This is a genomic window from Nonomuraea basaltis, from assembly GCF_005893125.1.
Classification (GTDB): domain Bacteria; phylum Actinomycetota; class Actinomycetes; order Streptosporangiales; family Streptosporangiaceae; genus Nonomuraea; species Nonomuraea basaltis.
Genome location: NZ_VCJS01000052.1, coordinates 1 through 57,671, shown reverse-complemented (window position 1 = coordinate 57,671; position 57,671 = coordinate 1). Strand labels below are relative to the sequence as shown.

The window sequence follows — 57,671 nt, the reverse complement described above, 5'->3', positions numbered from 1 at the left end:
AGAAGGCCAGATGAGACGACTCGCGACCACGGCCAAGGTCGTTGTGCTGGCCGCCTGGCTGCTGATCACCCTGTTCCCCCTCTACTGGATCGTCGTCACCTCGCTCAAGCCCAAGTCCGAGATCTTCTCGATGCCGCTCAGATACTGGCCGGGCAACGTGACGTTCGAACACTACGCAGACCTGTTCTCCTTCGCCGACTTCGGCGCGTACCTGCTGAACAGCCTCATGGTCTCGCTCGTCGCGGCCGGGGCGGTGACCGCGATCGGAGTGCTCGGCGGCTACACCCTCGCCCGTTTCGACTTCCCCGGCAGGGGAGCGGTGATGCTGGCGTTCCTGGTCACCCAGATGCTCCCGCTGTTCATCGCGCTCGGCCCGCTCTACCTGCTGATGTCCGACCTCGACCTGATCAACCGGCTCGCCGGGCTGATGCTGGTGTACGTCGCCATGCTGGTGCCGTTCTCGACGATCATCATGCGTGGCTTCTACGAGCGGGTGCCGGTCGCGCTGGAGGAGGCCGCCCAGGTGGACGGGGCGTCGCGGCTGGTCGCCATGGTGCGGGTGGTGATCCCGGTCATGCTGCCGGGCATCGCGGCGACGTTCATCTTTGCCTTTGTCCAGTGCTGGAACGAGCTGTTCCTGGCGATCACCTTTATCGACAGCGAGGACGCCAAAACGATCCCGGTGGCCATGAACTCCTTCATCACCCAGTACGACATCGACTGGGGCAGCATGGCCGCCGCCACCGTGGTGTCCGTGCTGCCCACGCTCGTGTTGTTCGCCGCCATCCGGCGCTACATCGTCGAAGGGCTGACGGCGGGCGCCGTCAAGGGCTGACCCCGGTAGCGGAGGTCGCGGAAGCGGGACTCGGCCCGGCCTCCGCTCCTGGCGATCTCCAGATGCATCCGATGATTGGCGGCCCGCCCGGAGAATTGCTCCTGCGCAGCGGAAACGTGTGCGGCGATCCATCTTCGCAGCTCAGCGCCGGATTAAGTATGAAGTAAGGTTTCCTGAAGGTTGACAACGGCCATCAAGATCTCTTGACGGCTGTGATTTCGTGTGTCATACAGGCGAAAGATCCGATCTCTTCCTGCGATATGGAGAGTCCTGATGACACCCCCCATCGAAGACCCGACCCGCCGAGCCGTGATCGGCTCCGCCGCCGGCGGCTTGGCGCTCGCTCTCGTTCCCGCTACCGCGGCCCCCGCCCATGCGGGGGCCGGCTGGCGCCTTCGGGAGCGCGTGCGCTGGCCGGAGTTCATGAAGGCCCAGGACCTGATCTGGGGAAGGATGCCCAAGTCCTGGCACGAAGGCCCGTTCCTCGGCGACGGGCTGCTCGGCAGCATGATCTACCAGGAGCCGGGCCAGAACAAGATCCGCTTCACCGTCCAGCACGGCCGCGTCCAGGACCACCGGCCCCAGTTCGGCAGTGGCTGGGGCACCTGCCGCTTACCCGTCGGCCACGTCACCCTCGATCCCGTCGGCACGATCACCGCCGTGGACTGGCGGCTCAGCTTGTGGGACGCGGAGGTCACCGGCACCGTCACGACGGACAAAGGCACGCTGGCCTTCTCGGCGTTCATCCACGACGAGATCCTGGTCGCCAGGGCCGAAGCCGATGGCGAGGAGCAGGTCCGGTGGACCTTCCACCCGGAGGCGGCGGTCAGCCCCCGCTCGGCCACCGAGGCGCCGCCGAGCGGTTACACCCCGAACCGGCCCTGGACCACCGCGACCACCGACGGCGTCGAGCAGGTGCTCCAGCCGCTCACCGGTGGCGGGCAGACCGCCACCGCCCACCGCGTCAAGGACGGGACGCTCCTGGTAGCCGTGGGCCACAGCTTCCCGTCCGCCACCGAGGCCCAGGAGACCGCGCTCGCCAAGATCCGGAACGCGCGGCCGTACGGGATCATGCGTAAGCGCCACCGGGACTGGTGGCACGACTTCTACGTCAAGAGCTTCGTCTCCCTGCCTGACCAGCGGCTGCAGAGCTTCTACTGGATCCAGCTCTACAAGGTGGCCTCGGCCGGCCGGGCGGGCGGCCCGGTCATGGCCACCAGCGGTCCCTGGCTGGAGTCCACCCCGTGGCCGGCGGTCTGGTGGAACCTCAACGTGCAGCTCGAATACTGGCTCATCCACGGTGCGAACCACCTGGAGCTCGACTCGCTCACCAGCACGCTCGACCAGAACCGCGAGCAGCTCGTCAACAACGTGCCCGCCGCCTACCGCGCCGACTCGGCGGGGGTGGGCCGCAGCTCCGACATGTTCTGCACCCGCGGCGTCGGCACGCCCGGCTCCGGCGCCGAGGTCGGCGACCTCACCTGGGCGCTGCACAACGTGTGGCTGACCTACCGGCACACCATGGACGACCGGCTGCTGCGCGACACGGTCTTCCCGCTGCTCAGGCGGGCGATCAACTACTACCTGCACTTCCTGACGCCCGGTGCGGACGGCAGACTGCACCTGCCCAGCACGCTGTCACCGGAATACCCGGTCACGCCGCCCCGGGACACCAACTACGACCTGGCGCTGATCAGGTGGGGCTGCCAGACGCTGCTGGAGTCCGCCGACCGGCTCGGCGTCGACGACCCGCTCGAGCCGAAGTGGCGGGAGGTGCTCGCCACGCTCGTGGACTACCCGGTCGACGCCAACGGCTTCATGATCGGCGCCGACACCCCGTACGCGCAGTCGCACCGCCACTACTCACACCTCCTCATGGTCTATCCCCTCTACCTGGTCAACTGGGACCAGCCCGAGCACCGGGAGCTGATCGAGAAGTCGGTCGTGCACTGGCAGGCCCTGCCGAGCGCGCACCGCGGCTACAGCTACACCGGCGCCGCCTCCCTCTACGCGATGATGGGCCGGGGCGACACCGCCCTGTCCTACCTCGACCGGTTCTTCGACCCGGCCAGCCGCTTCCCGTGCCGGCCCAACACCCACTACGCCGAGGCCGGGCCGGTGATCGAGACACCTCTGTCGGCCTCCCAATCGATCCACGACATGCTCTGCCAGAGCTGGGGCGGGATCGTCCGCGTCTTCCCTGCGGTGCCCGCTTCGTGGAGGGACGTCGCGCTCCACGACTTCAGGACGCAGGGGGCGTTCCTGGTCTCGGGGGTACGCCAGGACGGCCGCACCCGGTTCATCCGGATCCGAAGCCTGGCGGGGGCCCCGCTCAGGCTCAAGCACGGCCTCGACGGCCCGATCACGGCCGTGCTCGACGACGGCAGGCCGGCCCGGGTGAAGGACCTGGGGGAGGGCATCGTGGAGATCACGTTGGGCCGGGGCAGGGAGGTGCTCGTCCACACCGGCGCGCGGCCCGACCTGGCCATCGCCCCGGTGAAGATCGCCAAGCCGGGCGAGGCGTGGGGCCTGCCGCCGATCCCGCCGCCCGGCCGCACCACGCCGGTGGACCTGTCGGCGCACGTCGACAACGACGGCGTCTCCACCCACGAGACCATGACCGACGGGAACGCGGACGGGTCCGGCTACACCTACCCGGCAGAGGAGCTGCCGCCCGCCGGGCCGCTCACGCACGAGGGGCTGAGCTTCGTCTTCCCCGCCTACGGCGACGGCGTCAAGAACAACGTCACCGGCCAGGGGCAGACCATCGACGTGCCGCCCGGCGCGTACGCCAAGGTCCGCCTGCTCGGGGCCGGCACCTCGGGCAGCGTCAGCGCCGCGCTGGCCGCGACGTACGCCGACGGCTCCACCGCCCAGGTCCCGTTCGTCCTGCCCGACTGGGGCGGTCAGCCCGGCGCCGGGACGACCGAGGTGCTGCGGTGCACCCATCGGCACGGCCAGAACGGCGCGAACACGCTGCGCGTCGGCCTGTTCGAGACGCAGGCGGCGCTCGACCCCGCCAGGGAACTGCGCTCCCTCACCCTGCCCGCGCTCACCCGCCCCCAGCTTCACCTGTTCGCGCTCTCCCTGGAGGAACCCCGATGACTGGCATCTCCCGCCGCGCCTTCGTGGCCGGCACCGGAGCGGCCGCCGTGGCGGCGGGCGCAGGAGCGAGCGTGGCGGTCACCTCGCCTGTCGCATGGGCGGAGGCCGGATCGGGCGGAGACGCGCACGGCGGCATCCTGGCCGACGCCGCCATGGTGTGGCGGCGGCTGCCCGCCGGCTGGCAGGAAGGGCCGTTCCTGGGCAACGGGTTTCTCGGCGTGCACATTTACCAGAAGAGCGGCGAGGGCAACGTGCTGCGCTTCATGGTCAACCACTCCGTGGTGCAGGATCAGCGGGGGCAGTGGGAGGCGGCGATCGGCTACTCGCGGCTGCCCATCGGCTATCTCACGCTGACCTTCGCCGGGGCCGTCACGGCCGTGGACTGGCGGCTGGACCTGGAGCACGCCGAGCTGTCGGGCACGGTGACGACCACGCAGGGCGGCGTCCGGATCACCGCGCTCGTGCTCAACCAGCGCGACGTGCTGCTGGTGTCCCTGACGCCCAGCGCGGGGGAGGAGGCGGCGGCGTGGGGCTTCACGCCGCTGCCGTCCCACACGACCAGGACGATCCGCCGCCCGCCCGACTACACCGGAAATCCCGACCCGGTGGTCGCCGACGGGTACGTCGAGCAGCCCATGCACGCGGGCGGCGGCTACACCACCGCCTGGCGCGAGGCCCGCCAGGGCTCCCGGCGCCTGCTCGCCGCCACGATCGCCTACGGCTACCCGGCCTCGACCGGCGTCGAGGAGGCCGTGCGGACCGTTCGCCACGTGCTCGACGGCAACCCCGAGGCGCAGGTCGTGGCCCACCGGCTCTGGTGGCAGCGGTTCTACCGGCGCAGCCTGGTCTCGGTCCCCGACAAGAAGCTGCAACGCTTCTACTGGATCCAGCTGTACAAGATGGCCTCGGCCACCAGGGAGAACGCCCCTGTGGTGACCGAGTGGGGGCCGTGGTTCCCCGAGGTGGGCAACAGCTGGACGAACATCTGGTGGAACCTCAACGTCCAGGTCGCCTATCCGCTGATCAACGGCTCCAACCACCAGGAACTCGACGCCATCACCACGACCTTCCGGAAATATCACGAGAATCTCGAACTGAACGTCCGGCCCGAGTACCGCGACGGGCAGTCCTGGGCGCTGTGCCATCCGGGCGACCGCATGCTCCGGCCGGGACCACGCTACGTCGGCATCCCGGGCGTCAGCCCCAACGACCACACCGGCAACCTCACCTGGGCCATGCACAACGTCTGGCTCGCCTACCGGCACCACATGGACGCCGCAGTGCTCAAAGACGTCCTCCATCCGATCCTCACCCGGGCGATCAACTACTACGGCCGGTTCCTCGTCGAAGGCGCCGACGGCAAACTCCACCTGCCCGAGACCCGCTCACCCGAGTACGCCAACGCGTCCGACGCCACCTACGACCTGTCGCTGATCCGCTGGGGCTGCCGGACGCTCCTCGACACCGCCGAACGGCTCCGCGTCGACGACCCCCTCGAGCCCCGGTGGCGGGAGATCCTCGCGCGGCTCGTGCCGTACCACCGCAACGAGCAGGGCGTCATGATCGGGGCCAACGTGCCGCTCGCCGAGTCGCACCGGCACTACTCGCACCTGCTGTGGATCTACCCGCTGCGGGAGTCGCTCGACAGGCGGAGCTTCGAGCACTGGACGAGCATGCGCGAGCGGTGGCACGGCTACAGCTTCGCCGCGGCCTCCTCGATGGAGACGCTGTTCGGCAACCCTGAGGAGGCCCTGTCCTACCTGCGCTTCTTCATCGACGGCAACGTGGTCGACAACTGCGCGATCACGCCCAACACCATGTACAGGGAGGGCTCCAACTTCGCGATCGAAAGCCCGCTGGCCGCCGCGCAGTCGCTGCTCGACATGCTGATCCAGAGCCACGGCGGGGTGGTCGAGGTGTTCCCCGCGGTCTCGGCGACCTGGGCCGAGGCGTCGGTGGAGCGGCTTCGGGCTCAGGGGGCGTTCGTGGTGGACGCCGCGCGCAGCCGTGGGCGTACCGAATGGATCAGGGTCAGGAGCGAGGCAGGCGAGCCGCTCAAGCTCAAGCACGGCATCGAGGGGCCGATCGAGGTCCGTGACGAGCGCGGCAGGCGGCTGCCGTATCGGGGATCGGACCCGATCGAGATCCCGCTGCGCAGGGGCGCGACGGCCGTGATCGCCCGGCGCGGCGCTCGACCGTCGGAGCCCCGGGACGTACCGGCGAACGGGAGCGCTCCCCCCTGGGGCCTGCCGTAGCGACCGTTCGTCGTGCTGAACAGACCTTTCACCGCAGACCATAACCAACTAAGCGCCGGACGGAGGCGGCTCGGCGAACAACCCCGTTACGGGACTCCACGCAGGGTAGGTTGCGCCCTTACGTTGAGCGTGATCCGCATCACAGTGGAGGTCTCGTGACTACCAGAGAACATGACGCGTCTGTCTACGAACAAGTCCAGGAGAGCAATGAGTTCCAAGAGCTGAAAAGGCGTTTCCGCGCCTGGACGTTCCCCATGACCGTCGCGTTCTTCGCGTGGTACCTGCTCTACGTGGTGATGTCCGGGTGGGCGCGCGACTTCATGGCCATCAAGCTGCTCGGCGAGATCAACGTCGGGCTGATCTTCGGCCTGCTGCAGTTCGTGTCCACGTTCCTGATCGCGTGGGCGTACGCCAGGCACGCCGAGAAGGTGCTTGACCCGATCGCCGACAAGCTGCGTCACGAGGTTGAGGAGAAGACCCAGTGAGCTCGACCACCCTCGGGATGATCCTCTTCCTCACCTTCGTCGCCGGGACGCTGGGGATCACGTACTGGGCGAGCCGCCAGACCAAGACGGCCGCCGACTACTACGCGGGCGGCCGGTCGTTCACCGGAGTGCAGAACGGCCTGGCCATCGGCGGCGACTACATGTCGGCCGCCTCCTTCCTCGGCATCGCGGGCATCATCGCGCTGTCCGGCTACGACGGGTTCCTGTACTCGATCGGGTTCCTGGTGGCCTGGCTGGTGGCGTTGCTGCTGGTGGCCGAGCTCATGCGGAACTCCGGCAAGTTCACCATGGCCGACGTGCTGGCGTTCAGGATGAGCCCGCGCCCGGTCCGCACGGCCGCGGGCGTGTCCACGATCGTGGTCAGCATCTTCTACCTGCTGGCCCAGATGGTGGGCGCGGGCGCGCTGGTCGGCCTGCTGCTCGGCATCACCACCCCGGCGGGCAAGGCGTGGACGATCGTCGGCGTGGGCGCGCTGATGATCGTCTACGTGGTGTTCGGCGGCATGAAGGGCACGACCTGGGTCCAGATCGTCAAGGCCGTGCTGCTGATGAGCGGCGCCGCGCTGGTGACGGTGCTGGTGCTGGGCAAGTTCGGCTTCAACCTGTCGGCGCTGCTCGGCCAGGCCGCCGCCACCAGCGGTCCCAAGGGCAACCCTGACGCCTTCCTCAGCCCCGGCCTGAAGTACGGCACCGAGGCCCAGGGCCTGGCCGGCAAGATCGACCTCATCAGCCTCGGCCTCGCTTTGGTCCTCGGCACGGCGGGCCTGCCGCACATCCTCATCCGCTTCTACACCGTCCCCACCGCCAAGGAGGCCCGCAAGTCGGTCCTGTGGGGCATCGGCATCATCGGCACCTTCTACCTGCTGACGCTCGTCCTCGGCTTCGGTGCCGCCGCCCTCGTCGGCAAGACGGCGATCGTCGCGGGCGACAAGGCGGGCAACACCGCGGCCCCCATGCTGGCCCAGCGGGTCGGCGAGGAGATCTTCGGCCCGGTCGGCGGCACGATCCTGCTGGCGCTCATCGGTGCCGTGGCCTTCGCCACGATCCTGGCCGTGGTCGCCGGGCTCACGCTCGCCTCCTCCTCCAGCTTCGCCCACGACCTGTACGCGCACGTCTTCAAGCGCGGCCAGGTCACCGACCGACAGGAGGTCGTGGTGGCTCGGCTCTCCGCCCTGGTCATCGGCGCCGTCGCGATCGGCCTGGGCATCCTCGCCCAGGGCCAGAATGTGGCGTTCCTGGTGGCGCTGGCGTTCGCCGTGGCGGCCTCGGGCAACCTGCCGGCCATCCTCTACAGCCTATTCTGGAAGCGGTTCAACACGGCGGGCGCCGTCTCGGCGATCTACGGCGGTCTGGTCTCCGCCCTCGTTCTGGTCATCTTCTCGCCGGTGGTGTCCGGAGGGGAGACGGCGCTGTTCAAGACGGCCGACTTCGCCTGGTTCCCGCTGAGCAACCCGGGCATCATCTCGATCCCGCTGGGCTTCCTGTGCGGCTGGATCGGCACGGTCCTCAGCAAGGAGTACAACGCGGCCAAGTACGCCGAGATCGAGGTCCGCTCCCTGACCGGAGTGGGCGCGGAGAAGGCGACCCCGCACTGATCCTCCCACTGAGGCGCCTCCTGCCCTGAGGGCGCCTCCCCGTCGGAAACGCTCACATCCCCCGCCCGGGCGTCTTCCGCACCGAAAGGCCCGGCCTCTTTGGAGGCCGGGCCTTTTCGCGTGCCCGGGGAAGCCCCGTGTGGGAAGTATCTGGAAAGGGATTGTGGGCGTCCCACACCGGCCGCCGAAGTTAACGACACCGAAACGCTGTGAAATCTGTGGTTGACGGGGTTTCGGCGGCATGGGTACGTTCTCAGATGTGTGAACGTTGCCACACTGGCCTGGCGCCACGTGGCCTCATCGGCACGCCTGATGCTCCCCTTGATCAGTCGGAGGCCAAACCCCCATGAGATCCCCCCTCGTCCGTTGGTCCGTCTTGTCCGTGTCGCCGGCTCTGGTGCTCACTTCCTGTGCCAAGGGGACCGGCGGCGCGGCTCCGGTGCAGCCCTCCGGCATCGTCACGACTGGAAGCAGAGGATGAGCTTTCCCGGCGGATTCCTGTGGGGCGCGGGCACGTCCGCGTACCAGACGAGGGCCACCACGGCCGGGGTGAGTCGGTGTGGGCCCCGGTTCGGGCTGGTCCACGTCGACTACGCCACCGGCGTCCGCACGATCAAGGATTCCGGGCGCTATTACGCCAAGCTCATCGCCGGGGGCGGCACGGCCCCCGATCTCCCCAGGATCGAGGCATTCGGATAGACCATGCGCATCATCACCACCGACCAGGCGTACCACCTGGACAGCGGCCACTACCGGCTGACCGTCTCCCGTACCGATCCCAGCGCCGAGCTGGAGGGCTGGATGACGCTCAGCCTGATCGCCTCGGTCAACACCGCGGGCGGGCGGGACGAGACGTACGAGACCTTCCCGCCCGTGCTCGTCGAGCGCGAGGGCGTCGCGATCTTCGACTTCCCCCAGCGCACGACCGAGTGGGAGACCAAGACCGTCCGGCTGACCTGCGCCCCCGAGACGATCGCGCTGGAGGTGCGCGTCGAGGGCGACGGCGTGCTCGGCGACGTGACGCTGCTCGGCGGGCGGGCCGTGCTCAACACCCGCGCGGCGGGCACGTTCCGCAGCGGGGTGCACGCCCGCGGCGTCTTCAACCCCACTCCCACCCATCCCGTGCAGGTCGTCAGGCCGGTGTCCGCGCCGGTCGCGCTCACCGTGATCGGCGACGCCTCGCCGGGCCGGCTGCACGCGGTCTTCTCGCCGCCGCCGCTGGTCCTGGCCTTCACCAAGGAGGAGCCGGGCGGCGCCACCGCCGTGCCCGGCGGGCCGTGGCTCGGCGCCTCGGTACGCGCCGGGATCGCCGGCCTGACCTTCACCGAGCTCGGGTACGAGCCGCTCGACGGCGGGGCGCTGCTGCGCTTCGACTACGAGTGCCACACGGCGGTGCGCGGCGCGTGGACGTCGCCGGCCGTCGTGTTCCGCGCCGCCGCGTCCCCCTGGGAGGCGATCGCGCACCACCGGGACGACCTCGTCGCGCACGGCCTGGCGCCCGCCGGGCCCGTCCACGAGCGGCACGCGTGGTGGAGCGAGCCGATCTTCTGCGGCTGGGGCGCCCAGTGCGCCAGGGCGGACGGCCGCTCCCCGGTGGACCTGTCCAGGCAGGACCTCTACGACGAGTGGCTGTCCAGGCTCGAGGAGCACGGCGTCGTGCCGGGGACCGTCGTCATCGACGACCGGTGGCAGCTCACGTACGGCGACCTGGAACCCGACCCGGCGAAGTGGCCCGCATTACGAGAGTGGATCGCGGCCAGGCACGCGCGCGGGCAGCGCGTGCTGCTGTGGTGGCGGGCCTGGTCGCCGGACGGGCTGCCGGTCGAGGAGTGCGTGACCGACGCGGGCGGCCGGGCCGTGGCCGCCGACCCGTCGAACCCGGCCTACCGCCGCCGGATCCAGGAGATCATGGAGCGGCTGCTCGGCGACCTCGGAGCAGACGGATTCAAGATCGACTTCACGCAGTGGTTCCCCAGCGGGTCGCACCTGAAGACGTACGGCTCCACCTGGGGCCTGGCGCTCCTCCATGAACTGCTCGCCACCATGTACGACGCCGCCAAGCGCGTCAAACCGGACGCCCTCATGATCACCCATACCCCGCACCCCGCCTTCGGCGACGTCAGCGACATGATCAGGCTCAACGACGTGCTCGAACGCGACCCCTGCGACAACCCCGTCCCCGCCGTCGACCAGCTCCGCTTCCGGCACGCCGTCGCCGCCCACGCCATGCCGGGGCACCTCATCGACACCGACCAGTGGCCGATGCCCAGCAGGGCGGACTGGCTCGCCTACGCCGAGGCGCAACCCTCGCTCGGCGTCCCCGCGCTGTACTACGTGGAGTCCATCGACAACTCCGGCGAGCAGATCACCGGCGATGACCTCCGCCTCGTGGCGAAGTGGTGGCGGCGCTGAGGCAGGCCGAGGTCGTCGTGTACGGCGCCACGTCCGCTTGCCGCCGCCGGTCAGGTGCTGTCGCTGTAGCGGCGTTCAGCGGACCGGCCCCGCGGCCCGTTCCACAGCCGCGCGCACGAACGGCGGGATCACGCCGCGCAGGACGTTCGCCTCGTGCGCCTCGGCGCGGGCCAGCGCCTGCTCGGCGGCGGACGGGTGCGCGGCGGCTTCGAGCGGACCCGGCCGCGTGTCGCCCGTGAGCAGATCGAGGGCCGCCAGGCCGGCCGTGCCCATGTCCTTGGCGGCCGCCACCCAGCGGGCCAGCTCGCTCGCGATCGGTCCCGGCACGTCCGTGGGCAGCTCGGCCAGGTGGGTCAGCTCCGTGCGCAGCTCGTCAACGGATCGCCCCTCCAGGGCGGAGGCGCACAGGGCGGTCAGGGCCGGGCTCTGGTCGTCGCCGGGCGGCCAGGAGGAGCACGCCTCCACCAGCGGGAGCAGCTCGGCGGTGCCCGGCTGCAGGCGCACCGCGCGCTGGTGGGAGCGGGCCGGGTCGTACGCCGCCAGGTGCCAGGCGTAGTCGGCCACCGTCGTCAGCGCCAGCCGCGAGGCCGCCGCCTCCACCATCGGGTTGGCCGTGATCCCCTCCAGCGGAACGTCGCCGAGCTCCGTCGCCCGCCCGACCAGCGGCCCGAGGAACACCCGGGCGAAGTCGAAGTCGTTGACCGGGAAGTTGTCCCACAGGGCCACGCGATGCCCGTACGAGGCCGCGGCCGCCGTCATGTCGTACGCCGTGATCTCGCCGACTACCACGTCGGACCCGGTCCACCAGACGAGCACGTCCGGCGGCAGCTCCTCCGCCAGCCGGTCACGGTACGCCGTGCGCCCCGTCCCCGCGTAGTCCGTCGGCACCATGGTCAGCGGCCGTTCCGCACCGTGCGGGGCGAGGAACTCCTCGGCGAAGTCGCGGCAGACGGACGCGTGGGCGCTCGCGCTCGCGCCCTCCGCCGTGCCGAACGCCTCCCGGTCGGGCTCGTGCCGCAGCTCCGGCGGGATGTCGTCGAAGAGCAGCGCGAACTCCCGTACGCCTGCCTCCCACACCTGCTCGGCCTTCGCCCGCAGCGCGGCCCGCTCGGCCGGGTCGCTGTAGACCATCGACAGGCCGGGGCTCAGCGCGAACACGAACCTGACGTGCCGCGCCGCCGCCTCCGCGACCAGCTCGGCCAGCCTCGCCAGCTCCTCCTCCGGGTACGGCTCCCGCCAGCGCTCCCGGTGGAACGGGTCGTCCTTGGGCGCGTACACGTACGTGTTGAGCTTGTGCCTGCCGGAGAACCGCAGGTGCTCCATGCGGTCGGCGTGGGTCCACGGTGTGCCGTAGAAGCCCTCGATGGTGCTCCGCAGCGGCAGGTCGGGCCAGTCGCGCACGTCGGCTTCCGGCACGCACACCTGGTGCTCGGCGCACGGGGCGGCGGCCAGGGCGAGCAGCGTCTGCGCCCCGTAGAAGGCGCCCGCGGGATCGGCCCCGACGATCAGCACGCCGTCGCCGTCGGCGGTGAGCGTGTACCCCTCGGCAGGCAGCTCGGCGGCCTCGTCGACCCGCACCTCCACCACGACCGGAACTCCCGCCGGCCGGTCGTCCGTCCCCAGGGTGTCCGCCGGCCGGCCGTCCGTCCCAACGGCTGCGTTCGAGGCGCTCTCGGCTCGCCGAACGGCCGTGGCGTGCCCTGTGGAGGCGGGTGGCGCTTCCGGCGGGGCGGCGGACACGGACGCCGGTGAAGGGACGGCCGGCGCAGCCGGAGGGGCGGCGGGCGGCTGCGCGGCGGCAGGGAACCCGGGAACGGCACGGGGTTGCGCGGCGGTGAGGGCGGCGCGGAGGGCGGCTGTGGCAGTGCCGGTGGCGGTGCCGCCCTTGATCCGGCACCCGCTCAGATCAACATGCGATCGGCCGATGGTGGCCTTCTTCGGATGGGGAACGATCCAGGTCAGGGCATCCATTGTGGGAACGTTACCGGATAGAATCTTGCCTTGTGGTTAATGATGTAGCCGAAGTTTTGCCCGGGGTGTACCGAATCGAGGACACCTGCCATGTTTACGTTGTGGCGGCTCCCGCCCGGACGGGGGAGGAGCGCACCGGGATCGCGATCGACTTCGGTTCCGGCCGTGTGCTCGACCTCCTCGGCGAAATGGGGATCGACCGCGTCACCGACGTCCTTATGACGCATCACCACCGCGACCAGGCCCAGGGGCTGGCCAGGGCGGTCGAGGCGGGCATTGCGATCCATGTTCCGCCGGTCGAGCTCGATCTGTTCGAGAAGGTCGGCGAGATGTGGTCGGGGCGCCAGATCAGCAACGACTACGACCTGCGGGACGACAGGTTCTCGCTGCTCGACCCCGTGCCGGTGGCCGGCGTGGTGCCCGAATACCGGACGGCCACCTATGGAGGTGTCGACGTACGGGTGCTGCCCACCCCTGGCCACACCCCCGGCTCCGTCACGTACGTGGTGGGCGAGGTCGCGTTCACCGGCGACCTGATCTACGCGCCCGGCAAGGTGTGGTCGCTGGCCGCCACCCAGTGGTCGTACACCGAGAACGAGGGCCCGGCCATGGTCATCATGAGCTGCGAGCTCCTCCAGCGGGAGGAGCTCGCCGTCTTGCTGCCGTCGCACGGCGAGCCGATGACCGACCCCGCTGACGCGCTCCGGCAGCTCTCCAAGTCCATGCAGCGTTACGTCGACTTCCGCCGCCCTCACCCCTGGGACGTGAAGGGGCTGCTGGCCAACCCGTTCGTCGAGGTGACCTCCCACCTGCTGATGAACAGGAGCAGCCAGTCCCTCAGCTACGTCCTGCTGTCGGAGTCCGGCGCGGCCATGGTCTTCGACTTCGGCTACGACATGTCCACCGGTCTGGTGCACAACACCTCCCGCGCGGCCCGCCGCCCCTGGCTGGCCTCGCTGCCCGCGCTGCGTGAGCACTACGGCGTCACCAGCATCGAGGTCGCGCTGCCCACCCACTACCACGACGACCACGTGGCGGGCATGCCGCTGCTGCGCGACGTCGAGGGCACCGAGATCTGGGCGCCTTCCCACATCGCGCCGATCCTCGCCGCGCCGCTCCACCACGACCTGCCGTGTCAGTGGTTCGACCCCATCCCCGTCGACCGGGTGCTGGCGCTGGAGGAGACGGTGCGCTGGCGGGAGTACGAGATCACGGTGCACGACCTGCCGGGGCACACGCTGTTCGCGGCGGCGTACGAGTTCCAGGTGGACGGCCATCGCGTGCTGGTCACCGGCGACCAGCAGGACGGGATGGGCATTCCGAACGAACGCCAGGAGATCCTGAATTTTCAGTACAAGAACAGGTTCAGCATCGAGGACTACCGCAAGAGCGCCGCGCTCTACCGGCGGCTGCGCCCCGACGTGATGGTCAGCGGCCACTGGCGCCCCCGCTGGGTGGACGACGACCACCTGCACATGCTGACCGAGCGCGGCGAGGAGCTCGTCGCCCTGCACCACGACCTGCTCCCGCTGGACCACCTCGACCTGGGGGCCGACGGGGTGCTGTGCCGCCTGACCCCGTACTACTCGAGCGTCCCCGCGGGCGGCGAGTTCACGATGACGGCCACCGTGCGCAACCCGTTCCCCGACAAGGTCACGGCCACCATCGTGCCCGTCGTTCCCCCTGGCTGGGAGCGCGAACAGGGATCACTGACGCTAAGGCTCCCCGGTGGGGGCATGGAGCAGGTGCATCTCCGTCTCGGCGCCGGCGTCGTGCCGCGGCGCCGCGTTCGTCTCGCAGTCGACCTGACCATCGGCGACCTGCGCCTCGGACAGCATGCCGAGGCGCTGGTCGACGTGATCGCGGAAGGGATTCGATGACCATGGAGCGGCGCACCCCCCTCAGCCGTTCCAGGCGGCCCACGATCAAGGACGTCGCGGAGGCCGCCGGGGTCTCGCGTTCCACCGTCTCCCGCGCCCTGACCGGGCGCGGGTACGCGGCCAGCGACGTACGCGAGCGGGTCCTGCGCGCGGCCGCCGACCTCGGGTACGTGCCCGACGTGATGGCCCGCACGCTCAAGCAGCAGGTGAGCAGGTCCGTCGGGGTGCTGGTGAGCGACCTGCGCAACCCGTTCTACGCGGAGCTGGCGGCCGGGGCGAGCAGGGAGGCGCGCGAGCGCGGCTACACGATGGTGCTGGCCGACACGAGCCTGTCGGCCGAGGCGGAGAGCGAGGCGGCCGAGGCTCTCGTCGCGCTCAGGGTGGCCGGGGTGATCGTGACGCCGAACTCCCCGGCCGTGTCCACCTACCTGTTCTCGCATGACATCCCGGTCGTCGAGGTGGACCGGCAGTTCGCGCCCGGCTCGACCGACGGCGTCGTGGTCGGCAACCGCGTCGGCGCCCGTACGGCCACCGCGCACCTGGTCGCGCTGGGCCACCGCAGGATCGCGCTGTTCATCGACGAGACCGACTGGACCACCGGCTACGAGCGCTACCAGGGCTACCTGGAGGCGCTCGGGGCGGGCGACATCAAGGTGGATCCCGACCTGGTCGTCTCGTCGGGCTGGGACGTGGCCGACTCGCGCCGCCGGGCGCTCGACATGCTGCGCGGGCCCGACCGGCCGACCGCCGTCTTCGCCGCCAACAACGTGCTCGCCGAGGGCATCTGGCGGGCGATCCGCGAGCTGGGGCTGCGGGTGCCCGGTGACATCAGCCTCGTCGCCTTCGACGACGCGCCGTGGATGAGCATGGTCTCGCCCATGGTCACCGCGGTCTCGCAGGACACGTTCAACCTGGGCGCGACCGCCGTACGCAGGCTGGACGAGCGTATCGAGATGCCCGAGGCCGACTCGGTCACCACGGTGCTCAACGTGCACCTCGTATCCCGGGAATCCACGGCACCACCGCCCATGATCTGACAATTCGCCCATATCGTGCGTTGACCCGCGAGGAAAAGTCGCCCTAGGATCCCGTGTGGGAACGATGTCACAGCCCTTACGCGGCACTCGTTCCCGCTCGGAGGCCCAATGGAGCACGTTCTTCCCCCTGTTCTGTCGCTGGACATCGGCGGCACCAAGCTCGCCGCCGGCGTGGTCACGGGCGATGGCCTGATCCACGGCTGGCAGGTCACGCCCACCCGCAGGGAGGAGGGGCCGCGGCCGGTCCTGGCCAGGCTCTTCGACCTGGGCAGGAAGGCGATCGCCGAGGCCGGGCTGCCCGAGGTGGCCGCTGTCGGCATCTCCTGCGGAGGGCCGCTGGACACCGCGACCGGCGTGCTGGAGTGCCCGCCGCACCTGCCCGGCTGGATCGACGTCCCGGTGGGCGCGATGGCCGCGGAGGCGTTCGGCGTGCCGTCCGTGCTCGAGAACGATGCCACCGCCGCCGCGCTCGGCGAGTTCCGGTACGGCGCCGGCCGCGGCACCAGCACGATGCTCTACCTGACCATCTCGACGGGCGTCGGCGGCGGCTCCGTCATCGGCGGCCGCCTGCACCGCGGCGCGGCCGGCAACGGCGGCGAACTGGGGCACGTCATGGTGCGGCCAGGCGGGCGGAAGTGCTCGTGCGGCCGCCTGGGCTGCCTGGAGGCGTACGCGTCCGGGACCTCCATCGCCGAGCGCGCCCGCGAGGCGCTGGCCGCGGGCCGGCCCTCGGCCCTGTCCGCCGTCGAACTCCCGACGGCCGAGGACGTGTACCGCGCCGCCGAGTCCGGGGATCCGCTCGCGAGCGAGATCTGGGACGAGACCACATGGGCGCTGGGCAGCGCGATCACCGATCTGGTCAACGCGTTCGAGCCCGAGCTCGTCGTCCTGGGCGGTGGCGTCACCCGTTCAGGAGCCCGGCTCCTCGACCCCGTCGCCGCCGCCGTCGCCAGGGACGCCATGCCGCCCGCGGCCCGCAGCGCGCGCATCGAGCTCGCGCAGCTCGGGGCGGGCGTGTGCGTGGTGGGCGCCGGCGCCGTCGCACACGATCTTCTCGTCTCAGGAAGTCCACTCATGTCTGACCAGTCCGCCCTGCCCTCGCCCGCGTCCCGGCCAGACGGGCGCGCGGGGGAAACCGTCTCCCCTCGGGACACGAACGGGGAAGCGGTGCTGCCGTCGATGCTCGCCGAGCACGTCGAGGGTCACCTCGCCGCCGCGCGGGGCATGGCGGCGCTGCTGCCGGCCGTCGAGGCCACCGCGGACCTGTTCATCGAGGCGTTCGCCCGCGGCGGCACGCTCTACACGATGGGCAACGGCGGCAGCGCGGCCGACGCCCAGCACCTCACCGGCGAGCTGATCGGCCACTACAAGCGCGACCGCCGCCCGCTGCCCACGGTGACGCTCACGACCGACGCCACGGTCATGACGTGCATCGCCAACGACTACTCCTACGCGGACGTCTTCGCCCGGCAGGTCCAGGCGCTGGCTCGCCCGGGCGACGTCGTGGCCGCCTTCACCACCAGCGGCGACTCGCCCAACGTGGTCAGCGCCCTCAAGACCGCGCAGAGCAATGGCGCGGTGACGGTACTGTTCGGCGGCGGCGACGGAGGGGCCGCCGCCAAGCACGCCGACCACGTCCTCCTCGCCCCTTCTTCAGAGACGCCGCGCATCCAGGAGATCCACACACTGATGCTGCACATGATCAGCGAGAAGGTCGACGCATGGGCGGCCGCATGAACAAGCGCCCCGCCCCCATGGCCAACGCCCCCTCCGGCAGCCAGCCGCACGGCCTCCCGCGCACCGCCCGCCCGGCGGCGACCCCCGGCCGCACCCTGCACATGATCGGCAACGCGCACCTCGACCCGGTGTGGCTGTGGCCCTGGCAGGAGGGCTACCAGGAGGCCCGCGCGACGTTCTGGTCGGCGATCCACCGCATGGACGAATACCCCGATTTCATCTTCACCTGCGACCAGGTCGTGCTGCTGTCCTGGGTGGAGGAGTCGGACCCGGAGCTGTTCGCCAGGATCCAGGAGAAGGTCGCCGAGGGCCGCTGGGTCATGGCCGGCGGCTGGTGGGTGGAGCCCGACTGCAACATGCCGTCCGGGGAGTCGTTCGTCCGGCAGGGCCTGTACGGCCAGCGCTACCTGAAGGAGAAGTTCGGGGTCACGGCGTCGGTCGGCATGAACGTCGACCCGTTCGGCCACAACGCCATGCTGCCCGCGATCCTGCGCGGCCAGGGCATGGACTCCTACTGCTTCCTGCGCCCGGGACCGCACGAGAGCGAGCTGCCCGGCACGATGTTCTGGTGGGAGAGCCCGGACGGCAGCCGCGTGCTGGCGTACCGGATCCCGTTCGAGTACTGCAGCCCGCCCGGCGAGGTCGCCGGGCAGACGGAGAAGGCGCTCGGCCAGCTCGACCGCTCGCTGGGCGACCTGATGATCTTCTACGGGGTGGGCAACCACGGCGGCGGCCCCACCAGGGCCAACATCGAGTCCATCCACCGCTACGACCGGATGGGCACCTTCGGCGAGCTGACGATGTCCTCGCCGCGCCGCTACTTCGACGAGATGGCCAAGCGCCTGGGCGAGCAGGGCCTGGCCGAGCTGCCGGTATGGCGCGACGACCTGCAGCACCACGCGGCCGGCTGCTACTCCTCGCACTCCGGCGTCAAGGCGTGGCAGCGCCGGGCGCAGGCGGCGGTGCTGTCGGCCGAGCGGTGGGCCGCGATCGCCGGCCACGACGTCCGCGTGGACCTTGAGCGCGCGTGGAAGCAGGTGCTGTTCAACCAGTTCCACGACGTACTCCCGGGCTCGGCCATCGAGCCCGCCTACGACGACGCCCGCGACCAGCTCGGCGAGGCGGTCGCGATCTCCAAGCGGATCATCACCAGGGCGCACAACGTGATCGCCCGCGACATCCGCATCCCGGAGGAGGCCGGCACCCAGCCGGTGGTCGTCTTCAACCCGCACCCGTGGCCGGTCACGACCCGGGTCGAGATGCAGTACGGCCTCGCGCCCACCGGCGTGCACGTCGTGGACGCCGACGGCGCGGACGTGCCCTGCCAGCGCACCCAGCCGGTCGCCACCACCGACGACAAGGGCCGCGGCGCCACCGTCTTCCAGGCGGAGCTGCCCCCGCTCGGCTACCGCCTCTACCGGCTGCGCCAGGGCGCCCCGATGGCGACGACCGGCCTGTCCGCCTCCGAGCACCACATCGAGAACGACGTGCTCCGCCTGGAGCTCGACCCCGCCACCGGCTGGCTGTCGAGCCTGCTCGACAAGCGCACCGGCGTGGACCTGGTGGCCGGGGCGGCCGGCGAGCACACGGTGATCTGCGAGGACCCCACCGACACCTGGGGACACCGCGTCCTGTCCTACGACTGGCCGGGCGAGGCCATGGCGACCACGAACATCGTCCTGCGCGAGCGGGGCCCGCTGCGCGCCCGCATCCGCGTCGAGCGCGAGTGGGGCCGCTCCACGATGGCCGAGGAGTTCATCCTGGGTGCCGGGGGCGACGACGCGGTCGAGGTGCGGGTCACGCTCGACTGGCGCGAGCAGGCCCACCTGATGAAGCTGCGGTTCCCGGTCGCCGTGGACGGGCCGGCGGCCACGTACGAGATCCCGTTCGGGCACCTGGTCAGGCCGATCGACGGGGCCGAGGAGCCGGCGCAGTCGTGGGTGGACCTGTCGGGCGCCGTGGACGGCCGGCGCGCCGGGCTGGCCGTGGTCAACAACGCCAAGCACGGCTACGACGTCGCTCCGCAGTCGCCCGGCCGCAGCCCCAGCATCGGCATCACCGCCGTGCGCAGCCCCGTCTACGCCTGGCACGACCCCCGGCTGCTGGACCCCGAGGGCTACTACTCCTACCAGGACCAGGGGACGCAGCGGTTCACGTACCTGCTGGTGCCGCACGCGGGCGACTGGCGGACCGCCGGGCTGACGCGGCGGGCCGCGGTGCTCGGCTCGCCGATGCGCGCGATGCTCGAGAGCTTCCACGACGGCGCGCTGCCGAGCGCGGCCGGCTATCTGGACGACGGCGGCGGCCAGGTCATGGTGACCGCGGTGAAGCAGCACGAGGACGCGCCGCGCGACCTCGTCGTCCGCGCCGTCGAGATCACGGGGCGGGCCGCGGTGGCCACCCTCGGCATCCCGCTGGCCGGGGTCAGGCTGACGGCGGATTTCGGGCCGAGCCAGATCCGTACGTTCCGGATCCCCCTGGACGATCCGTTCTCCGCGGTCGAGACGGACCTCGTCGAGCTGGGCACCCGCAAGGGCGCGTTCACGGTGGAAGCGTGGTGATCCCCGACCCCGACGGGGGAGAGGTGGTCGTCGAGGCGCCGGAGCCGTTCACCGTCGAGGGAGAGTGGGGCGAGCGGCTGCCGACCGGGCGCCGCGAGCTGCGCCTGATCGTCCGCTACGACGGGGCGGCGCCCGCCGCCCGCACCGTGCGCGTCAGCAGGTCCGTGCCCGCCGCCCACCCGTGGTGGCTGATCCCCGGCCTCTTCTACGGCGAGAACCGGCCCGCGGCCTGCGAGCGGGTGTTCCCCCGCTTCGAGGCGGGCGCCGACCGGCCCGAGGAGATGGTCTCGTCCCGGTGGGGCTTCCGGGCGGACCGGGCGGCGACCCCGGCCGTCATGGTCTGGGGGGACACCGGCGGCGCCGCGCTGATCGCGGACGAGGAGTCCGCCCTGGGGACGACCGGGCTGGCGTTCGAGCACTCTGAGCACGGGGGCGGGCGGGCCACGATCTCGCTGCTGTTCCCGTACCGGGAGTATCCGATCACCTACTACGGCTCGGCGTTGCCGCTGCCCGCCGAGGCCGGCACGCACGTCTGGCGGCCCGGCGAGTCACACGTGATCACCGTGGCGACGTGCCGGCTGCCCGCCGACCGGCACGCGTACGCGCCGCTGCTGCGCGAGGACCGCGAGCTGCGCCTGGCCACCGCCCCCATCGAGCCGTGGGAGGGCGTCGAGCCGGCGGCCGACATCGCCGCCGAGGGGCTGTACCGCTGGCACTACGACCCGGACCCGGGCGTGCTGCTGGAGACGGTGGGGTTCGACCGGGAGGTGAGCGGTGGCGACGGCGAGCGGGTGGACCGGCAGGCCATGCACGTCGGCTGGGTGAGCGGCATCCCGTGGGCGGCGGCGCTCCTGGAGCACGGGCTGCGGAGGGGACGGCCCGAGCACGTCGCCGCCGCCACACGGGTCATCGGCTTCATCTGCGCGAACCTGTCGCCGTCCGGCACGTTCTGGGGCACCTGGTATCGCAGGTCCGGCTGGTCGCAGAGCTGGACCCCGATCAAGGACGCGCTGCACGCGCGCACGCTGGGCGAGGCCACGCTGTTCCTGGTACGCGCGCTGCGGCTGCGGCCCGATCCCGAGTGGCTGGCCGCCGCCCGCTCCAATCTGGACGCGATGGTCGCCCGCCAGCGGCCCGACGGCAACCTCGGCACGCTGCACCACGCCGCCACCGGAGAGGTCCTGTCCTGGTCGGGAGCCTCCGGCCTGACCTGGGCGGCGGCCCTGGCAGAGACCGGAGACCCCGGCTACCTCCGGGCCGCCGAGCGGGCGGGGGAGTACTACGCCTCGTTCGTCGACGACGAGTTCATCTACGGCGCCCCGGAGGACGTGGACCTCGCCCCGACGTCGGAGGACGGCTACGCGGCGGTGATCGCGTACATGGCGCTGCACCGCCGCACGGGCGAGCGCCGCTGGCTCGACCTGGCCCGCCGCGCCGCCGACTGGATGCTCACCTTCCGCTATTCCTACAACGTCCGCTTCGGGCCCCGCACCCCCCTCGGCGTGTACGGCTTCGCCACCCGGGGCTCCGACCAGGCGTCCCCGTCGAACCAGCACGTCCACGCGTACGGGCTGGTGTGCACGGCGGAGCTGATCGAGCTGTCGGAGGCCCTGGGCGATCCTTACTACGCGGAGCGGGCGCACGAGACCCTGGCGTGCTTCCGCCAGCTCCTCCCGGCCGCCGACGGTGACGTCAACGCCTACCGCGGCATGATCACCGAACGCTACTACCAGACGGACTGCTTCCAGCCGAAGGGCATGTACCTGACGCTGTCGCACGCCTGGAGCGCCGGGGTGCTGCTGCTGGCCTGCGAGCAGGTGCTCGCCCGCGGCCGGGTCGCCGTGCCCGCCGATCAGGACTCCAGGTAGCGCAGGACGGTGATGCGACGGTACTGACGGCTTACCTTCAACGGTAGCGTTGAACCTTCGCAGTAAGCTTTTGCTCGATGTTCGGCCCTCTCACGACGTCAGACCTTCAATACGGTGATGAGCTCCATGTCTCCCGGTGAGCGCTTGCGGCCAGTGGACCTCGCGCGCGAACACGGCCTGTCCACGCAGGCGATCAGGAACTACGAGCAGGCCGGCATCCTCCCGTCCGCTGGCCGCACCCCCCACGGCTACCGCACCTACACCTCACTCCACGCGCAGGCCCTCCGCGCGTTCATCGCCCTGGTGCCCGGCCACGGCCATCAGACGGCCACGTCGATCATGCAGGCGGTGAACCGGGATGCGGTCGAGGAGGCTCTGCGGCTCATCGACGAAAGCCACGCCCAGCTCCTCGACGACCGCCGGACCCTCCTGGCCGTGGAGCGAGCGCTCCGCGACCTGGAACCCTCGGCGGTGCCCGGCCCTTCCGAGCCCGGAGTCACTTTCATCGGGCCGCTGGCCGGGAAACTCGGGATCCGGCCGGCGACGCTGCGCAAGTGGGAGCACGCCGGTCTCGTCCAGCCGCGCCGCGATCCGCAGACCGGTTACCGGGTCTACACCGCGGCCGACGTACGGGACGCCCAGCTCGCGCACCAGCTGAGACGGGGCGGCTACCTGCTGGAGCAGATCGCACCGCTGCTCGCGCAGGTACGGGCCGCGGGCGGGCTGGCACCCCTGGCGACCGCCCTGCGCGACTGGCACGGCAGGCTGTCCGCCCGCGGGCGCGCCATGCTGACCGGTGCCGCCGAGCTGGACGCGTACCTGAGCCGGCGCTCGGCCTGACGGCCCCTAACTTGTCATGGCATGCCTCGACAATCTCGGAAATGCCAGGTGGAGCCGTCGGCGGGCCTCTAGTCTGCGGGAGTGCCTGATTCGCTCACCTTCACGAACCTCCTCGACGACGCCGCGCTGCTCTCGCTCGAACACCAGCTGCACCTCGAGGAAGTCCTCGCCGACCACAGCTGGAACGCCGACCTGCAGGAGCAGCGCTTCGAGTTCACCGGCAGCCGTACGATCACCTGCACTCGCTTCCACCTGCTCGGCAGCGCCGCGCCCGGCCCGCGGTCGTGGCTGTGGGCGTGGGCGAACCCGTCCGGATTCCCGGACTCGCTGGTGGCGGCGTCCGCGACGTTGCGGGACTTCGGGCAGCGGCACGGCATCGCCGAACTCGGCTCCCCGGAGGTCCCGTTCGACGCGTTGCCCGGTTCTCCCGCCGAGCCGCACCTCGCCGCCGGGCTCCTCACCGAGGCCGCCAAGGCCGTGACCGGCCACTGGACCTCCTACAACGGCGACGCAGGCGGAGGCACCCGCGTCGCGTTCCTCGTGGAGCACCCGGAGTTCCGGCTGCCGCCGCCTGAGCCGACCCGCGTCATGCGCGTCATCCAGCAGGCGATCGCCGGACTGTCGCTGAGGGACCACCGGCGCGCTCTGCACAGCTATGCCGTGAAACGGCAGCTTGGCGCGGAGTTCGGTCCTGACCACGCGACGCTCTCGCTCACGGGGCCGGGCCTCGAAGCGGCCGTCGACTTCGACGCGTCCGGCCGCGTCGCCGGCATCAAGGCCACCCTGTCGTCACCGCACGGCACCTAGCGTCGTGTCACCGGGGCGGGTGTGCTGGGACGACGGCGCAGCAGCCGTACCGCCAGGAGGGTGAGCCAGGCCCAGCCGATGGTCACCGCGAGCCGCTGGACGAGCCCGCCGTAGGCGACCAGCGACGGGTTCTGGCCGAACGCCATCGACGCCAGCACGTCCGCGAGCACGAACCCCGTCGCGCTGACAGCCGAGTACACGACCCACCCGACCTCCCGCGTCCGCGCGAACCGCACGGCGAACACCACGCACGCTATGGGGATGGCCACGAAGCCGGGCAGCGAGAGAAGATCGTGCAGCTCGGCGGACAGGCTGCTGTACTCCACCAGCAGGTCAGGGGTTCCCGGCGGATACCCGCTCACCGGATCGGTGGTGAACAGACCCGCGCCGACCAACATGGCCCCCCAGACCCCCACCAGGATGGGACCCCAGAGCGAGCCCCTGATCGTCGAGTGGGGGCGCCCGGCCGATGCTTTGAGCGCCCGCCGCAGTCCGACGGCGAAGGCGAGCGTCAGCACGCCCGTGAGGATGAAGTTGGCGGTCTGGACCCAGCCGTACTCGCCGAGCGCGAGGGAGCTGACCGGGTGGCGCAGCGGGTCATAGTGGGCGCGCGTGGCGCCCTGGATGAGGAACGCGACGACGAACAGCGGGCCCGCGATCGCCCCGCACAGCAGCAAACGTCTCGTCGTCCTGCCGTTGGACTCTGCCCCTGGCTGCCCGTGTCCGGGGTCGGGACCGGGAGATGTGATGGTTCTCATGGCTGTCAGGCTAGATTGACAGTCGCAGCGCTGTCAATCTAGCCTGACAACACTGAGCGCCTCGGGGAATCAGCTGCCGACGGGCTCCGCCCGTAGTTCGGCCGAGTGTTTGACCAGAGCGATCAGCACTTCACGGCTCGAATCCCGTTTCCGGGCGTCGCACAAGATGATGGGGATCGACGGGTCGAGCTGGAGCGCCAGCCGTACCTCGTCCAGATTGAACGTCGGCGCGTCCTCGAAGCAGTTCACCGCCACCACGAACGGCGTTCCCCGCCGCTCGAAGTAGTCGACCGACGGGAAGCAGTCCGCCAGGCGCCGGGTGTCCGCCAGGATGACGGCGCCGAGCGAGCCCTCCGCCAGTTCGTCCCACACGAACCAGAATCGCTCCTGCCCGGGCGTACCGAACAGGTACAGGACATAGTCGGTGCCCAGGGTGATCCGGCCGAAGTCCATCGCCACGGTGGTGGTCCGTTTGGCCTCCACCGACGTGAGGTCGTCCACGCCGATCCCGCGGTCGGTGAGGATCTCCTCGGTCCGCAGCGGCCGGGTCTCGGAGACCGCCCCCACCATCGTCGTCTTGCCCGCGCCGAAGCCGCCGGCGACCAGGATCTTGATCGCCGTCGGCAGGCGGGGGCGATCAGAGCGAGCGAAGACCATCGAGCACCGCCCTGTACATCTTCATGTCGTGCATGTCCACCTCGGATTGTGGTTCCTGGGCAGAGACGAGTTCGCGGTCGAACAGATCACCGAGTAGCACGCGGATAGTACCTGCCGGAAGGTCCAGATGCGCGGCGATCTCGGCGACGGATTTAGGTTCACGGCAAATTTGGAGGATTCGGAGGTGCTCGGGGTCCAGTCCGGCGTCCGGGCCCGGTGGCGGACCCACCGCCAGGGCCATGGAGATCAGGTCGAATCTGCCGTGCGCGGGCTGGGTCCGCCCGCGCGTGACGACGTAGGGCCGGACGATCTCCGGATCGACCCAGTGCTCGTCCGTCGGGCCGTCCGTGCCTGTCACCGGTCGCTCCTGGCGACGGCCTCGGCGCTGCGGGCGCCCGAGGTGAGGTACTGGCCCACCCGGGCGACCATCATCGCCATCTCGTACGCGATCAGCCCGATGTCGGCGTGCTGGGCGCACAGCACGGCCAGGCAGGCCCGCTCGCCCGCCGCGGTCACGATGAGGAACTGGCGCTTCCACTCCACGACCGTCTGCCGCACCGCGCCGCCGGCGATGTGCTCCGAGACGCCCCTGGCCAGGCTCTGCAGCCCGGAGGCCACGGCGGACAGGTGCTCGCCGTCGGTCCGCTGCAACCCCGCGGACGAGGCCATCAGCAGACCGTCGGAGGACAGCACGATGGCGTGCTCGGCCTCCTTGACGCGGCCGACGAGGTCGTCGAGCAGCCAGTTCAGGTCAGTGCCAGGGGTGGGGGTCATGATGCCTCGTCTCCCGACTGCTCATCCAGCATCTTGGCCGCTTCCGTGCGGCCAAGGCGGGTGCCTGACTGCAGAGATCCCATCCTCGCGCGGATCTCCTCCGGCGAGCGCTCGTCATCGTCCTCCTCGAAGTCTGGCTGCGTGGGCGTGTCGTCCCGCAACGCCGGCGCAAGGTTGGCCTGGGGCACGCGCAGCGGCAGCCCTGACGGCGTGAACTCGGCCACGGGCTGCTGCTCCGTTTCCGCCGGCGGTTCTGGCTCCGGTTCGGGTTCTGGTACCGGTTCCGGGAGGGGCGCGGCCACGGGGGCGGGCGCCGGGCGCGCGGACTTGAGCGCGCGCACGTTCTCCCCGGTGGCGGGGCGCGCCACCGTGGCCATGGCCGTCGGCCTGCGCGGCAGCCGCTCCCTGCTCCCGCCGCCCTGCGGCTCCGCCGGCGTGGGGGAGAGCTGGACGAGCTCCTGCGGCAGCAGCACCACGACCGTCGTCCCGCCGTACGGCGACGCCTTGAGCACCACCTGGATGTCGTGGCGCCTGGCCAGCTGGCTGACCACGTAGAGGCCCAGCCGGGCGGTGCCCGTGATGCGGAACTCGGGCGGGTCCGCGATGCGCGCGTTCGCGGCGTCCAGGTCCTCGGGCTTCATGCCCAGGCCCCGGTCCTCGATCTCGATCACGTACCCGTTGGCCACGAGCTGGCCGCTGACCTGCACGTTCGTGTACGGCGGCGAGAACGACACGGCGTTCTCGATCAGCTCGGCCAGCAGGTGGATGACGTCGCCCACGGCCCGGCCGACGAGCACGACGTCGCCCATCGGCATGAGGGTGACGCGGGTGTAGTCCTCGACCTCGGCCAGCGCGCCGCGTACGACGTCGACCATGGGGACCGAGCGCCGCCACGTACGGGCCGGGGAGGAGCCGGACAGCACGATGAGGTTCTCCGCGTTGCGCCGCATGCGGATGGCCAGGTGGTCGATCCGGAAGAGCTCCTTCAGCTCCTCGGGGTCGGTCTCGCGGCGCTCCATCACGTCGAGCACGGTGAGCTGCCGGTGCACCAGGCCCTGCGTCCGGCGGGCCAGGCTGAGCAGGATGTCGCGGATGCTGCGGCGCAGCTCCGCCTGCTCGGCGGCCACCTTGATCGCGGTGCGCTGGACGGTGTTGAACGCCTGGCCCACCTGGCCGATCTCGTCGTCGCCGAACTGCAGCGGCGGCGCCTCGGCGGCCACGTCGACCTCCTCGCCCCGGCCGATCCTGTCGACCACGTCCGGCAAGCGGTTGTCGGACAGCTCGTGCGCCGCGTCGCGGAGCTTCTGCAACTGGGCGAAGAGGGCGCGGGCCGTGGTGATGGAGAGGACGATCGAGGCGATGACCGCGATGAGGCCGAGGCCGGCCGCCAGGAGCAGCCGTACGACCACGTTGACGGCGACGGGCACGGCCCTGTCCACCAGGCGGTCTCCGGCGCCGAGCACCAGGTTGTTGATGTCGGCGAGGGCGCGGTCGACTGTCGCCTTCCACTCGTCGGCGCCGATCGGCAGGCTTCCTGCCCTCAGGTCCTGCTCGGAGATCAGCGTCTCCAGCCTTTGGAGCTGGGCGAACGACTGGCCGTTGACGAGCCTGTCGTAGTTGGCCTTCTCCGAGGCCGGGAGCTCGCCCCCGGCCTGCTCGGCGAGGAGGCGCCAAGCTCCCACGGTCTGGGTGAACCGCGCGTGCTCCGCGGGAGACATCCGCCCCTCGACGAGGGCGCCGGCGAGCAGGGCGTCTTCCCTGGCGAGGACCTCTCGCGCCTGGCTCAGGGCGAGGAGGGTGCGGATGTCCTTCGCGAGGGTCTTGTCGTCGAGCGTCGCCAGCGAACCGTAGAGGCCGTAGATGGAGTCGATGACGTCACCGTAGGCGGCCGTCGCCTGGATCCGGTTGACCTGGGCCGCGTCGACGCCCTGCCGGGTCTTCTTGACGGTGTCGAGCTGCCGGAACACGTCGCCGAGCCGCCTGATCGCCTCGTCGTCCATCGCCCAGCCGACGATGCCCGCGCTCGCCGCCTCCCTGAACTCGGCCAGCACGCGGTCGGTCTGCCTGCGCTGGTTCTCGAGATCCTTGCGGGACCGGGCCGTCGCGTTGCTCAGCTTGACGACCGAGACCCGGCGCTCGCGCTGCAGTTCGACGAGCAGGGGCTCGCTCGGTGAGACTATGCTGGTGTCGAGCTGGGAGACCCACAGCAGGTTGACACCTTCACGAAGGGTGACCCATGCGGCGAAGGCCCACAGCGCCGCGAGTGAGAGCAGCAGAGCCGTGACTTTGGTCCGCAGGCGTGTGTTGCGGAAGCCCATTGAACCCACCCTGTGAAAGTGATTCTGTGTGCGGACCACCAGGACATGCAGTTGCATACCGGCGCTGTCGATCAAGGAACCTTAGCGCACACGCAAAGCGTCTCTCAAGTAACATTAATCACTTTGACTACAAATATCCCTTTTTTGACACAATTAGTAAAAAAAGTTGTCAGTAGATATCCTTCCTTGCTTGGCGATGTCAGTAGATATCCTTCCTAAGTGAGCGACGCGGACCCCTCCGGGTACTTCAGCATCAGGAATGACGTCGTGGATCGCCTGCTTCAGGGGGCGCATCGGCTGGCGGGCGTGCCCGAGGAGCATCGGAGCGCCGTGCTCAGGGCCGCGGCCGAAGCCGTGTCCGATGCGGCCGAGCTCTTACGTCCCTATACCGGCCTGTTCGCCGACGGTGACAGCGCCGCCAGCCGGTTGTCCTTCAGCTGCTTGTCGGCCGCGGCGACGTTCCCGCACGCGCCGCCGGATCAGATCGCCGATCTCGGGGCGCTGACCGCGATCCTGTTCGGCATCGACGACATCGCCGACGACATCGCGGGCCAGTGGTCGCATCGCGACGTCGCCGCCTTTTTCGCGAGGCTTCGCGCCATGGTTTCCGGGGCGCCGCCCCAGACGTCCACGGCGCCGGCCGACGCCGCAGATCCTATGGGACAGGCCCTGCACGCCTGGCAGGGGTGGTGCGACCGGTTTCACGCGCATCCCGGCGCCGCTACGCACGTGCCGACCCTGGTGGAACGGCTCGAGCTCGCCGGCGCCGCCATGGCCCGCGAGCGCGTGTGGGCGGCGGGCAGCGAGCCCTGGCCGGCGTACGACGACTATCTGGCCAACGGCCGCATCACCATCCTCTACCCCACCTGGTGGGCGGCTGCCCTGGCGATCTGCGGTCCCGCTCCCGCCGACGCCGCGCACTGGGGATCGATCGCGCCTGCCACCGCCTTCGGCGCGGCTTGCATGCGGCTCGCCAACGACATCAGGACGTTCGAACGGGAGAGGGGCGAGGGCAAGCCGAACTCCGTCCTCATCCTGGAGCGTTCGGGGATGACCGTGGAGGCGGCGGTCGAACGGGTCTCCACGCACATCGCCGAGCTCAACGGGGCCTTCGCCGCCGCGCTCGCGGAGCTGCCCCCCGAGCTGGCGGACGTCGCGGAGGGACAGCGCAGGAGCGTGGCGTTCAACGGCGCCTGGTACATGGCCAGGGACACGCACGCGTACACCGTTCAGGACCTGGTCAGGGACGCGGACGCGCACGGCGTCTAGGGAGCCGCCCCGTCCCGCGCCCGCTCGGCCAGGTGTGCCGCGGCGATGACCGCGGCGCGGGTCACGGCGAGCGGCACGTACAAGTCCTTGTCGTGCCAGAGCGGGGGATGCTCCGTTCCGGCAGAGCGTGTCAGGTACGCCTGTCCCTCGTCCGCGGCGAGCACGCATCGCGGGTCCATCCGGCTCCTGGTCAGCAACAGGGTCTGCATTCCGTACGCGGTCTCCTCGGCGGTGCCCTCCCAGCGGCCCCATGAGCCGTCCGGCCGCTGGGTGCCCAGCACCCACTCGACAGCCGCGCGCACCGACCCGGCCGAGGCGTCCCCGCCGAACGCGTCGAGCGCCAGGGCGCAGGCGACGGTGGCGTAGTAGGGGGAGGCGTGCCACCTGTCGGTCCAACTCCCGTCCGGCTGCTGACGGTCGGCGATCCAGGCGGCCAGGCCGGAGATGGTCTCCACGTAGCGGGGCGCGGCGGCGGGCCGACGGGCCACGTACTCGCCGAAGGCGTCCAGCACGTGGGCGTTGACGCTGACCGAGACTCCCTGCTCGCCGGGCCAGGTGGAGAAGTGGGTGCCGGAGCGGAAGCGCCACAGGCTGTCCGGCTCGTACGGCGCCCCGAGCAGCGCCAGCGCGTACAGCGCCACCGAGGTCGTGTCGGCGTCGGCGGGCAGCCCCGGCCCCGCGGCCGTCCCGTCGGGCCCGATCGCCGCCCTGAGGTCCGCCACCATCTCCGGCGGCGCCTCGACGGGCACACCCGCGCGGGTCAGCCAGCTCAGCACCCAGCCCCGCTCGAACACGGTGATGGGCAACCCGACGGGCACCGGGCCGCCGTGGCGCCGGACGACCGCCTCCAGGTGATCGCGGGCCCGCCCGTCCGCGTCATGGCCCTCCGGGCCTCCCAGCCAGGCGGCGGTGGCCGCGGGGGACGCCCCGATGGTCCCGATGGCCGTCGGCCGGACCCCGCGCGCCCCGCCGGCCTCGTCGCCCGCGATCTCCAGAGCGTGGAGCAGCTTCTCCGGGATCTCCGCCCCTGAACTGATCCACGACCTGACCAGGTGGAGAGTGTCGTGGCTCATTCCCTCCGGCAGCGGCAGCGGCGCGTGGCCCGCCAGGTCCTCGACGTGCCGGTTGATGAGGGCCACGAGCGAGGGCACGATGTGCTCGATCGCCGGCGTGTCCGGCAGCTCCAGCCGCTCGCCCAGCCAGGTGGCGAGCACGCGCAGGCCCCGCTCCGCCGCCTGGGCGAGGCACTCGCGATCCACGCCCAGGTCCCCGCGCGCCAGTGCGGAGAGGAGCGCCTCGGTGGCGCTCAAGGTCGGCACCAGGCCGTACCCGTCCGGCGCGCCCCACGCTCCGTCCTGACGCTGGGTTCCGGTCAGGTAGTCGATCCGTTCCCGATGGCCGGTCAGCCAGGGGGCCAGCGTGACCATCCGGCCCGTCTCGTAGACCGACGGCGACACCTGCCCCCATGGCCTGAGCATCAGGCTGGCGATCAGTTCGCCCGCGACCGAAGAGGTGTTCGCCATCTCGCCGGCGGCGACGCTCCCGGGGCTCACGTCGGCCGGTTCCGCTCGATCGGCATCAGTCGTAACAGGAGCTGCTGTTTCGGCCGCGCTGACGCTCCCGGCACCGGGATGAGCCTCTGGGGGTTGGTCAGCACCAGCCGGTACCTGCTCAGCAGGCCGGCGACCACCAGCGGGGCCTCGACGTTGAACAGGTTCTGGCCGAGGCAGGAGTGCGGGCCCGCGCCGAAGGGGAAGTACGCGTAGCGATGCCTGCGGGTGCTCTCGCCGGCCCAGCGATCCGGGTCGAACTCCAGCGGCCGATCCCAGAATTCCGGCAGGCGGTGGGTGGTGTACGGGCTGATCAGCACCTGCGAGCCGCTCTTGATCCGGACGCCGCCGATCTCCGTGTCCGCGACCGCCTGCCGGGGGATGATCCAGCCTGCCGGATACAGGCGTAACAGTTCCTGCAGGACCATGTGGAGGTACGGGAGCCGCGTCGCGTGCTCCGGCCGTACCGGGCCATCGCCAACGACGCGGTCGATCTCCTCATGGAGCCGGGCGCTCACGGCGGGATACTCGTGGAGCACGGCCCACAGCCAGGTCAGCGACATCGCCGTGGTCTCCGTGGACGTGGCGTACATGCTCACCAGGTCGTCGCGGACCTGCCGCAGGTCCCCCTTGCCGTCCTGGCCGGTCCTGGACGTGAGCACCGCCGAGATCAGGTCCATCTTCCCGATGCCGGCGCCCTCGCGGCGCGCCTGCTCGATCAGGGGATAGACGATCTCGTCGATGTTCTTCATGGCGCGCAGGAAGGCGCGGTCACCGGGGACCTTGACGGAGTACGGCACGAAGGGGAACAGCAGCCGGAAGCCGATCGTCGTGGCGCAGGTGGCGAACTCGGGCGCCAGTCGCTCGGCGGTGTCGCGTGAGATCCGGCCGCCGAACAGGACCTTGACGACGGCCTGGTTGACGATCGCCGTCATCTGGCCGGCGCCGTCGATCGGCCGGCCCGCCCGCGCGTGGTCGTCGAGCTCGAGGATGCGCTCGGCGATGGCGTCGGCCATGTCCTCGGCCAGGGAGGCCATGTACCTCGCGGTGAAGAGCGGCTGGAGGATCTTCCTGGTGGACGCCCAGTCCTCGCCCTCGCGCAGGATGCCCTGGCCGGTCAGGCGGCGCACCGGCCGCCAGAACATGCCCTCGCGCAGAAAGTTGGACCACTCCGTTTTGAGTACCTGCTGGACGTGGTCGGGGTGCGAGACCAGATAGGGACGGAAGGGGCCGAGATTGAGCCGGACGATGCGACCTCCGGCCTCGGCGCCCATTCTGGCCAGCTCGGTGACCGGATCCTTGACCAGCCTCGGGATGGTCTTGTGGAACGGGAGGACTTTCGGGCTGGTCACGGAGGTATCCGAGGCAGGCGGCATGACGGCGATCCCCGATCCGGATGCGATATGCAGATAAAGTCCTCTATGCGATATTTATCACCTTTTGGGTTGTTGTCGCATAAAAGTCGATAAATGATCACGATTGGGAGATACGGCGGTATTGCCCTCTTGTCACCTTGCCCTGGTCCGCCCGGTGTGGAGCGGGTGGCGTGGGGGCGTCTGATCGCCACGTGCGTCTCCCGCTGTGCCTGCGGTGCCTTGTGTCACATCACGGACATTTCCTGACATATGTCAATCTATGGGTGGATTATCACATGTTCCCGCATGTAGATTCAAGATCGTACCGGGGTAGGAGTGCCAGTTGAATCTTAGCCATCAGGCCGCCGGCCCGCTGGGCAGTGGGGCCGTTGCCCGCTGCCAGGGGCTACTCGAGCCGGCTCTTCGCGAGGCGGTCTCGATGCTGCACCCGTGGGGCGCCACCATGGCCGGGTTCGCGCTGGGGTGGTCGGACGCGGACGGCAGGCCGTACGACGGCGACGGCGGCAAGGGCGTGCGGCCGGCCATCGCCATGCTCAGCGCCGAGGCCGTCGGCGCCGCGGCGGAGTCGGCGCTGCCGGGGGCGGTGGCGGTGGAGCTGGTGCACGCGTTCTCGCTGGCGCACGACGACATCATCGACAACGACGAGCGGCGCAGGCATCGGGACGCGCTCTGGAAGGCGTACGGCGTGGGGCCGGCGCTGCTGGCCGGCGACGCGCTCCTCGCCCTGGCCGTCGGCCAGCTCGCCGGGCGGCCGGAGGCGATGACGTACCTGTCGGCGGCCCTGATCGACCTCGTCCAGGGGCAGACCGCCGACATGGCCTTCGAGAACCGCCCATGGGCCGGTCCCAACGAGGTCACCGTCGCCGAGTACACCGAGATGGCCGCGGGCAAGACGGGCGGGCTGCTGGGCGCCGCCGCGGCGACGGGCGTGGCTCTAGGGGGCGCGCCCGAGCTGGCGGACCGCATGTGGCAGATGGGCCGCGACCTCGGCGTGGCCTTCCAGATCGTGGACGACGTGCTCGGCATCTGGGGTGATCCCCGTATCACCGGCAAACCCGTACACAGTGATCTGCGGCGCGACAAGAAGACGTTTCCCGTGCTCGCGGCCCTCGCCGCAGGCGGTGCGGCCGCGCACGAGCTGTCCGTCATCCTCGCCTCGGGCTCGACGGACGAGGAGTCGCTGCGGCGGGCCGCCCGCCTCGTGGAGGAGGCCGGCGGCCGCACCGAGGCCCGGGCGCTGGCGGACCGGTACGTGTCGTCGGCGCTCGAGGTCCTGGACGACTGTCTGCCGAACGCGGCCGACCTGCGTGCCTTGTGCGACGGCCTGGTGGATCGCGTCCGCTGACACCCACGCCTGCCTGGCACGCCGGGCAGGCCGGCGTGGTCAGGGGCGGGAGGCCTCGTCCAGGAGGGTGAGTTCTTCGGTGCTCAGCGCCAGCTCCGCGGCCGTCATCAGCGCCTGGAGCTGGCCGACGTTGCGGGCGCTGGCGATCGGCGCCGCGACCGTCGGCTGCGCGAGGAGCCAGGCCAGCGCCACGGAGGCCGGTTCGACGCCGCGCTCGCCCGCCACCTTGGTCAGTGCCTCCAGCGTCCTGAGCCCGCGCTCGGTCGCCAGGTATTCGGCGGCCTTGCCCGCCCGCGGGCTGTCGACGGTCACGCCGGGCGCGTACTTGCCCGTCAGGAAGCCGCGCGCCAGCCCGAAGTACGGCGTGCTGGCCAGCCCCTCCTCGGCCACCACGTCCCGCAGCTCGCCCTCGTAACCGCGTTCGACCAGGTTGTACGCCTGCTGCAGCGCGACATACCTGGTCAGTCCCTCGTCGTCGGAGATCTTGAGTGCCTCCGCCAGCCGGGCCGCGCCGTAGTTGGACGCGCCGGCGTACCGGATCTTGCCCTCGCGGACCAGCGCGTCGAACGCGGCCAGCGACTCCACGATCGGCGTGTCGTGGTCGTCCACGTGCGCCCAGTAGAGGTCGATGTAGTCGGTACGCAGCCGCCGCAGCGAGTCCTCGACCGCCGTGCGGATGGTCGCCGGAGCCAGGCCCTCCAGCCCCTCCAGCATGCCGACCTTGGTGGCGAGGACGAGCGAGTCGCGGTTGCGCCGGTCCTCCATCCACTCCCCGATGATCATCTCGGAGGTGGACTCGCCGGTCGCCCAGTACGGGTACACGTCGGCGGTGTCGATGAAGTTGCCGCCGCCCTCGACGTATGCGTCCAGGATCGCGAACGACGTCTCCTTGTCCGCCGTCCAGCCGAAGACATTGGTGCCGAGCGATATCGGGAAAACGGACAGGCCCGTGGCCCCTATTGATCTCATCCCGCTATTATCCGCGCAGCCAACAAGGAGGCACGATGGCGCCCCGCTTACGCGGCTGCCTGGTCGGCGCGGTGGTCGCCGGCGGCCTGTTCCTGCTGGGCGTGGCGGTGCTGCGATCCGGCGGGGAACAGCCCGGGCCGAAACCGCCTCCCTCCGCGACCGGAACCCCGCCGGCGCGGGTGCTGGAGGAGCGGCAGCTCGACGAGCGCAGGATGGAGCTCACGATCAGGTCGCCGGCACTGGGCGACGCCACCACGAAGGTACGCCTGCTGCTGCCGCACCGCTGGGAGTCACGCCGCGACTGGCCGACACTGTGGCTGCTGCACGGCGGGCTCGACGACCACACCTCCTGGACCGCCAAGACCGACGTCAACGCGCTCACCCGCGACACCGGCGTGCTGGTCGTGATGCCCGACGGCGGTAAATGCGGCAGCTACTCCGACTGGTGGAACGGCGGCGACGGCGGCTCACCACGCTGGGAGACCTACCACCTGCGGGAGCTGCTGCCCCTGCTCGAATCACGCTACCGGGCCGGCGGGCAGCGGGCGGTCGCCGGCTACTCGATGGGCGGCCAGGGCGCCATGCTGTACGCGTCCAAGGGCTACTTCAAGGCGGCCGCCTCGTTCAGCGGTGCCGTGCACATCCTCGCCCCCGGCGTGCCGCAGGCCGTGATGGCGGGCACCACGATCGGCTGCCTGGGCACCGACTGGAAGCGCATCTGGGGCGACCCGGAGGCGCAGCGCTCCATCTGGCGGGCGCACAATCCCTACGACCGGGCGGACAAGCTCAAAGGCGTCGAGCTGTACGTGGCCGCGGGGGAGGGAGACCTGGTGGAGGACCTGGCGAACCGGGCGGCCAGGTCGTTCGCCGGGCGGCTGGACGAGCTGGGCATCCCGGTGCGCACCCACTTCTACCGCGGCGGCCACAACCACGCCTCCTGGCAGAAGGAGCTGCACCGGGCCTACCCCATGCTCATGGCCGCCATCGGCGCCCGCTGACGGCCCACGCTCGAACTCCGCGCACTGATGAGCGGACCGGACCGAGTCGGGCGGTCGGTGACGGGCCCGGGAGCGGGCCGCGTCCGTTGATCGGTGATGGGCCGAGATCCGGCCGATCACGCCGCTCAGCGCTGGGTGGCGCCGGACAGGCCGAGGTCGCGCGGCATCAGGAGCCACACCACCAGCGTGCCGGTCAGCATCAGCACCGCGCCCGCCCCGCTGGTCAGCGTCAGCGAGTCGGTGAACGCCGCCGTCGCCCGCTCGGCCAGCCCCGCGCCCGCCGCGCCCAGCTCCCTGGCCACGCCGATGGCCCCGCCCAGCGACTCCCGCGCGACGCCGGCCGCCGGCCCGGCGTAGTCGAGCGCGCCGCGGTAGACGGCGGCCGCGACGCTGCCCAGGACGGCCACGCCGAGCGCCCCGCCGAGGTCGTAGCTGGTCTCCTCGATGGCCGCGGCGCTGCCCGACTCCGCGGCGGGCGTACCTGACATGATCATCGCGGAGGCGATGGCCAGCGCGCCGTTCCCGATGCCGATCAGCGTCAGCGTGCCCGCCACCGGCCAGTAGTCCAGCGGGGCCGGTGCCAGGAAGAGCAGCAGGAAGCCCACGCCCATCACCGCCAGCCCGCCCGCCAGCACCCTGCGCGCGCCGATCCTCGCCGCCAGGACCGGGGCCAGCGGCGAGGCCACGAGCGCGGCCAGCGCGGCGGGCAGCAGCCGCACACCGGTCTCCAGCGGCGAGTACCCCTGCACGAGCTGCATCCACTGCGCGAGGAGCAGCAGCACCGCCCCCATCGCGATCGACGTGGTCAGCGCCGTCGTCACCCCGGCGGAGAAGGGGCCGCTGCGGAACAGCCTGAGCTCCAGCAGCGGATCCGGCCTGCGCAGGCACCGCATGGCGAACCAGCCCAGCGTCACCGCCGCGACCACGGTCGCCACCAGGGCGCTCGCCGAGGCCGGGCCGTACTTGCCGAAGCTCTTGATCGCGTACACCAGCGCCACCATGCCCGCCATCGACAGCGCCGTGGCGAGCACGTCCCATCGGCCGGGGCTGGGATTCCTGGACTCGGGCAGCAGTAAGAGGCCGGCGCCGATCGCCACCGCCATGACCGGCACGTTCAGCAGGAACGCCGCGTGCCAGCTGAGATGCTCCAGCACGAGCCCGGCCAGGATCGGCCCCAGCGCGGCGCCCACCGCGGCCATCGCCGACCACGCGCCCAGCGCCCTGGCGCGCTCGCCCGGATCGGTGAACAGGTTACGGATCATGGACAGCGTGGACGGCATGATCATCGCGCCGCCGACGCCGAGCAGCGTCCGTACCGCGATCACCTCCAGCGGGCTGTCCGCGAGCAGCACCGCCAGCGAGGCCAGCCCGAACACCGCGAACCCGGTCACCAGCATCCGCTTGCGCCCCCACCGGTCGCCCAGCGCGCTCACCGTGACCAGGAGCCCCGCCAGCACCAGTCCGTACGCGTCCACGATCCACAGCAGCTCGATGGAGCTGGGCCGCAGGTCCGCCGAGATGGCCGGCAGCGCGACGTTGAGCACGGTCATGTCCATGACCACGAGCAGCACGCTGGCCGACAGCACGGCCAGGCCGGCCCAGCGCCGCTTCGACGAGACCGGTGGCGTGGTGATCGTCATGACTCCCTCCGGGGTGCGACGCCGTACAGGAAGGTGTCGAGCAGCAGGCGGGGAACCTCGCGGCGGGCGATGTCCCCGCGGCGCAGGCCATTCCGTACGGCCACCAGCAGCCCGTACATGACGTGGCCGACCCAGATGGTGGGCAGGCCGGGGCTCAGCAGGCCCGCGCGCTGGGCGGCGGCGTAGAACGCCAGCTCGCGCTCTTCCAGCTCGTCCACGCGGCGCATCAGCTCGGGGTGGACCGCCAGAATGTCGTCGGTCAGGCCGAAGCCGTACTCGTCGGCGACCTCGATCAGGCCGGCGAGCAGCGCGTTCATGGCTTTTACCAGCACTTCGCGGTCCCCGGAGGCGGTCGCGGCCTCCAGACCGGCGCTCAGCTGGACCTGCTCCCACCGGTCATGGGCTTGGTGCCCCAGGGCCAGCATCAGCTCGTCCCGGCTGCTGAAGTGCCGGTGCAGCGTGGCCCTGCTGATCCCGGCCGCCTCGGCGAGCTGCGCCATGGAGGCGGTGGGGTTCTCGTTGAGGTGCTGGATCGCCGCCGTCATGATCTGCTGTCGGCTCATCGCCATCAGACACCGCCGTATCGTTTGAAACATGTTTGTCTCACATGCTACATCATTGCCTCACACAGGGCCATGGGGGATCCCTTCCTCAGAGGCGTGGCGCAGACGACTTCTCGCCTTCCCGGCATGGCCATGGAGCCGCAGGTGGCGCTATGGTTCTGCTGTGGTGATGGGTGACGTGCGCACGCGCATCCTGGACGCGGCAGAGGAGCTGTTCGCGGGCTCCGGCTTTGAGGCCACCCCGACTGCGGTCATCGCCAAGCTCGCGAAAGTGCCCAAAGGGCTGATCTTCGACTACTTTCCGCACAAGGTCGACGTACTGGTCGCTCTGGTCAACGAGCGTACGCACATCGAAGAGGCGCGCGAGATCGACGCCGTGCCAGGCGACCCGGCGGGCACGCTGGCCAGGCTGGCACGCGGGCTGCCGCTGCGGGCCTCACCGGCGATGCGGCGCATCCTGTTCCGCGAGGCCGACACGCACGGCTCCGTCAAGGAACGGCTCGGGCGCCTCAACGGCGAGCTGATCAGGCGCGCCAGGTTCGCGCTGGAGCTGGCGCAGCCCGGCGCGCGCGGGGACGCGGCCAGGCTGGAGGTGGCGGCGGCCATGTTCGCCGCCGTCCTGCTCTACCAGGAAAACCTCTGGCAGCTAACCGGCCACCAGATCGATCCCGACGCCGTCGCGGAACTCATCGCCCACTCGCTCGTCTAGCAGCTCGTCCAGTGCCGCACGCAGGTGGCCGAGCAGGCCCCACACGTCGTCCATGCGCTCGGGGCAGGCGACGATGCCGAAGTCGAGCATGCCGTCGTACGAGAAGCAGGTGATGTTCAGTCCGCCGCTCATGTCGGTCAGGACGGACATCGGATAGTACGACAGCACCCGCCCGCCGCACAGGTACAGCGGGAACTGCGGGCCCGGCACATTGCTGATGATCAGGTTGATCGGCGGGAACGCCATGCCCGCCAGCCGGAAGATCGCCGGCGTGGCCAGGCTGGTGACCGGGGCGGGCAGCACCGAGCACAGCTCGCTCAGCCAGGTCGCCGGGGCCAGCGCGAAACGCCGCTTGGCCCGGCCCATGGTCGCGCCGACCGCCTGCAGGCGCTCCAGGGGGTCGGGGATGTTCGTGGGCATCGGGGCGACCATGACGGAGATCTGGTTGCCGACCAGGTCCTTGGCCCCGGCCGTACGGACCGCCACGGGAACGGCGACGATCAGCGGCTCCTCCGGCAACGCGTCCCGTTCGCCCAGCCACGAGCGCAGGGCCGACGTGCACAGGGTCATGACCACGTCGTTGACGCTCATGCCGTTGGCCTTGGCGACCTTCTTGACGTCCTTGAGCGACAGCGAGCCGAAGGAGAGCTCGCGGCGGGCGCTGATGGGGCCGTTGAACGGGGTGCGGGGGACGGCGAGGCTCGGCAGCTCGGGCCGGTTCGGCCGGTCGCGAACGACCAGCCGCGCGGCCTTGGCGATCAGCTTCGCGCCGGGCATGCGCGCCGCCAGGGGAATGGCGTCCAGGTCCCCCGCCGCCCTGACGACCGACTTCACGGCCCGCACGGGGTGGGTCGCCGAATGCACGGCGGCCCCGGCCAGCATGCCGATCAGCCCAGGAGCGTCCTCCTGGTCGCCGCCGGCCGGCTGGATACGACCGCCGTCGGGCAATGCCGCCGTGCGGTCGCCGTGCATGGTGCCGTCGCCTTGGCTGGTGCGGTCGCTGTGCATGGTGCCGTTGCCCTGGCGGGTGCGGTCGCCGTTGGCGGTGCTGCCGTCTTGCCCGTTCTGCTTGGCCCGGTCGTCGCGGACGGAGACGTGCTCGCGTTCGCCGTCCGCCGGGAGGGTGAGGTGCAACTGCGTGCTGCGACCGCCGTTCGCGGGCAGGCCACGTGCGCCTCGCTTGCCGTTCGCCGAGCCCGTGGTGCGGTCGCCGATCGCGGAGCCGGTGACCTGCGTGGCGCCCGCAGCGGCGGTGGTCTCGTGGCCGTTCGCCGAACCCGTGCTGTGATGGCCGTTGGCGTCGCCGCGCTGGTCCGTGGTGCGGAGTCTGCGTCGCGTCAGGTGGCCGTCCGGGGTGAGGTCGAGCAGGGTGGCCAGGGTCTCCGCGCCGGAGATGCCGTCGATCGCGGCGTGGTGCACCTTCGTGTAGACGGCCACCCTCCCGTCCGGCAGCCCGTTGATCAGGTGCATCTCCCACAGCGGGTGCGCCCGGTCGAGCCGGCGGGCGTGGATCTCCGCCACGGCCTCGGAGAGCTGCCAGTCGTGCCCGGGCGCGGGCAGTGTCAGCTCGAACAGATGGTTGCCGATGTCGAAGTCCGGATCGGGCGCCCAGTAGGGATGGTCCAGCCCTAGCGGCACCTCCGCCAGCCGCAGGCTGAGCGCGGGGGACAGGTGCAGCCGGTCGAGCAGCAGCTCCGCGAGCGAGCCCGGGGTGAGCGAGCCATCCGCCGAGTCGATGATCGCCAGCCCGGCCACGTGTGCGGCGGTGGTCGCCGTCTCGACATTGAGGAACTGGGCGTCGAGTGCGGTCAACTGGCGCATCTGCTCTCCTTTTACCGTCGTGTGCGCAGCCTCACACAGGGGGATTTCCAGAAGGTTTCCGCGAGAGTCTTTCAGATGAATTCAGCGGTGCCGTACATGGGTAAAGGAAATCACCAGCTCAGCCGCGATCGGTGACAATTGCCTATCCGATGACAACGTGAATGGGATGTTGCACGACCGCGTCGAAGTGATAGCCGGACGGATGCCGTGGAGTGGTCAGCGGCTGCGTGGCGCCGGTCTCGTCGGTCGCCCTGGCCATGAGCACGTGCCTCCCCGTGTGGCGGGGGGCCCATGCAATGTGCCATGGCAACCAGGCCGCGACCAGGTGATGTCCGTGGTGCTCGGCCTCGCGCCAGCCGAGCCCGCCGTCGAAGCTGACCTCCACCCGGACGATCCTGCCCCGCCCCGACCAGGACCGCCCGTGCAGGATGTGCGGCCCGGCGAGGGGCAGGCGGGCATTCCATGGGAGCTCGAAAGCGCTCTTCACCGGTTGCGTCGTGACGTTCGCGTAAAAGACCGTGTTCCAGGGCGTGAAGAGCTTCGTTGTTGAAACTTCTATATCGCCGAGCCATTTGATCGAGGCTATTCCCACCCATCTCGGCACCACCAGGCGCACCGGAAATCCATGGTCCGGAGGCAGCGGTTCGCCATTCATCTCGTAGGCTACGAGCACGTCGTCCATGGCTTTCTCGATCGGCAGCGGCCTGCGTACGTGCCCGTAGTCCTCGAACGGCGCGTCCAGGCCGGAAGGCAGCACGTCCACCGCCTCGGGCCGCACTCCCACCTCCTTGAGCAGATGTTTCAGCGGCACGCCACGCCACCGGGCGACTCCGATCGCCCCCAGGCCCCACTGCGTCCCGGGGGCGGCGTCGTCCTGCTGCGTCCCGTAGAACCGCCGGCCGTTTCCCGCGCATTCGATCGCCACGTCGTACGTCCGCGACGGCATCGCCCGGAGCTCGTCGTAGCCGAACTCGCGCGGGCATCGGATCCCTGCGCCGTGCAGCCGCAGCCGCCAGGTGGTGACGTCGATGAGCGGGGTGGAGGTGTGGTTCCGCACGAAGAACCGGTCGGTCGGGGTGTGATACCCCTGCCCCGACATGGCCTCCCACCGCATCTCGGCGCTCCCGCCATGCACCCTGAACAGGTGGCCGGGCAGCGGCTTCACGATCGTCGCCACGGCTTGATTCACCGTTCCCACCTCCGTAATACCTATTCCCTACCTGTAAAGCATCTAATCTCCTCTCTTCCTTCCTTCATGTCCATCTTCCCCAGACCCGGGTCGCCCTGTCGGAGCACGTCAGGAACGTTTCCACTGCCTTGTGACCTCGTCATGTGCCCGCCCCGGCCGCTCATCTCATGGGGAAGTCGGGGCGGGCCTACGGTGCGCCAAAGAATGGGCAAAATACGCCTATTTGGTGTGTTAAATCCGAATTTGGGAGCAGGATTGGGCCAATACATGTTCCGTCGAATGGGGGTCCGCTCGTGGGAGCAGCAACCCGCGTCTTCGCCGGCCGAACCCACCGCCGGTCGCGAGCACTGGGTGCAGCTCAAGAGTGGCGACTACAAGGACTTGTGGGTCTGGCGCACCTGGCTCCAGCCGTGGAGCGGGTGATCCCATGACCGGCCTGAAACCCTTCCCGCTGGGTCCCTTATTACGTGGTCCCTTATTACGCGGTCTCCCATTCGTGGCAGAACGCGGTTCGGAAGGCGCGGCCCCAAGCGTGGGTCGCGCCTTCCGAGCACGAGAGGGGTCGGACGAGGCGCCGGGCGGGCGGCAGCGTCAGCGGCCCAGGAAGGCCAGGAGACGGTCCAGCGGCCAGGTGTTGATGATGTCGTCCGTCGTCAACCACGCCCGCTGCGCGATCCCGATCCCGAACCGCTGGTTCGCCAGGTGCGGGATCGCGTGCGAGTCGCTGTCGATCGAGAACTTCACGCCGTGATGCTTGGCCAGCCGCACCAGATCCGACGGCAGGTCCGACCGGTCGGGGAATGAGTCGATCTCCATCGCGGTGCCCGTCTGGGCGGCCGTCCGGAAGATCGCGTCCCAGTCCGCGTCCACCGCCGGGCGCTTGCCGATCTTGCGGGTGGTCGGGTGGCCGATGATGTCGACGTACGGGTTCTCGCAGGCGGCGATGAAGCGGCGCGTCATCTCGTCCCGCGACATCCCGAAATGGGAGTGCACCGAGGCCACGCACACGTCGAACTCCCGCAGGATCTCCCCGGGCCAGTCCACCGACCCGTCGGGGGCGATGTTGAGCTCGGTGCCGTGCAGGAGCCGCATGCCGGGATATTTCTCTTGGAGCCGAGCCACCTGCCCCCGCTGCTCCAGCGCCTTGTCCAGCGTCATCCGCTGCATCGCCAGGTCCGGCGCGTGGTCGGTGACCGCGTAGTAGGCGTAGCCGCGGGTGTGGCCGGCCGCCACCATGTCCTCTAACGTGGCGATGCCGTCCGTCAGGTCTGTGTGCGTGTGCAGGTCGCCCTTGAGGTCGGACAGCTCCACGAGCGCGGGCAACTCGCCCCGCAGCGCCGCCTTGACCTCGCCGCCGTCCTCCCGCATCGGCGGCGGCACGAACTGCATGCCGAGCGCGGCGTAGATGTCCTCCTCCGACTCGGCGGCGATCACCCGCTCACCCTCGAACAGCCCGTATTCGGAGAGCTTCCAGCCCTTCTTCACCGCCATCTCCCTGATGGCGACGTTGTGCTCCTTGGAGCCGGTGAAATATTGCATGGCCGCGCCCCAGGAGCCGGCAGGGACCACGCGCAGGTCCACCTGGATGCCGGATGTGGTGCGGATCGAGGTCTTCTTGTCGCCCGCCGCGATCACCTCGGCGACGTAGGGCCGGCCGCGGAAGTCCGCCATGATCGACTCGGGCGCGACCGCGAGGATGTCGATGTCGCCGATCGTGTCCTTCATCCGCCGCAGCGATCCCGCGTACGCGATCCGCTCGGCCGTCAGCGAGGCCATCACCTGCTCGGCGAGGGACATGGCGACGCCGATGTGCACGCGGCGGCCGGACTGCTCGAGCTGCTCGATGCCCTTGAGCAGGTTGGCCAGGGTCTTGGGGCCGAGGCCCTTGACGCCGTCGAGGCGGCCGGAGGTGATCGCCTCGCTCAGGGCCGCGGTGGAGTCGATGCCGAAGTCCTCGAACAGCATGATCGCCGTCTTGGGGCCCAGGGTCGGCACCCGCGTCAGCCTGCGCACGCCGTCGGGAACCCGCCCCCGCAGGTCGTCGAGCTGCCGGAAGCTGCCGCGCTGCAGGAACTCCTCCATCTTCTTGGCGATCGCCTCGCCGACGCCGGGGACGCTGCGCACGTCGACGACCGAGATGTCCTCCGGGAATCCGGCGATCGCCTTGGCCGCCTTCTGGTAGCTCCGCACCCGGAAGGCGTCGCCGCCGCAGAGCGCGAACAGCTCCGCGTATTCCTGCAGCGCCGACGCCGCCTCCTCATTTGCCCGCATGCCAATACCTTAGGGGCTGGCCCCGACAATCCGAGATGGTCAGAACCGCACCTCGCGCGGCCGGTACGGCTCCTGCAGGAACGTCAGCTCCTCCGGCGAAAGCGACACGTCCACGGCGGCCACCGCGTCGTCGACGTGCCCGTCCTTCGTGGCCCCGACGATCGGCGCGGTGACGGCCGGCTGGTGCAGCAGCCAGGCCAGCGCGACCTGGGCGGCGGGCAGCCCGCGCTCGGCGGCCACCTGCGCCACCCGGTCGAGGACGAGCTTGTCGTTCTCCGGGTCGTACAGGGAGTCGATGCGCGTGTCCGACCCCGTCCTGGCCGTCGTGGCCGCCGAGCCCGCCCTCGCCAGCACGCCGCGGGCGAGCGGACTCCACGGGATCACGCCCACGCCCTGGTCGAGGCAGAGCGGGAGCATCTCGCGCTCCTCCTCCCGGTAGAGCAGGTTGTAGTGGTCCTGCATCGAGACGAACTTCGTCCACCCGTTGCGCTCGGCCACCTGCTGCGCCTTCGCGAACTGCCAGGCCCACATGCTGGACGCGCCGAGGTAGCGGGCCTTGCCCGCCCTGACCACGTCGTGCAGCGCCTCCATGGTCTCCTCGATGGGCGTCTCGTCGTCCCACCGGTGGATCTGGTAGAGGTCCACGTAGTCGGTGCCGAGCCGGTCGAGCGAGGCGTCGATGGAGGACAGGATGTGCTTGCGCGAGAGGCCGCGGTCGTTGGCGCCGCCGCCCATCGGGAAATAGACCTTCGTGGCCAGCACGTAGTCCTCGCGCCGGCTGAAGATCCCGCGCAGCACGTTCCCGGTCACGACCTCGCTCTCGCCGTGGCTGTAGACGTCGGCGGTGTCGAAGAACGTCACGCCCGCGTCGGCGGCTCTGCGGATGATGGGCTCGGCCTGGTCCTGCCGCAGCGCCCACTCCTGCCGAGCCGGATCGCCGTAGCTCATCATGCCCAGGCATACCCGCGAGACCTTCAAGCCCGTGTCACCAAGTCGCATGTAATCCATGCAGATCACCATAAAGGCGAACGCACAGGTTACCCGCCGTGGCCCCTTCCTCCCGGTCGACGGAACGACTTCACCGAAGGCGTCCTCAGGACGTTCAGTGTGACGAACGAGGAGTGATCATCGTGACGCCCGGCACCGAGCCGATCGAGGCCAGCGCCTTGCCAGCGTCGGCGAGCCCGATCGTGCGGGTGACGAGCTGGTCGGGGTGCAGGATCCCGGCCCTGATCATCTCCAGCATCGGCGCGTATGCGTGGGCGGCCATGCCGTGGCTGCCGAGCAGCCGCAGCTCGTAGCCGATCACCCGGTCCATCGGCACCGGCGTCGGCCCGCCGGGCAGCAGCCCCACCTGGACGTGCCGGCCCTTGCGGCGCAGGCTCTCGATCGAGGCGGCGCACGTCTGGGGGCTGCCCAGCGCGTCGACGGACACGTGCGCGCCGCCCCTGGTCAGCTCCCTGACCTGGGCCGCCGCGTCGCCGGCCGAGCCGTTCACGAAGTGCGTGGCACCCGCCACCTCGGCCAGGTGCAGCGCGTCGCTGCTGATGTCGACGGCCACCACGCGCGCCCCGGCCGCCGTCGCGATCATCACGGCGGACAGTCCCACGCCGCCGCAGCCGTGCACCGCCACCCACTCGCCCGGCCGCACCGCGCCCACCTGCGCCACGGCGCGGAACGCGGTCGCGAAGCGGCAGCCCAGCCCGGCCGCCGTGATGTAGGCCATGTCCTCAGGGACCGCGATCAGGTTGACGTCGGCGTGGTCGATGGCGACGTACTCGGCGAAGGAGCCCCAGTGGGTGAAGCCCGGCTGGGTCTGCCGCTCGCACACCTGCTGGTCGCCGGTGGCGCAGGACGCGCAGGAGCCGCACGCGCAGACGAACGGCACGGTCACCCGCGCTCCCGGCCGCCAGCCGCGCACGTCGGAGCCGGTGGCCTCGACCACGCCCGCCAGCTCGTGACCCGGCACGTGGGGCAGCGCCTTGATGTCGGGGTCGTGGCCCTGCCAGCCGTGCCAGTCGGAGCGGCACAGCCCCGTCGCCTCGACTCTGATCACCGCTCCGTGCGGGGCCGGGGCAGGGTCGGGCAGCTCTCGCACGTCGAGCTCGCCGCCGAAGATATCAAATGCAACCGCTCGCATCTCATAAGCCTAGCTTTAGAGTCGGTTGCCGCAGGTCGCGCAAGGCCTTTGGGGACGTGAACCGGGTTCGGCATCACCACCGCCCACGGCACGGTCCACAGCATCAACCACCGTCACGTCAGTTGCCGCAGCTCGCGCAAGGCCTGGTGGGAGGGGGATCCGGGTTCGGTGGTGTAGAGGACGAGGCGGAGGTCGTCGCGGTCGGGCACCGGCATGACCTGGCAGATCGCGTCGATGGTGCCGACGAGCGGGTGGGTGATCCGCTTGCGCTGCTCCCTGCGGATCTCGACCTCGTGCCTGGCCCACAGTTCGGCGAAGTGGGTGCTGAGCGCCAGCATCTCCGCGACCAGCGCCCGGAGCTTGCGATCCTCGGGGTAGCGGCCGAGGGCGGCGCGTAGGTCGGCGACCGAGGCGCGGGCGAAGCGGCCCTTCTCCTCGTGGTCGAGGTGCTCGGCGATGTCGGGCGACATGAAGACCCAGCGGATGACGTTCCGCTGCTCGACCGGGCAGGCGTCGAGGTCGCCCATGAGCGCGCTGGCCACGGGGTTCCAGGCGAGGATGTCGTACCTGGCATTGAGGACGTAGGCGGGCACCTCCTCCAGGAACGCGAGCAGGTGCAGGATGCTGCCGGGCACGTCCTCCCTGATCGTGGGTGTCTCCAGGGCCTGCCCGGCCAGGTGGAACAGGTAGGCGCGCTCGTCCTGGGTCAGCATCAGCGCCCGGGCCAGCGCGTTGAGCACCTGCCGCGACGGGTGCGGGCCCCGGCCCTGCTCCAGCCGGATGTAGTAGTCGATCGACATGCCCGCCAGCTGCGCGACCTCCTGCCTGCGCAGGCCGGGCGTGCGGCGGCGCTCGCCGCTGGGCAGCCCCACCTCGGCCGGGGTGACGCGGGCGCGCCTGCTGCGGAGGAATTCGGCGAGTTGGTCGCGGTTCATGCCTCCATCTTCGGCGACGATCGGCCGGTTGTGGGTGGTACCGCCGATCCCAGCCTTGGCAGGTCTCTCCCGCGCCCCCTCCGGCCTGCGCGAACGTTGAACCATGACAAAGATCGCCCTCATCACGGGTGCAAACAAGGGAATCGGCTACGAGATCGCGCGGCTGCTCGCCGAGCAGGGCGTCACCGCGATCGTGGGGGCGCGGGACGAGGAGCGCGGGCGGGCGGCCGGCGAGCGGCTCGGGCAGCCGTACGTGCGGATCGACGTGACCGACGAGGACAGCGTCGCCGCCGCCGCGAAGTGGATCGAGCAGGAGTACGGCACGCTGGACATCCTGGTCAACAACGCCGGGATCGCCGGCGACCTGGCCCAGGCCACACCCAGCGGCACCCCGGCGCGGGCGCTCAGGGAGGTCTACGAGACGAACGTGTTCGGCGTCGTCACCGTGACCAACGCCATGCTGCCGCTGCTGCGCACCTCGCCGGCCGGCCGGATCGTGAACATGTCGAGCGAGCTGGGCTCGCTGACCATGGCGTCGGACCCGGGCAGCCCCTTCGGGGACGCCAACTTCATCGCGTACAACTCCTCCAAGAGCGCGCTCAACATGATCACCGTCTCCTACGCCAAGGAGCTGCGGGACACCGTGATCAAGGTGAACGCCGCCAACCCCGGCTACTGCGCCACCGACCTCAACGGTCACTCCGGGTTCCGCACCGCCGAGCAGGGCGCGGCGATCGCCGCGCGGCTGGCCACGCTGGACGAGGACGGCCCGACCGGCGCATATCTGCAGGATGACGGCGTGCTCCCCTGGTGATGTGTCAAAGCTCGCAAAGCGGACAGAGGGGGGTGATGGGACGAGATCTCGACAAGGAGCGGTTCACTGAGGCGGAGTACGCCCGCTTCGGAGAACGCATCCAGGAGCAGCTCGGCGTCCTGCGCGAGCTGCTCGCAACCCCCGGCTTCGGACAGGGTCCGGCCACGATCGGGGCGGAGCTTGAGCTGTTCCTCATCGACGAGCGCGGCCGGCCGCTGCCGAACAACAGCCAGGTGCTGGAGGCCCTCGGCGACTCCCGCGTGGTGCTGGAGCTGGGCCGCTACAACGTCGAGGTGAACCTGACGCCGACGCCGCTGGCGGGCAGGCCCTTCGAGCTGCTGAGCGCCGAGGTCCAGGAGACGATCACGAAGGTGGACGACGCGGTCGAGGGCGGGGGCGCGCTGCCCATCGGCATCCTGCCCACCCTCGACACCGAGGATTTCACGGTGGGCGCGATGAGCGACCAGAACCGCTACCGGGCCCTGAGCCGGGGCGTCAGGCGGCTGCGGCTGGAGCCGTTCCTGGTCAAGATCGACGATCTGGAGCTGGCCGTGGAGGACGTGATCCTCGAGAGTGCCAACACTTCATGGCAGGTGCACATTCGCACGCCCCCCGAGCGGTTCGCCCGGCTGTTCAACGCCGCTCAGCTGGCCATCGGGCCGGTGCTGGCGGCGTGCGGGAACTCGCCGTTCTTCGTGGGCAGGCAGCTGTGGGAGGAGACCCGGATCGCCCTGATGGAGGAGGCCGCCGACGACCGGGACGTGGCGCGGCTCGGGCGCAGGGACGGGCGGGTCACGTTCGGCTCGGACTGGGTGCGCGAGGGGGCGCACGAGCTGTTCGAGCGGTATGTGCGCGACTACGAGCCGATCGTGCCCGACCTGCACGAGGACGCCGAGCCGCGCGAGGTGCCCGAGCTGAGGCTGCACCAGGGCACGATCTGGCAGTGGAACCGGCCCGTCTACGACCCGGCCGAGGGCGGCCACCTGCGGATCGAGATGCGGGCGCTGCCGGCCGGGCCCTCGTGCGCGGACATGGCCGCGAACACGGCGTTCCTGCTGGGGCTGGCGCTGTCGCAGGCCGAGCGGGACCTGACCGGCTACCGGTTCGCGGAGGCGTACCAGAACTTCTACCGGGCCGCCATGCACGGGCTGGACGCCAAGCTGTCCTGGCCCGGCAGGGCCGGCGAGTTCGAGGCCGCGGACCTGGTGCTCGGGCTGCTGCCCGAGGCGCGGGAGGGGCTGCTCGGCGCCGGGGTGGTGCCGAGCGACGCCGATCGCGCGCTGGGCGTCATCGAGCAGCGGACCCGGCTGCGCCGTACGGGATCGGTGTGGCAGCGGGAGGCGCTGGCGCGGTTCGGCGGCGACCGGGAGCGGCTCGTACGGCGCTACCGCGAGCTGGCGCTGTCGGGACTTCCCGTGCATTTGTGGCGCTGATCGCAACCTTTCCGGTCCCTGTACCGTCACACTGGGTAAAGGGACCGGAAAGGTGAGGGAGATATGGCGGCAACGGGGATGGCTTCCACCGACAAGGCGCCTTTCGCCATGAAAAGGGCGACGGGTGATCTGGCCGAGGGGGCGGCCAAGCTCGCGGGGGAGATCGGCAGCACCGGCGTCGAAGCGCTGCTGGCGCAGGCCAACAGGACCGCCGTCCGCAAGGGGGCCTCCGGTGCGCTCGGCTCGATGCAGCCCAGGCCCGCCGAGTGGTACGCCTTCGACGCCGCGGACCAGGACACCGCCGACTGGTATCCCCAGGGCCTGACCTGCGGCGAGGAGTCCGCCTCCATCGGGGTGCCGGTGTTCGTGGCCAGCTGGTACTTCAGGCCGCAGGCAGGCGAGAGGGGGATCAGGGTGTCGTTCCTGAGCCCGCGCACGCTGAAGTACCAGCACGCGCTGCTGGTGGCGGCCAAGCCGGACGGCTCGTACGGGCCGATCAACATCCACGCGGGCGGCGTCGCGATCGACGGCGACCTGCTCTACGTCGCCGACACCGCCAGAGGGCTGCGCGTCTTCGACCTGAGCAACCTGCTCGACCTGCGGACCGCCCAGAACGACCTGGGCGACGGCAAGCGGATCGGGCGGCACGACGGGAAGTTCCACGCGTTCGGCTACCGCTACATCGTCCCGCAGACCGACTTCTGGCGGATCGAGCGGCCCGGGCCGCACTTCTCGTTCGTGTCGATCGACCGCAGCGCGGCCACGCCCCGGCTGATCACGGGCGAGTACCGGGAGAACGACCCCGGCGGCTGGGTGGCGCACTGGGACCTCGGCTTCGCCGGCGGCGAGCCCAGCGAGGCCTTCGTGATGGGGCACCCCAAGATCCAGGGGGCGACCTCGCACGGCGGCAAGTGGTACCTGAGCCAGGCCGCGAACTCCACCACCAACGGCAAGCTGCTGGTCTACAGCGACGGCAAGCCGCAGACCAGGCCGTTCCCGATCGGGCCCGAGGACCTGACCGTGCAGGGCGGCAGGCTGTGGAGCGTCACCGAGTTCAGGAACAGGCGCGTGATCTTCGGCGTCGGTCTTTGAGATGCCGGTCGAGCAGTTCGCGGTAGCGGCCCTCAGGCCGGGGAGCGAGGGACCGTGTGCCGGAACGCGGCCCGGTCGGCGGGCCACGTATATGGAACACTCCCCAGTATGGGGCGTTATCTCATCGAACCTTTCGACCGCAGCGACCGCTACGCCACCGAGCGCTACCAGGGCGCGGCCGGGCGCAACTGGTGGACCTGCGATCCCACGCTGCGCCTGCTCATGCGGCGCCACCTGGGCGACGGCTTCGCCTGGGCGGAGCCGCACCTCGACAGGCTCGGCGCGCTCATGGGCGGGCTCGTGGCCGAGTGCGCCGAGGAGACCGACCGCAACCCGCCGCGGCTGGAGAAGTACGACAAGTGGGGCAGGGACGTCAGCGAAGTCGTCATGCCGCCGTCGTTCCAGACCGCCAGGCGGGCGCTCATGGACGACAACTTCACCTCGCCGTCGTTCGCCGGGCAGGCCCGCGCGAACGGGGCCAACCCGGATGCGCTCGCCGCGGCGTGGACGTACCTGCTCGACCAGGCCGACATCGGGATGGGCTGCGCGCTCGGCACGGGCGGCGACATGGTGGTCCAGCTGGCCGAGAAGCACGCGCCGCAGGACGTACGCGATCGGGTGCGGGAGATCTTCGCCAACGGCTTCTACTCCGGCGAGGCCGCTCAGATGTTCACCGAGCGGACGGGCGGCTCCGACCTGGCGGCCCTGGAGGCCGCGGCCGTCCCGGCCGGCGAGGATTCGTGGCTTCTGTCGGGGTTCAAGTGGTTCGCCTCCAACGCCAACGGGTCGGCGTTCGTGGTGCTCGCCCGGCTGCCCGAGGGGGCGGTGGCGCCGTTCCTGGTGCTGTGGGAGCGGCGCGACGGCACCCGCAACGGCGTGCGGATCAGGCGGCTCAAGGACAAGCTCGGCACCAGGTCCGTGGCCTCCGGTGAGGTCGAGTTCGCCGACGCGGAGGCGTTCCTGCTGGCCGGGCCGGGGTCCGGCGCCGGGCTCGGGACGATGATGAAGCTCACCAACGCCTCCAGGCTCGGCGTGGCCATGATGGGCGTCGGCGTGGCCAGGCGCGCGCTGGTCGAGTCGATCTGCTACGCCCGCGCCCGCGAGGCCTTCGGCCGCCCGCTCATCGACCAGCCGCTGATGCGCCGCAAGCTGGCCGAGCTGATCGTCGAGGTCGAGGCCGCGCAGGCGCTCGTCTTCGACGCCCAGGTCGGCCCCCGGCTGCGGCTCGCGCCCGCCCTGATCAAGCTGCGCGCGGCCCGGCTCGGCGTCACCGCGGCCAGCGACGCGATCGAGGTGCACGGCGGCAACGGCTACATCGAGCAGTGGCCGGTGGCCAGGCTCCTGCGCGACGCCCAGGTCAACCCGATTTGGGAGGGCGGCGACAACATCCTCTGCCTGGACGTGCGGCGGGCCATGGTCAAGGAGCAGGCACACCTGCCCTTCCTCGACCGCCTGCGCGCCGCGGCCACCTCCGGCCTGGTCCAGGCCCGCATCGACGACCTGGCCAAGGCGATCTCGGCGTGGGCGGCGCTGGAGCCCGTGGTGGCGGAGGCGCGGCTCTACCCGCTGGCGCAGTTCATGGCCGACGTGTACGCCGCGGCGCTGCTGGAAGAGCAGGCCACCTGGGGGCTCGACGACGGGCGCAAGGCGGTCGTCGCCCGCCTGTACGCCGAGACGCACCTGGCCGATCAGGGGCCGCTGCGCGGGATCGACCGTGCGGGGGAGGAGCTGGAGTCCTTCGACGTTCTCCTGGAGGGAGCCGTCGCCCTTTGATCGTGATCTCTATACTGTGCCGCCATGATCCAGTGACCGGGCAGCAGCACGTGCGCGGGGACCTGCGCACTTACAAGATCCACCTCGGCTCGGGCAACATCCTGATGACGCCGGGCGACCGGTACTTGTGCATCGTGCCCAAGCAGGCGTCCGGGTCCGGCGCCGATCAGGTGTTCCTGCCGTTCGAGGGCGATCAGGTGCCGGCGGTCATCCTCAGCAAGGCGATGCTGCCGGCCAGGGACACCACGATCACCGATCCGAGCATCATCGCTCAGATTCGTGAATGATCTGACGGGTGATGGACGAGTCAGTGATCGCGGTGTCGGCGGCCAGGAGAAACGCCTTCGACAGGATGATCGACAGCATGCCGCCGTCCTCGTCGAACGGCAGGAAGACCTGGTCGCCGGAGCCGCGCGGGACGATGCACAGGTAGGCGTCGTTGGGCTCCATGAGGATGTTGCTCGAGCCGAGGTGGATCTTGTACGTGCGCAGATCGCCTCGGACGCGCAGGAAGCGGTCGGTGAGCTCGGCCCGGCCGGCGATGGCCAGGCGGGGGAGCAGCCTGGTGAGGACGTCGCGGCGGATCCGGGCGGTCTCGTTCAGGTCGCCGAAGCCGTATGACTGCCAGTATTCGCCATGGCCCTGCGGGTCCAGGCCGGTGGAGGTGACGCCGACGGCCAGATCGGCGTCGCGTAGCGCCTCCGACAGAGTCAGCGGCGGCACCTCGGCCAGCGGGAGCCGGGCGCCCTCGGCGGTGAAGTGGATGTCGCCGCTGACGCAGACGGAGACGGTGCCGAAATTGTCCCGTTCGCCGGATTCCCAGTCGAGATGGAAGTCCCAGTGGGCGGTGAGACCGTGAGGGCACTCCTTGGTGGCTGCGGCCTGGTCGGAGCCGTATTCCCAGCCCCAGTGGCCCAGCGTCATCCCGGTCCAGCCGCGGCCCGTCAGCAGCGCCTTGGCCTGGCCGTACCGCAACAGGTGGCCGGTGAAGCGGCGCGAGTGGTCGCGGGTCTCCTCCTCCGCCGGGGTGAGCAGGTAGACCTCGCGGAAGGCCTGCTTGAACGGCTGGCGCAGGCCGATCTCCATCAGGTGGTCGCGCCAGGCGCGGACCTCGTCCACGGAGTGCGAGATCGGATGCCAGAGGTGGACGGGGGTGTCCGCGCGTGGCTGGATGCGGCGGCCGGCCGGGTCGGTCAGCTCCCACGCGCCGTCGACCTGGACCGGGAGCCCGGCGGGACCCTGCAGGGTCTCCCAGATCAAAGCGCGTGCGAAGGAGCCGGTGACCGGGTGGTCGAGGTAGAACTCGCACACCTCGTGCCAGCGCCAGATCCGCTCGGTGGCCAAGGCGCGCTCGACCCGGAACCGTTCGGCGGGCAGCGCCTTCTTCAGCTCCTTGGCGGTCGCCTTGAGCTCGGCCAGCAGCTCCTTGTGCTCCTCGCGGACGACCTTGGGGATGGTCTTGCGCGTGCCGTAGGAGACCGTGCCGTCCAGGGACAGCCGCAGGCCGTGCTCGGTGCGAGCGCCGTCGGGGCCCAGGCCGAAGGTGGGTACGGTCCGCTCCAGCAACTGCTCGGGTGACAGCCCGGTCTGCAGGGCCACCGCGTCGAGCGTCTTGGCCACTGCCGCGAGGATGGGCTTCTTGCGAACCTTCGCCTGGACGCGGGCCAGCTGGGCGACCACCTCAAGGCCGCCGCGCCGGGCCAGCGCGCCGATCGCGGCGTTGGCCACGAGCTCGCTGCGGGCGTTGGCACCGGATCCGCCGATGCCGGTGCCGGCCGCCACGGCGACGTCGCCCAGCAATCCCGCGACCCACGGCTCGTCGATGAGGTCGCAGGTCCAGATCATGCCGCGCAGCAGGACGGCCGTGCGCTCATGCAGATAGGTGACGACCGTCCACTCGTAGTTGTCGTGACGACGTCGCTCGACCTTCTCCCGGTAAGGGGCGATCCGGCCGAGCACCTCCCTGACCAGAGCTGCGGCCTCGGGTGTGAGCAGCGCAGTCGCCTGTTTCAGCCACTTGGCCGAGGGCTTGGCGGACACGGCCGTGGTCCAGTGAGTCAGGATCGCGAGCGTGGAAGGGGCGGCGAGGCGCTCGCCGTACTGCTCATGGATCAGCGCGGCGAAGTCGTCGTGGACGGGAATGAGCGAGCGGACCGCGCCAGTGGGGTCCGCGGTGGGGTGCTCGGCCAGCAGGCCGTCCAGGACCCGCTTGGTCGTCCACTTGGCGGCGTACTCGTTTCCCTGGAGATCGCGGTGGACTTCACGTATGTGTTCGAGCAAGGGCTCGCGCTCGGCCGGTGAGAGCCGCTTGGCGGCGGCCAGCGGAATGCGGTACAGCTCCTCGAAGTATTGGGCGCGGTCGGGCGGGGTGAGTGCGGTACGCCAGAGCAGGTCCAGTTGCGGGCCCGTCCAGCCGAGCTTGCGGCGTGCGATGGCCGTGGGCATGGTTTCCAGGCCCCAGCAGTATTCCACGACGCTGTCCACCTTGCTCCACACCATGCGCACGCGCATCTGTGTCCACAGCGCCATGGCCCGCCACTGGACGTCGCCCCATTCCCGGGCGAGTTTCCCCATCGGGGTGTCGGCGAATGCGGGATACGGCCATGAGAACCTTCCGGGCTCGTAGACCGCGTCCAACTGGGCGAACACGTCCAGTGCCGCCGGATCCAGCTCGTCGAGCCAGGCGCGGTGCTCGTCGGGAAGCGCGTTGAGGACGCCCACATCAGCCTCCGACCAAGGGGACGAGCTTGACGAAGGACAGCACCGGGTCGGTGGTGAGGTGGATCTGGGTGTCCAGGTCCTCGATCTGCCGGTCCCCGATCAGCAGCAGGAAGCCGTTGCGGGCGAACGCGGCCTCGGCGGCGTCGGCCTGCTTCTCCCAGTCCAGTCTGCGGGCGGTGCGCATCCGGTAGCCGTTCAGCTCGGACTCGGCGTCCGTGGGCTTGACCAGGCCGCGGAAGTGCTGGGACGGCGCGGCGTTGTAGCGGGCCACCTCCTCGCGGACGCGGAGTCGTACGAGCTCGCGGGCCGAGATCCGCTCGGGCAGGTCCGGGAGGGAGAATTCAGCTAATGCCCGGCCGGTCGCCGTCTCATCGCGAAAAACCACTAATGCCATCGAGTGCCCTGTCCTTTGAAATGTCTGACGATGGCGCCATCTATAGCAGCGTCGAACGACAAAACGTCGGCTGTTCCCGGCGTACAGCCCTCATGATCGACGATGCCGCCTGCTGGACGGTGATCCAGCCGGTGACCGGCGCCCCTGACCGCAGAAGATGACAGCTGAGAGGTGAACTGAAGTGATCAGGGAAGTCAGCGGGAACTTGCTGAGTGCTGCTCCTTCTTCGCCTTCACCCTCACCATCGCCGGTCGAACGCGCCCGTGCCGGCGAGCTGCGCCACCCGGCCAGATCGGCGACCGGTAGGGTGCCGGTCAGCCGCCGACGGCACAGGCGTCTCCGTTGAGGGAGAACCGGCTCGGCAGGGACGCGTCACCCGTGTGACTGGCCAGGTAGCCCATGGTGACGCTGCGGCCGGGGGCGATGGAGCCGTTGTGCGTGGCGTTGACCGCGGTGACGATGTCACCGGCCTGGGTGAGGTTGGTGTTCCAGTCCGAGGTGATGGCCTGGCCCCGGGCCAGGGGGAAGGTCAGTGTCCAGCCGTTGATGGATGTGGTGCCGGTGTTGGTGATGGTGAGATCGACGGTCATGCCGCCGCCCCAGGTCCGCGTGGTGTGCTGGATCCGGCAGGTCGGCTCGGCCCGCTCGAACGACACGCGGTGCAGCCCGCCGGGAAGGTCGTTGACGACGTAGAGCTCGCCCTCCGGGGTGCTGCCGAACGCGGTGACCTGCGTGGGCATTTCGCCGATCTCGGCCTGGGAGTAGCCGCCCCCGCCGTCCTCGCGCAGCGCCCATATGGTGGAGGAGCAGTAGTCGGTGGCGATGTAGGTGCCCCCGACCAGGTCGGCGAACTCCTCACCGCGATACACCTTTCCACCGATGACCGCGCAGCCGCCGGTGTGCGGTGAGTAGGTGAAGATCGGCTCGGTGTACTCGGCGTCGGACCGGCACTGGGTCTGGTCGAACACCTCCAGCCCCTCGTAGCAGGACCAGCCGAGATTCGCGCCTGCCTGCTGCCCGGCCTTGACGTGGTCGATCTCCTCCCACCTGCCCTGGCCGACGTCGCCGATCCACATCGAGCCGTCCGCGTGGTCGATGGAGAAGCGCCAGGGGTTGCGCACGCCGTACATCCATACCTCTTCCCGCGCACCCTCGACGCCGACGAACGGGTTGTCCTCGGGAACGCAGTAGGCCAGGTCGCCGCAGCTCCGGTTCACGTCGACGCGCAGGATCTTGCCCAGCAGGGTGTCCAGGCGCTGCCCGGCGTCGAAGGGGTCTCCGGCGCCGCCGCCGTCGCCGATGCTCCAGTACAGGTAGCCGTCGGTGCCGAAGGCGAGCTGGCCGCCGTTGTGGTTGCTGTACTCGGCGTGCTCCTGGGAGAGCAGCGGCTCAAGGCTCGCGTCGTCCAGCCTGTATCGGGCCAAAGTCACCGCGCCGTCCGGCAGCGCGGTGTACGCCAGGTACAGGTCCTGGCTCTCGGCGAAGTCGGGCGCGAGGGCGATGCTGAGCAGTCCCCGCTCGTTGCCGGACTCGTCCACCGACGCCGTGATGTCGATGATCGGGGTCTGTCCGAGACCGGTGTCCGGGTGGTAGACACGTACGGTGCCGCGCTTCTCGGTGATGAACAGCCTGTTCGTCCCGTCGTCGGGTGCGGCGATGGCGGTGGGGCGTCGCAACCCGAAGGCGACCTGGGTGGCGGTCGCGTTGATCTCTTCCAGCGGCACTCCGGAGACCTCCGGTCGCCGCGCGCCGCTGTCCGCGACCGACGAAGACGCGGCCAGGACGGATGAGGATGTCACCGCGGCGGCCGGTGGAGTGAGTGCGGTCACGGGGGCGAGCAGTGGCAGGGACAAGGCGAGCAACGCGGGGGCTGCCCAGCGTTTTCCTGGCATGTCGGCTCCAGAGGCGGGGCTTCGTCGGGGTCCGGAGGACAGAGGTTCCCCGGGACCGGAGCGCGTCCGGGCTCGCAACACGCCCGGCCCGGTCGCATCCCGCCCCTAAGCGAGCGGAGTACGACGCCGACCAGACAGGTTCCGTACTCTGACGTGCCCGACCGGACGGTATCGGCTCCCCGCCGTCACAACCAGGCCCGCAACCGCGACTTCCGTCCTGGGAGGCGACACCAGGCCGTTGTGGTCACTTTCTTCCCCTCTGACCAGGGGCGATACGAGAGCCCTCCCGCAAGGCCCGCCACCGGCCCATGAAACGTACATCGCCACGGACCCGGCTGGCCGAGCACCCGTGTCCGATCGGAGGGGGCATGCCAAGCTCCACTCACCTTGCCGGCGGCTTCGCGGCCGTGTGGAGCGAGGGACTTACCCAGATCGGCGATGGGGACTGCTGGAACTTCGCCATCGCCTTGCGCACCCCCGCTTTGACCGGCTTGTCCAGGACGTCGTAGCTCTCCCAGAAGCTGTTGGCGAAGGCGAGGTGCGGAACGAGAGCTTCCCGAAAGCGCTGGAGAAGATCTGCCAATTATCGGGGTCTGGTGCATTTGCTGGGGAGCGGTCACGGTCGGTGATCTCGACTCAGTTCAGCAGTGCCATCTTTCTGAGGAGGTCGTAGTTGGCGCGGCCGAACATGAGCCGTTTCAAGAATTTGATCTTGCATACTTTGCCCTCGACAGCGCCTGAGCTGTAAGGGAGCGTGAGTCCGTTCAGGACGGCGGCGTGGTCGCGTTCGAGGCCGTTGGCGAAGGAATGCAGGTGGGGCAGGTCGTCAGCCCGGACGGCGTCGATCCAAGCGTCGAGGCG

Annotated in this window: 47 protein-coding genes (1 of these 47 running past the window's edge); 25 read left to right on the top strand and 22 right to left on the bottom strand. The window is 70.4% G+C overall.

Annotated features, from left to right (window positions below; genetic code table 11):
• From EJK15_RS24655 to EJK15_RS24620, 8 genes are all read left to right on the top strand, one after another.
• A protein-coding gene (locus EJK15_RS24655; RefSeq protein ID WP_206061092.1) for a carbohydrate ABC transporter permease crosses the window boundary here: on the top strand, positions 1-14 show its 3' end. The gene continues 880 nt to the left of window position 1, outside the view; the window shows 14 of its 894 coding nt (coding positions 881-894); its start codon lies beyond the left edge, outside the window; its stop codon occupies positions 12-14.
• Complete coding sequence (locus tag EJK15_RS24650; RefSeq protein WP_138712826.1) at positions 11-835, top strand: carbohydrate ABC transporter permease; 825 nt, start codon at positions 11-13, stop codon at positions 833-835. The genes EJK15_RS24655 and EJK15_RS24650 overlap by 4 nt, the downstream gene beginning before the upstream one ends.
• 273 nt (positions 836-1,108) lie before the next feature.
• The gene (locus tag EJK15_RS24645; RefSeq protein WP_138712825.1) at positions 1,109-3,940 is read left to right on the top strand and encodes a glycosyl hydrolase family 95 catalytic domain-containing protein; all 2,832 of its coding nucleotides are present in this window, start codon (positions 1,109-1,111) and stop codon (positions 3,938-3,940) included.
• Positions 3,937-6,195: a glycosyl hydrolase family 95 catalytic domain-containing protein gene (locus tag EJK15_RS24640; protein ID WP_138712824.1), complete on the top strand. Its 2,259-nt coding sequence runs from the start codon at positions 3,937-3,939 to the stop codon at positions 6,193-6,195. Before EJK15_RS24645 ends, EJK15_RS24640 begins: the two co-directional genes overlap by 4 nt.
• A 155-nt stretch (positions 6,196-6,350) precedes the next feature.
• Positions 6,351-6,680, top strand: a complete 330-nt coding sequence (locus tag EJK15_RS24635) for a DUF485 domain-containing protein (RefSeq protein WP_138712823.1) — start codon at positions 6,351-6,353, stop codon at positions 6,678-6,680.
• Positions 6,681-6,697: 17 nt separating this feature from the next.
• Entirely contained in the window at positions 6,698-8,296 is a 1,599-nt protein-coding gene (locus tag EJK15_RS24630) for a solute symporter family protein (RefSeq protein ID WP_138712837.1), read from the top strand.
• A 477-nt stretch (positions 8,297-8,773) separates the two neighbouring features.
• The gene (locus EJK15_RS72960; RefSeq protein ID WP_206061090.1) at positions 8,774-8,995 is read left to right on the top strand and encodes a family 1 glycosylhydrolase; all 222 of its coding nucleotides are present in this window, start codon (positions 8,774-8,776) and stop codon (positions 8,993-8,995) included.
• Between the two features lie 3 nt (positions 8,996-8,998).
• Positions 8,999-10,708: an alpha-amylase family protein gene (locus EJK15_RS24620; RefSeq protein WP_138712822.1), complete on the top strand. Its 1,710-nt coding sequence runs from the start codon at positions 8,999-9,001 to the stop codon at positions 10,706-10,708.
• Positions 10,709-10,783: 75 nt separating this feature from the next.
• Here the strand turns inward: EJK15_RS24620 and EJK15_RS24615 are convergent, their stop codons facing one another.
• Positions 10,784-12,679, bottom strand: a complete 1,896-nt coding sequence (locus tag EJK15_RS24615) for a glycoside hydrolase family 84 protein (protein ID WP_138712821.1) — start codon at positions 12,677-12,679, stop codon at positions 10,784-10,786.
• Between the two features lie 101 nt (positions 12,680-12,780).
• Here EJK15_RS24615 and EJK15_RS24610 point away from each other — a divergent pair, with 101 nt between their 5' ends.
• The 7 genes from EJK15_RS24610 to EJK15_RS24575 all read left to right on the top strand — a co-directional run bounded on the left by EJK15_RS24610 (position 12,781) and on the right by EJK15_RS24575 (position 23,409).
• The gene (locus EJK15_RS24610; RefSeq protein WP_206061089.1) at positions 12,781-14,559 is read left to right on the top strand and encodes an MBL fold metallo-hydrolase; all 1,779 of its coding nucleotides are present in this window, start codon (positions 12,781-12,783) and stop codon (positions 14,557-14,559) included.
• 2 nt (positions 14,560-14,561) lie between these two features.
• Complete coding sequence (locus EJK15_RS24605) at positions 14,562-15,596, top strand: LacI family DNA-binding transcriptional regulator (protein WP_138712819.1); 1,035 nt, start codon at positions 14,562-14,564, stop codon at positions 15,594-15,596.
• Positions 15,597-15,704: 108 nt separating this feature from the next.
• Positions 15,705-17,333 carry an ROK family protein gene (locus EJK15_RS72955; RefSeq protein ID WP_206061088.1) on the top strand — a complete coding sequence of 543 codons (1,629 nt, stop codon included), beginning with the start codon at positions 15,705-15,707 and terminating at the stop codon, positions 17,331-17,333.
• A complete protein-coding gene (locus EJK15_RS24590; protein ID WP_206061087.1) occupies positions 17,330-19,894 on the top strand; it encodes an alpha-mannosidase in 2,565 nt (854 codons plus the stop codon). The genes EJK15_RS72955 and EJK15_RS24590 overlap by 4 nt, the downstream gene beginning before the upstream one ends.
• Positions 19,888-21,762 carry a YyaL domain-containing protein gene (locus EJK15_RS24585; RefSeq protein ID WP_138712817.1) on the top strand — a complete coding sequence of 625 codons (1,875 nt, stop codon included), beginning with the start codon at positions 19,888-19,890 and terminating at the stop codon, positions 21,760-21,762. Before EJK15_RS24590 ends, EJK15_RS24585 begins: the two co-directional genes overlap by 7 nt.
• A gap of 117 nt (positions 21,763-21,879) precedes the next feature.
• Positions 21,880-22,602, top strand: coding sequence for a TioE family transcriptional regulator (locus EJK15_RS24580; RefSeq protein WP_138712816.1), 723 nt, complete (start codon positions 21,880-21,882; stop codon positions 22,600-22,602).
• An 81-nt stretch (positions 22,603-22,683) separates the two neighbouring features.
• Complete coding sequence (locus tag EJK15_RS24575) at positions 22,684-23,409, top strand: DUF6882 domain-containing protein (RefSeq protein ID WP_138712815.1); 726 nt, start codon at positions 22,684-22,686, stop codon at positions 23,407-23,409.
• On the opposite strand, the gene EJK15_RS24570 is transcribed toward EJK15_RS24575, so the two are convergent.
• The 5 genes from EJK15_RS24570 to EJK15_RS24550 form a co-directional block, all read right to left on the bottom strand.
• Positions 23,406-24,167 (bottom strand): DUF998 domain-containing protein, encoded by a 762-nt coding sequence (locus EJK15_RS24570; RefSeq protein ID WP_138712814.1) that lies wholly within the window; start codon positions 24,165-24,167, stop codon positions 23,406-23,408. The genes EJK15_RS24575 and EJK15_RS24570 overlap by 4 nt on opposite strands.
• Before the next feature lie 69 nt (positions 24,168-24,236).
• The gene (locus tag EJK15_RS24565; protein WP_138712813.1) at positions 24,237-24,824 is read right to left on the bottom strand and encodes a GTP-binding protein; all 588 of its coding nucleotides are present in this window, start codon (positions 24,822-24,824) and stop codon (positions 24,237-24,239) included.
• Positions 24,805-25,182: a DUF742 domain-containing protein gene (locus EJK15_RS24560; RefSeq protein ID WP_138712812.1), complete on the bottom strand. Its 378-nt coding sequence runs from the start codon at positions 25,180-25,182 to the stop codon at positions 24,805-24,807. Before EJK15_RS24560 ends, EJK15_RS24565 begins: the two co-directional genes overlap by 20 nt.
• The gene (locus EJK15_RS24555; RefSeq protein ID WP_138712811.1) at positions 25,179-25,598 is read right to left on the bottom strand and encodes a roadblock/LC7 domain-containing protein; all 420 of its coding nucleotides are present in this window, start codon (positions 25,596-25,598) and stop codon (positions 25,179-25,181) included. The genes EJK15_RS24560 and EJK15_RS24555 overlap by 4 nt, the downstream gene beginning before the upstream one ends.
• Positions 25,595-27,916, bottom strand: coding sequence for a sensor histidine kinase (locus EJK15_RS24550; RefSeq protein ID WP_138712810.1), 2,322 nt, complete (start codon positions 27,914-27,916; stop codon positions 25,595-25,597). The genes EJK15_RS24555 and EJK15_RS24550 overlap by 4 nt, the downstream gene beginning before the upstream one ends.
• A gap of 219 nt (positions 27,917-28,135) precedes the next feature.
• Here EJK15_RS24550 and EJK15_RS24545 point away from each other — a divergent pair, with 219 nt between their 5' ends.
• The gene (locus EJK15_RS24545) at positions 28,136-29,185 is read left to right on the top strand and encodes a terpene synthase family protein (protein WP_138712809.1); all 1,050 of its coding nucleotides are present in this window, start codon (positions 28,136-28,138) and stop codon (positions 29,183-29,185) included.
• Here the strand turns inward: EJK15_RS24545 and EJK15_RS24540 are convergent.
• Both EJK15_RS24540 and EJK15_RS24535 read right to left on the bottom strand, forming a co-directional pair.
• A complete protein-coding gene (locus EJK15_RS24540; RefSeq protein ID WP_240777183.1) occupies positions 29,182-30,738 on the bottom strand; it encodes a prenyltransferase/squalene oxidase repeat-containing protein in 1,557 nt (518 codons plus the stop codon). The genes EJK15_RS24545 and EJK15_RS24540 overlap by 4 nt on opposite strands.
• Positions 30,735-32,087 carry a cytochrome P450 gene (locus tag EJK15_RS24535; RefSeq protein ID WP_206061086.1) on the bottom strand — a complete coding sequence of 451 codons (1,353 nt, stop codon included), beginning with the start codon at positions 32,085-32,087 and terminating at the stop codon, positions 30,735-30,737. Before EJK15_RS24535 ends, EJK15_RS24540 begins: the two co-directional genes overlap by 4 nt.
• Positions 32,088-32,433: 346 nt before the next feature.
• On the opposite strand from EJK15_RS24535, the gene EJK15_RS24530 reads away from it, so the two are divergent.
• The gene (locus tag EJK15_RS24530) at positions 32,434-33,456 is read left to right on the top strand and encodes a polyprenyl synthetase family protein (protein WP_240777182.1); all 1,023 of its coding nucleotides are present in this window, start codon (positions 32,434-32,436) and stop codon (positions 33,454-33,456) included.
• 39 nt (positions 33,457-33,495) lie between these two features.
• Here EJK15_RS24530 and EJK15_RS24525 read toward each other — a convergent pair whose 3' ends face one another.
• Complete coding sequence (locus tag EJK15_RS24525) at positions 33,496-34,425, bottom strand: aldo/keto reductase (protein WP_138712807.1); 930 nt, start codon at positions 34,423-34,425, stop codon at positions 33,496-33,498.
• Positions 34,426-34,460: 35 nt separating this feature from the next.
• Here EJK15_RS24525 and EJK15_RS24520 point away from each other — a divergent pair, with 35 nt between their 5' ends.
• Positions 34,461-35,423, top strand: coding sequence for an alpha/beta hydrolase (locus tag EJK15_RS24520; RefSeq protein ID WP_138712806.1), 963 nt, complete (start codon positions 34,461-34,463; stop codon positions 35,421-35,423).
• Between the two features lie 125 nt (positions 35,424-35,548).
• On the opposite strand, the gene EJK15_RS24515 is transcribed toward EJK15_RS24520, so the two are convergent.
• Both EJK15_RS24515 and EJK15_RS24510 read right to left on the bottom strand, forming a co-directional pair.
• Positions 35,549-37,063 (bottom strand): MFS transporter, encoded by a 1,515-nt coding sequence (locus EJK15_RS24515; protein ID WP_138712805.1) that lies wholly within the window; start codon positions 37,061-37,063, stop codon positions 35,549-35,551.
• A complete protein-coding gene (locus EJK15_RS24510; RefSeq protein ID WP_240777181.1) occupies positions 37,060-37,626 on the bottom strand; it encodes a TetR/AcrR family transcriptional regulator in 567 nt (188 codons plus the stop codon). Before EJK15_RS24510 ends, EJK15_RS24515 begins: the two co-directional genes overlap by 4 nt.
• A 169-nt stretch (positions 37,627-37,795) precedes the next feature.
• On the opposite strand from EJK15_RS24510, the gene EJK15_RS24505 reads away from it, so the two are divergent.
• On the top strand, positions 37,796-38,335 hold the full coding sequence (locus tag EJK15_RS24505; protein ID WP_138712803.1) for a TetR/AcrR family transcriptional regulator: 540 nt from the start codon (positions 37,796-37,798) through the stop codon (positions 38,333-38,335).
• Here EJK15_RS24505 and EJK15_RS74785 read toward each other — a convergent pair.
• Both EJK15_RS74785 and EJK15_RS24490 read right to left on the bottom strand, forming a co-directional pair.
• The gene (locus EJK15_RS74785; RefSeq protein WP_240777180.1) at positions 38,273-40,156 is read right to left on the bottom strand and encodes a wax ester/triacylglycerol synthase domain-containing protein; all 1,884 of its coding nucleotides are present in this window, start codon (positions 40,154-40,156) and stop codon (positions 38,273-38,275) included. The two genes, EJK15_RS24505 and EJK15_RS74785, sit on opposite strands and share 63 nt — an antisense overlap.
• Before the next feature lie 142 nt (positions 40,157-40,298).
• Entirely contained in the window at positions 40,299-41,345 is a 1,047-nt protein-coding gene (locus tag EJK15_RS24490; RefSeq protein ID WP_138712802.1) for a sulfite oxidase, read from the bottom strand.
• 267 nt (positions 41,346-41,612) lie between these two features.
• Here EJK15_RS24490 and EJK15_RS70835 point away from each other — a divergent pair, with 267 nt between their 5' ends.
• Complete coding sequence (locus EJK15_RS70835; protein WP_171074512.1) at positions 41,613-41,768, top strand: hypothetical protein; 156 nt, start codon at positions 41,613-41,615, stop codon at positions 41,766-41,768.
• A 168-nt stretch (positions 41,769-41,936) separates the two neighbouring features.
• On the opposite strand, the gene polX is transcribed toward EJK15_RS70835, so the two are convergent.
• The 4 genes from polX to EJK15_RS24470 all read right to left on the bottom strand — a co-directional run bounded on the left by polX (position 41,937) and on the right by EJK15_RS24470 (position 46,691).
• On the bottom strand, positions 41,937-43,616 hold the full coding sequence (polX, locus tag EJK15_RS24485; RefSeq protein ID WP_138712801.1) for a DNA polymerase/3'-5' exonuclease PolX: 1,680 nt from the start codon (positions 43,614-43,616) through the stop codon (positions 41,937-41,939).
• Positions 43,617-43,655: 39 nt separating this feature from the next.
• The gene (locus EJK15_RS24480) at positions 43,656-44,624 is read right to left on the bottom strand and encodes an aldo/keto reductase (protein ID WP_138712800.1); all 969 of its coding nucleotides are present in this window, start codon (positions 44,622-44,624) and stop codon (positions 43,656-43,658) included.
• A gap of 94 nt (positions 44,625-44,718) precedes the next feature.
• The gene (locus tag EJK15_RS24475; protein WP_138712799.1) at positions 44,719-45,756 is read right to left on the bottom strand and encodes a zinc-dependent alcohol dehydrogenase family protein; all 1,038 of its coding nucleotides are present in this window, start codon (positions 45,754-45,756) and stop codon (positions 44,719-44,721) included.
• 113 nt (positions 45,757-45,869) lie between these two features.
• Positions 45,870-46,691: a helix-turn-helix transcriptional regulator gene (locus EJK15_RS24470; RefSeq protein WP_138712798.1), complete on the bottom strand. Its 822-nt coding sequence runs from the start codon at positions 46,689-46,691 to the stop codon at positions 45,870-45,872.
• 103 nt (positions 46,692-46,794) lie between these two features.
• Between EJK15_RS24470 and EJK15_RS24465 the strand changes: the two genes are divergently transcribed.
• The 5 genes from EJK15_RS24465 to EJK15_RS24445 all read left to right on the top strand — a co-directional run bounded on the left by EJK15_RS24465 (position 46,795) and on the right by EJK15_RS24445 (position 52,090).
• Entirely contained in the window at positions 46,795-47,505 is a 711-nt protein-coding gene (locus EJK15_RS24465; RefSeq protein WP_138712797.1) for an SDR family oxidoreductase, read from the top strand.
• Positions 47,506-47,540: 35 nt separating this feature from the next.
• Positions 47,541-48,938, top strand: a complete 1,398-nt coding sequence (locus tag EJK15_RS24460) for a glutamate-cysteine ligase family protein (RefSeq protein WP_138712796.1) — start codon at positions 47,541-47,543, stop codon at positions 48,936-48,938.
• 108 nt (positions 48,939-49,046) lie between these two features.
• Positions 49,047-50,030: a hypothetical protein gene (locus EJK15_RS24455; protein ID WP_138712795.1), complete on the top strand. Its 984-nt coding sequence runs from the start codon at positions 49,047-49,049 to the stop codon at positions 50,028-50,030.
• A 108-nt stretch (positions 50,031-50,138) separates the two neighbouring features.
• Positions 50,139-51,803 (top strand): acyl-CoA dehydrogenase family protein, encoded by a 1,665-nt coding sequence (locus EJK15_RS24450; RefSeq protein WP_138712794.1) that lies wholly within the window; start codon positions 50,139-50,141, stop codon positions 51,801-51,803.
• A 32-nt stretch (positions 51,804-51,835) separates the two neighbouring features.
• Positions 51,836-52,090 (top strand): DUF7737 domain-containing protein, encoded by a 255-nt coding sequence (locus EJK15_RS24445; protein WP_206061085.1) that lies wholly within the window; start codon positions 51,836-51,838, stop codon positions 52,088-52,090.
• Here the strand turns inward: EJK15_RS24445 and EJK15_RS24440 are convergent.
• From EJK15_RS24440 to EJK15_RS24420, 5 genes are all read right to left on the bottom strand, one after another.
• Positions 52,068-54,524, bottom strand: coding sequence for a DUF4132 domain-containing protein (locus EJK15_RS24440; RefSeq protein ID WP_138712793.1), 2,457 nt, complete (start codon positions 54,522-54,524; stop codon positions 52,068-52,070). The genes EJK15_RS24445 and EJK15_RS24440 overlap by 23 nt on opposite strands.
• A gap of 1 nt (position 54,525) precedes the next feature.
• Positions 54,526-54,918, bottom strand: a complete 393-nt coding sequence (locus tag EJK15_RS24435; protein WP_138712792.1) for a hypothetical protein — start codon at positions 54,916-54,918, stop codon at positions 54,526-54,528.
• Between the two features lie 314 nt (positions 54,919-55,232).
• Positions 55,233-56,810 (bottom strand): PQQ-dependent sugar dehydrogenase, encoded by a 1,578-nt coding sequence (locus EJK15_RS74780; RefSeq protein WP_138712791.1) that lies wholly within the window; start codon positions 56,808-56,810, stop codon positions 55,233-55,235.
• Positions 56,811-57,192: 382 nt separating this feature from the next.
• Positions 57,193-57,393: a hypothetical protein gene (locus EJK15_RS24425; RefSeq protein WP_138712790.1), complete on the bottom strand. Its 201-nt coding sequence runs from the start codon at positions 57,391-57,393 to the stop codon at positions 57,193-57,195.
• Positions 57,394-57,446: 53 nt separating this feature from the next.
• Positions 57,447-57,671 (bottom strand): transposase (locus EJK15_RS24420; protein ID WP_138712789.1); only part of this gene is annotated, 225 nt, incomplete at its 5' end.

Bases quoted from the DNA above. Each gene is read 5' to 3' on its own strand.
- EJK15_RS24650 (WP_138712826.1), top strand. From the start codon at position 11: ATGAGACGACTCGCGACCACGGCCAAGGTCGTTGTGCTGGCCGCCTGG.
- EJK15_RS24645 (WP_138712825.1), top strand. From the start codon at position 1,109: ATGACACCCCCCATCGAAGACCCGACCCGCCGAGCCGTGATCGGCTCC.
- EJK15_RS24640 (WP_138712824.1), top strand. From the start codon at position 3,937: ATGACTGGCATCTCCCGCCGCGCCTTCGTGGCCGGCACCGGAGCGGCC.
- EJK15_RS24630 (WP_138712837.1), top strand. From the start codon at position 6,698: ATGATCCTCTTCCTCACCTTCGTCGCCGGGACGCTGGGGATCACGTAC.
- EJK15_RS72960 (WP_206061090.1), top strand. From the start codon at position 8,774: ATGAGCTTTCCCGGCGGATTCCTGTGGGGCGCGGGCACGTCCGCGTAC.
- EJK15_RS24620 (WP_138712822.1), top strand. From the start codon at position 8,999: ATGCGCATCATCACCACCGACCAGGCGTACCACCTGGACAGCGGCCAC.
- EJK15_RS24615 (WP_138712821.1), bottom strand. From the start codon at position 12,679: ATGGATGCCCTGACCTGGATCGTTCCCCATCCGAAGAAGGCCACCATC.
- EJK15_RS24605 (WP_138712819.1), top strand. From the start codon at position 14,562: ATGGAGCGGCGCACCCCCCTCAGCCGTTCCAGGCGGCCCACGATCAAG.
- EJK15_RS72955 (WP_206061088.1), top strand. From the start codon at position 15,705: ATGGAGCACGTTCTTCCCCCTGTTCTGTCGCTGGACATCGGCGGCACC.
- EJK15_RS24590 (WP_206061087.1), top strand. From the start codon at position 17,330: ATGAACAAGCGCCCCGCCCCCATGGCCAACGCCCCCTCCGGCAGCCAG.
- EJK15_RS24580 (WP_138712816.1), top strand. From the start codon at position 21,880: ATGAGCTCCATGTCTCCCGGTGAGCGCTTGCGGCCAGTGGACCTCGCG.
- EJK15_RS24570 (WP_138712814.1), bottom strand. From the start codon at position 24,167: ATGAGAACCATCACATCTCCCGGTCCCGACCCCGGACACGGGCAGCCA.
- EJK15_RS24565 (WP_138712813.1), bottom strand. From the start codon at position 24,824: ATGGTCTTCGCTCGCTCTGATCGCCCCCGCCTGCCGACGGCGATCAAG.
- EJK15_RS24555 (WP_138712811.1), bottom strand. From the start codon at position 25,598: ATGACCCCCACCCCTGGCACTGACCTGAACTGGCTGCTCGACGACCTC.
- EJK15_RS24550 (WP_138712810.1), bottom strand. From the start codon at position 27,916: ATGGGCTTCCGCAACACACGCCTGCGGACCAAAGTCACGGCTCTGCTG.
- EJK15_RS24525 (WP_138712807.1), bottom strand. From the start codon at position 34,425: ATGAGATCAATAGGGGCCACGGGCCTGTCCGTTTTCCCGATATCGCTC.
- EJK15_RS24520 (WP_138712806.1), top strand. From the start codon at position 34,461: ATGGCGCCCCGCTTACGCGGCTGCCTGGTCGGCGCGGTGGTCGCCGGC.
- EJK15_RS24515 (WP_138712805.1), bottom strand. From the start codon at position 37,063: ATGACGATCACCACGCCACCGGTCTCGTCGAAGCGGCGCTGGGCCGGC.
- EJK15_RS24510 (WP_240777181.1), bottom strand. From the start codon at position 37,626: ATGAGCCGACAGCAGATCATGACGGCGGCGATCCAGCACCTCAACGAG.
- EJK15_RS24505 (WP_138712803.1), top strand. From the start codon at position 37,796: ATGGGTGACGTGCGCACGCGCATCCTGGACGCGGCAGAGGAGCTGTTC.
- EJK15_RS74785 (WP_240777180.1), bottom strand. From the start codon at position 40,156: ATGCGCCAGTTGACCGCACTCGACGCCCAGTTCCTCAATGTCGAGACG.
- EJK15_RS70835 (WP_171074512.1), top strand. From the start codon at position 41,613: ATGTTCCGTCGAATGGGGGTCCGCTCGTGGGAGCAGCAACCCGCGTCT.
- polX (WP_138712801.1), bottom strand. From the start codon at position 43,616: ATGCGGGCAAATGAGGAGGCGGCGTCGGCGCTGCAGGAATACGCGGAG.
- EJK15_RS24480 (WP_138712800.1), bottom strand. From the start codon at position 44,624: ATGGATTACATGCGACTTGGTGACACGGGCTTGAAGGTCTCGCGGGTA.
- EJK15_RS24475 (WP_138712799.1), bottom strand. From the start codon at position 45,756: ATGCGAGCGGTTGCATTTGATATCTTCGGCGGCGAGCTCGACGTGCGA.
- EJK15_RS24470 (WP_138712798.1), bottom strand. From the start codon at position 46,691: ATGAACCGCGACCAACTCGCCGAATTCCTCCGCAGCAGGCGCGCCCGC.
- EJK15_RS24465 (WP_138712797.1), top strand. From the start codon at position 46,795: ATGACAAAGATCGCCCTCATCACGGGTGCAAACAAGGGAATCGGCTAC.
- EJK15_RS24460 (WP_138712796.1), top strand. From the start codon at position 47,541: ATGGGACGAGATCTCGACAAGGAGCGGTTCACTGAGGCGGAGTACGCC.
- EJK15_RS24455 (WP_138712795.1), top strand. From the start codon at position 49,047: ATGAAAAGGGCGACGGGTGATCTGGCCGAGGGGGCGGCCAAGCTCGCG.
- EJK15_RS24450 (WP_138712794.1), top strand. From the start codon at position 50,139: ATGGGGCGTTATCTCATCGAACCTTTCGACCGCAGCGACCGCTACGCC.
- EJK15_RS24435 (WP_138712792.1), bottom strand. From the start codon at position 54,918: ATGGCATTAGTGGTTTTTCGCGATGAGACGGCGACCGGCCGGGCATTA.
- EJK15_RS74780 (WP_138712791.1), bottom strand. From the start codon at position 56,810: ATGCCAGGAAAACGCTGGGCAGCCCCCGCGTTGCTCGCCTTGTCCCTG.